At 69.6% G+C, this 56,535-nt stretch carries 52 protein-coding genes and 2 pseudogenes (2 of these 54 only partly in view); 18 read left to right on the top strand and 36 right to left on the bottom strand.

The features are described from left to right. The 3 genes in view from CP984_RS40485 to CP984_RS40475 are tightly spaced (at most 40 nt apart) and all read right to left on the bottom strand, a layout consistent with a single transcriptional unit that may run on beyond the window. Nucleotides 1-443, bottom strand: the beginning of a protein-coding gene (locus CP984_RS40485) for a beta-ketoacyl-[acyl-carrier-protein] synthase family protein (RefSeq protein ID WP_003979241.1). 781 nt of this gene lie to the left of the window's left edge; 443 of the gene's 1,224 nt are visible here — the first part of the coding sequence; its start codon is at nt 441-443; the stop codon falls past the left edge of the window. Further along, nucleotides 440-706 carry an acyl carrier protein gene (locus CP984_RS40480; protein WP_003979240.1) on the bottom strand — a complete coding sequence of 89 codons (267 nt, stop codon included), beginning with the start codon at nt 704-706 and terminating at the stop codon, nt 440-442. The genes CP984_RS40485 and CP984_RS40480 overlap by 4 nt, the downstream gene beginning before the upstream one ends. 40 nt (nt 707-746) lie before the next feature. Then, a complete protein-coding gene (locus CP984_RS40475) occupies nt 747-1,790 on the bottom strand; it encodes a 3-oxoacyl-ACP synthase III family protein (protein ID WP_003979239.1) in 1,044 nt (347 codons plus the stop codon). A 192-nt stretch (nt 1,791-1,982) separates the two neighbouring features. Between CP984_RS40475 and CP984_RS40470 the strand changes: the two genes are divergently transcribed. Next, nucleotides 1,983-4,235: an MMPL family transporter gene (locus CP984_RS40470; RefSeq protein WP_003979238.1), complete on the top strand. Its 2,253-nt coding sequence runs from the start codon at nt 1,983-1,985 to the stop codon at nt 4,233-4,235. Continuing rightward, nucleotides 4,235-5,137 (top strand): AurF N-oxygenase family protein, encoded by a 903-nt coding sequence (locus CP984_RS40465; RefSeq protein WP_003979237.1) that lies wholly within the window; start codon nt 4,235-4,237, stop codon nt 5,135-5,137. The genes CP984_RS40470 and CP984_RS40465 overlap by 1 nt, the downstream gene beginning before the upstream one ends. A gap of 3 nt (nt 5,138-5,140) precedes the next feature. Here the strand turns inward: CP984_RS40465 and CP984_RS40460 are convergent, their stop codons facing one another. The 4 genes from CP984_RS40460 to CP984_RS40445 form a co-directional block, all read right to left on the bottom strand. Further along, nucleotides 5,141-6,016, bottom strand: a complete 876-nt coding sequence (locus CP984_RS40460) for an SDR family NAD(P)-dependent oxidoreductase (RefSeq protein WP_157849529.1) — start codon at nt 6,014-6,016, stop codon at nt 5,141-5,143. 401 nt (nt 6,017-6,417) lie between these two features. Then, nucleotides 6,418-7,305, bottom strand: a complete 888-nt coding sequence (locus CP984_RS40455) for an SDR family oxidoreductase (RefSeq protein ID WP_003979235.1) — start codon at nt 7,303-7,305, stop codon at nt 6,418-6,420. A gap of 37 nt (nt 7,306-7,342) precedes the next feature. Next, a complete protein-coding gene (locus CP984_RS40450) occupies nt 7,343-9,886 on the bottom strand; it encodes an FAD-dependent monooxygenase (protein ID WP_003979234.1) in 2,544 nt (847 codons plus the stop codon). 76 nt (nt 9,887-9,962) lie between these two features. After that, the gene (locus CP984_RS40445; RefSeq protein WP_409350683.1) at nt 9,963-17,189 is read right to left on the bottom strand and encodes an amino acid adenylation domain-containing protein; all 7,227 of its coding nucleotides are present in this window, start codon (nt 17,187-17,189) and stop codon (nt 9,963-9,965) included. Nucleotides 17,190-17,686: 497 nt separating this feature from the next. Between CP984_RS40445 and CP984_RS40440 the strand changes: the two genes are divergently transcribed. Further along, complete coding sequence (locus tag CP984_RS40440; RefSeq protein ID WP_003979232.1) at nt 17,687-18,610, top strand: endo-beta-N-acetylglucosaminidase H; 924 nt, start codon at nt 17,687-17,689, stop codon at nt 18,608-18,610. Nucleotides 18,611-19,361: 751 nt separating this feature from the next. Here the strand turns inward: CP984_RS40440 and CP984_RS40430 are convergent. The 4 genes from CP984_RS40430 to CP984_RS40420 all read right to left on the bottom strand — a co-directional run bounded on the left by CP984_RS40430 (nt 19,362) and on the right by CP984_RS40420 (nt 22,235). Continuing rightward, complete coding sequence (locus CP984_RS40430) at nt 19,362-19,751, bottom strand: GerW family sporulation protein (RefSeq protein ID WP_003979231.1); 390 nt, start codon at nt 19,749-19,751, stop codon at nt 19,362-19,364. A 1,161-nt stretch (nt 19,752-20,912) separates the two neighbouring features. Then, nucleotides 20,913-21,125, bottom strand: coding sequence for a hypothetical protein (locus CP984_RS41710; RefSeq protein ID WP_050498887.1), 213 nt, complete (start codon nt 21,123-21,125; stop codon nt 20,913-20,915). Nucleotides 21,126-21,822: 697 nt separating this feature from the next. After that, nucleotides 21,823-21,975 (bottom strand): hypothetical protein, encoded by a 153-nt coding sequence (locus CP984_RS41705; RefSeq protein ID WP_156100307.1) that lies wholly within the window; start codon nt 21,973-21,975, stop codon nt 21,823-21,825. Continuing rightward, a complete protein-coding gene (locus CP984_RS40420) occupies nt 21,972-22,235 on the bottom strand; it encodes a hypothetical protein (protein ID WP_129820939.1) in 264 nt (87 codons plus the stop codon). The genes CP984_RS41705 and CP984_RS40420 overlap by 4 nt, the downstream gene beginning before the upstream one ends. A gap of 104 nt (nt 22,236-22,339) precedes the next feature. Between CP984_RS40420 and CP984_RS40415 the strand changes: the two genes are divergently transcribed. Next, nucleotides 22,340-22,834 carry a protein-tyrosine phosphatase family protein gene (locus tag CP984_RS40415; RefSeq protein WP_030182138.1) on the top strand — a complete coding sequence of 165 codons (495 nt, stop codon included), beginning with the start codon at nt 22,340-22,342 and terminating at the stop codon, nt 22,832-22,834. 203 nt (nt 22,835-23,037) lie between these two features. On the opposite strand, the gene CP984_RS40405 is transcribed toward CP984_RS40415, so the two are convergent. After that, the gene (locus CP984_RS40405) at nt 23,038-23,547 is read right to left on the bottom strand and encodes a hypothetical protein (protein WP_078587037.1); all 510 of its coding nucleotides are present in this window, start codon (nt 23,545-23,547) and stop codon (nt 23,038-23,040) included. A 1,017-nt stretch (nt 23,548-24,564) separates the two neighbouring features. Here CP984_RS40405 and CP984_RS40400 point away from each other — a divergent pair. After that, nucleotides 24,565-25,653: a hypothetical protein gene (locus CP984_RS40400; RefSeq protein ID WP_003979224.1), complete on the top strand. Its 1,089-nt coding sequence runs from the start codon at nt 24,565-24,567 to the stop codon at nt 25,651-25,653. 190 nt (nt 25,654-25,843) lie between these two features. Here the strand turns inward: CP984_RS40400 and CP984_RS40395 are convergent, their stop codons facing one another. Continuing rightward, nucleotides 25,844-26,188, bottom strand: a complete 345-nt coding sequence (locus CP984_RS40395) for a hypothetical protein (RefSeq protein WP_030182144.1) — start codon at nt 26,186-26,188, stop codon at nt 25,844-25,846. 415 nt (nt 26,189-26,603) lie between these two features. Between CP984_RS40395 and CP984_RS40390 the strand changes: the two genes are divergently transcribed. Next, entirely contained in the window at nt 26,604-27,938 is a 1,335-nt protein-coding gene (locus tag CP984_RS40390) for an NAD(P)/FAD-dependent oxidoreductase (protein WP_003979222.1), read from the top strand. 217 nt (nt 27,939-28,155) lie between these two features. Here the strand turns inward: CP984_RS40390 and CP984_RS40385 are convergent, their stop codons facing one another. From CP984_RS40385 to CP984_RS40375, 3 genes are all read right to left on the bottom strand, one after another. Next, nucleotides 28,156-28,821, bottom strand: a complete 666-nt coding sequence (locus CP984_RS40385) for a DUF1345 domain-containing protein (RefSeq protein WP_030182147.1) — start codon at nt 28,819-28,821, stop codon at nt 28,156-28,158. A 300-nt stretch (nt 28,822-29,121) separates the two neighbouring features. Further along, on the bottom strand, nt 29,122-29,538 hold the full coding sequence (locus CP984_RS40380) for a RidA family protein (protein ID WP_003979220.1): 417 nt from the start codon (nt 29,536-29,538) through the stop codon (nt 29,122-29,124). A 26-nt stretch (nt 29,539-29,564) separates the two neighbouring features. Continuing rightward, complete coding sequence (locus CP984_RS40375) at nt 29,565-30,395, bottom strand: phytanoyl-CoA dioxygenase family protein (RefSeq protein ID WP_003979219.1); 831 nt, start codon at nt 30,393-30,395, stop codon at nt 29,565-29,567. 98 nt (nt 30,396-30,493) lie between these two features. Here CP984_RS40375 and CP984_RS40370 point away from each other — a divergent pair, with 98 nt between their 5' ends. Beyond that, complete coding sequence (locus CP984_RS40370; RefSeq protein ID WP_003979218.1) at nt 30,494-31,165, top strand: TetR/AcrR family transcriptional regulator; 672 nt, start codon at nt 30,494-30,496, stop codon at nt 31,163-31,165. Nucleotides 31,166-31,260: 95 nt separating this feature from the next. Here the strand turns inward: CP984_RS40370 and CP984_RS40365 are convergent, their stop codons facing one another. The 6 genes from CP984_RS40365 to CP984_RS40335 form a co-directional block, all read right to left on the bottom strand. After that, the gene (locus CP984_RS40365; protein ID WP_030182165.1) at nt 31,261-32,553 is read right to left on the bottom strand and encodes a flavin monoamine oxidase family protein; all 1,293 of its coding nucleotides are present in this window, start codon (nt 32,551-32,553) and stop codon (nt 31,261-31,263) included. Nucleotides 32,554-32,663: 110 nt separating this feature from the next. Then, nucleotides 32,664-32,819 carry a hypothetical protein gene (locus tag CP984_RS40360; protein WP_226048759.1) on the bottom strand — a complete coding sequence of 52 codons (156 nt, stop codon included), beginning with the start codon at nt 32,817-32,819 and terminating at the stop codon, nt 32,664-32,666. Next, nucleotides 32,816-33,760, bottom strand: coding sequence for a C45 family autoproteolytic acyltransferase/hydolase (locus CP984_RS40355; protein WP_003979216.1), 945 nt, complete (start codon nt 33,758-33,760; stop codon nt 32,816-32,818). Before CP984_RS40355 ends, CP984_RS40360 begins: the two co-directional genes overlap by 4 nt. A 326-nt stretch (nt 33,761-34,086) precedes the next feature. Next, nucleotides 34,087-34,680: a hypothetical protein gene (locus CP984_RS40350; protein ID WP_003979215.1), complete on the bottom strand. Its 594-nt coding sequence runs from the start codon at nt 34,678-34,680 to the stop codon at nt 34,087-34,089. Nucleotides 34,681-35,253: 573 nt separating this feature from the next. Then, the gene (locus tag CP984_RS40340; protein ID WP_129820938.1) at nt 35,254-35,823 is read right to left on the bottom strand and encodes a hypothetical protein; all 570 of its coding nucleotides are present in this window, start codon (nt 35,821-35,823) and stop codon (nt 35,254-35,256) included. A 44-nt stretch (nt 35,824-35,867) separates the two neighbouring features. Next, a complete protein-coding gene (locus CP984_RS40335) occupies nt 35,868-36,599 on the bottom strand; it encodes a hypothetical protein (protein WP_226048758.1) in 732 nt (243 codons plus the stop codon). Between the two features lie 362 nt (nt 36,600-36,961). Between CP984_RS40335 and CP984_RS40330 the strand changes: the two genes are divergently transcribed. Further along, entirely contained in the window at nt 36,962-37,786 is an 825-nt protein-coding gene (locus tag CP984_RS40330; RefSeq protein ID WP_003979212.1) for a lipase family protein, read from the top strand. Nucleotides 37,787-37,836: 50 nt separating this feature from the next. On the opposite strand, the gene CP984_RS40325 is transcribed toward CP984_RS40330, so the two are convergent. The 3 genes from CP984_RS40325 to CP984_RS40315 form a co-directional block, all read right to left on the bottom strand. Continuing rightward, the gene (locus CP984_RS40325; protein WP_003979211.1) at nt 37,837-39,291 is read right to left on the bottom strand and encodes a CoA transferase; all 1,455 of its coding nucleotides are present in this window, start codon (nt 39,289-39,291) and stop codon (nt 37,837-37,839) included. 173 nt (nt 39,292-39,464) lie between these two features. Then, nucleotides 39,465-40,460, bottom strand: coding sequence for an acrylyl-CoA reductase family protein (locus CP984_RS40320; RefSeq protein WP_003979210.1), 996 nt, complete (start codon nt 40,458-40,460; stop codon nt 39,465-39,467). 280 nt (nt 40,461-40,740) lie between these two features. Beyond that, nucleotides 40,741-41,601, bottom strand: a complete 861-nt coding sequence (locus CP984_RS40315; RefSeq protein WP_003979209.1) for a LysR family transcriptional regulator — start codon at nt 41,599-41,601, stop codon at nt 40,741-40,743. A gap of 491 nt (nt 41,602-42,092) precedes the next feature. Between CP984_RS40315 and CP984_RS40310 the strand changes: the two genes are divergently transcribed. Both CP984_RS40310 and CP984_RS40305 read left to right on the top strand, forming a co-directional pair. Continuing rightward, nucleotides 42,093-43,124: an NAD(P)H-dependent flavin oxidoreductase gene (locus tag CP984_RS40310; protein WP_003979208.1), complete on the top strand. Its 1,032-nt coding sequence runs from the start codon at nt 42,093-42,095 to the stop codon at nt 43,122-43,124. Between the two features lie 72 nt (nt 43,125-43,196). Then, nucleotides 43,197-43,484, top strand: coding sequence for an acylphosphatase (locus CP984_RS40305; RefSeq protein WP_003979207.1), 288 nt, complete (start codon nt 43,197-43,199; stop codon nt 43,482-43,484). Nucleotides 43,485-43,745: 261 nt separating this feature from the next. Here CP984_RS40305 and CP984_RS40300 read toward each other — a convergent pair whose 3' ends face one another. Further along, entirely contained in the window at nt 43,746-44,021 is a 276-nt protein-coding gene (locus CP984_RS40300) for a hypothetical protein (protein ID WP_030182172.1), read from the bottom strand. A gap of 9 nt (nt 44,022-44,030) precedes the next feature. Then, on the bottom strand, nt 44,031-44,279 hold the full coding sequence (locus CP984_RS40295; RefSeq protein ID WP_030819637.1) for a hypothetical protein: 249 nt from the start codon (nt 44,277-44,279) through the stop codon (nt 44,031-44,033). Nucleotides 44,280-44,685: 406 nt separating this feature from the next. On the opposite strand from CP984_RS40295, the gene CP984_RS40290 reads away from it, so the two are divergent. Beyond that, a complete protein-coding gene (locus CP984_RS40290; protein ID WP_003979204.1) occupies nt 44,686-45,138 on the top strand; it encodes a hypothetical protein in 453 nt (150 codons plus the stop codon). Nucleotides 45,139-45,207: 69 nt separating this feature from the next. On the opposite strand, the gene CP984_RS40285 is transcribed toward CP984_RS40290, so the two are convergent. Further along, nucleotides 45,208-45,681, bottom strand: a complete 474-nt coding sequence (locus CP984_RS40285) for a DUF7489 domain-containing protein (RefSeq protein WP_129820937.1) — start codon at nt 45,679-45,681, stop codon at nt 45,208-45,210. Nucleotides 45,682-45,701: 20 nt separating this feature from the next. Between CP984_RS40285 and CP984_RS40280 the strand changes: the two genes are divergently transcribed. Further along, nucleotides 45,702-46,394: a hypothetical protein gene (locus CP984_RS40280; protein WP_030182174.1), complete on the top strand. Its 693-nt coding sequence runs from the start codon at nt 45,702-45,704 to the stop codon at nt 46,392-46,394. 308 nt (nt 46,395-46,702) lie between these two features. Here CP984_RS40280 and CP984_RS42485 read toward each other — a convergent pair whose 3' ends face one another. Continuing rightward, nucleotides 46,703-46,900, bottom strand: coding sequence for a recombinase family protein (locus tag CP984_RS42485; RefSeq protein WP_231512711.1), 198 nt, complete (start codon nt 46,898-46,900; stop codon nt 46,703-46,705). Between the two features lie 321 nt (nt 46,901-47,221). On the opposite strand from CP984_RS42485, the gene CP984_RS40270 reads away from it, so the two are divergent. Continuing rightward, nucleotides 47,222-47,947 carry a dienelactone hydrolase family protein gene (locus CP984_RS40270; RefSeq protein ID WP_003979201.1) on the top strand — a complete coding sequence of 242 codons (726 nt, stop codon included), beginning with the start codon at nt 47,222-47,224 and terminating at the stop codon, nt 47,945-47,947. Nucleotides 47,948-47,966: 19 nt separating this feature from the next. On the opposite strand, the pseudogene CP984_RS42725 reads toward CP984_RS40270, so the two are convergent. The 4 genes and pseudogenes from CP984_RS42725 to CP984_RS40260 all read right to left on the bottom strand — a co-directional run bounded on the left by CP984_RS42725 (nt 47,967) and on the right by CP984_RS40260 (nt 49,935). Next, nucleotides 47,967-48,487: pseudogene (locus CP984_RS42725) on the bottom strand (Tn3 family transposase). Between the two features lie 292 nt (nt 48,488-48,779). Continuing rightward, nucleotides 48,780-49,025 (bottom strand): hypothetical protein, encoded by a 246-nt coding sequence (locus tag CP984_RS42475; protein ID WP_030182177.1) that lies wholly within the window; start codon nt 49,023-49,025, stop codon nt 48,780-48,782. A gap of 169 nt (nt 49,026-49,194) precedes the next feature. Further along, nucleotides 49,195-49,461: pseudogene (locus CP984_RS42470) on the bottom strand (DUF4158 domain-containing protein); the annotation flags it as partial. A 210-nt stretch (nt 49,462-49,671) separates the two neighbouring features. Continuing rightward, nucleotides 49,672-49,935 (bottom strand): hypothetical protein, encoded by a 264-nt coding sequence (locus CP984_RS40260; protein ID WP_003979200.1) that lies wholly within the window; start codon nt 49,933-49,935, stop codon nt 49,672-49,674. Between the two features lie 350 nt (nt 49,936-50,285). Between CP984_RS40260 and CP984_RS40255 the strand changes: the two genes are divergently transcribed. Then, nucleotides 50,286-50,600: a hypothetical protein gene (locus CP984_RS40255; RefSeq protein ID WP_003979199.1), complete on the top strand. Its 315-nt coding sequence runs from the start codon at nt 50,286-50,288 to the stop codon at nt 50,598-50,600. A 268-nt stretch (nt 50,601-50,868) separates the two neighbouring features. Then, the gene (locus CP984_RS40250) at nt 50,869-51,387 is read left to right on the top strand and encodes a lytic polysaccharide monooxygenase auxiliary activity family 9 protein (RefSeq protein ID WP_003979198.1); all 519 of its coding nucleotides are present in this window, start codon (nt 50,869-50,871) and stop codon (nt 51,385-51,387) included. 163 nt (nt 51,388-51,550) lie between these two features. On the opposite strand, the gene CP984_RS40245 is transcribed toward CP984_RS40250, so the two are convergent. From CP984_RS40245 to CP984_RS40235, 3 genes are all read right to left on the bottom strand, one after another. Beyond that, a complete protein-coding gene (locus CP984_RS40245; RefSeq protein ID WP_030182182.1) occupies nt 51,551-52,540 on the bottom strand; it encodes a PI-PLC domain-containing protein in 990 nt (329 codons plus the stop codon). Nucleotides 52,541-52,820: 280 nt separating this feature from the next. Next, nucleotides 52,821-53,192: an EamA family transporter gene (locus CP984_RS40240; protein WP_003979196.1), complete on the bottom strand. Its 372-nt coding sequence runs from the start codon at nt 53,190-53,192 to the stop codon at nt 52,821-52,823. A 76-nt stretch (nt 53,193-53,268) separates the two neighbouring features. Continuing rightward, nucleotides 53,269-53,733, bottom strand: a complete 465-nt coding sequence (locus CP984_RS40235; protein WP_030182184.1) for a winged helix-turn-helix transcriptional regulator — start codon at nt 53,731-53,733, stop codon at nt 53,269-53,271. Nucleotides 53,734-53,924: 191 nt separating this feature from the next. On the opposite strand from CP984_RS40235, the gene CP984_RS40230 reads away from it, so the two are divergent. From CP984_RS40230 to CP984_RS40220, 3 genes are all read left to right on the top strand, one after another. Next, a complete protein-coding gene (locus tag CP984_RS40230; RefSeq protein ID WP_003979194.1) occupies nt 53,925-55,280 on the top strand; it encodes an MFS transporter in 1,356 nt (451 codons plus the stop codon). A 129-nt stretch (nt 55,281-55,409) separates the two neighbouring features. Beyond that, nucleotides 55,410-56,300 carry an AraC family transcriptional regulator gene (locus CP984_RS40225; RefSeq protein WP_003979193.1) on the top strand — a complete coding sequence of 297 codons (891 nt, stop codon included), beginning with the start codon at nt 55,410-55,412 and terminating at the stop codon, nt 56,298-56,300. A gap of 60 nt (nt 56,301-56,360) precedes the next feature. After that, a protein-coding gene (locus CP984_RS40220) for an epoxide hydrolase family protein (protein ID WP_078587020.1) crosses the window boundary here: on the top strand, nt 56,361-56,535 show its start. 1,070 nt of this gene lie beyond the right edge of the window; the window shows 175 of its 1,245 coding nt (coding positions 1-175); it begins with the start codon at nt 56,361-56,363; the stop codon falls past the right edge of the window.

Here is a 56,535-nt window from a genome sequence, read left to right as displayed (position 1 = left end):
AGGGCGATGCAGATCTCCGCCGCGGCGGCGTTGGCGGTGGTGCGGGGGATCAACAGCGGGGAGAGCTTCTCGTAGGCGCCGTCGATGAGTTTGCGTACGGCGGGGATGACGAGGTCCTTGCTGTCGTAGCCGACTCCGACGACCACGCCGATCCGGGCGCCGTCCCAGGTGGCCGGGTCCAGGCCGGCGTCGTCGACGGCCTGCCGGGCGGCGGTCAGGGCCAGGTGCGTGAAGCGGTCCATGCGCCATACCTGCGGCCCGAGCACGGCTTGGACGTCGAACGGCGGTACACGGCAGCTGATGGGCACCGGCACCTCGCCCAGGGACGGGTCGACCGCGGCGGTGGGGGCCCCGGAGCAGACCGTGCTCCAGGTGGCTTCGGTACCGACTCCGGCGGGGGTGACCAGGCCGATGCCGGTGACGGCGATGTCGTCGCGCCTCATGCGAGCGTCTCCGACACCGGGGCGGGCTGGGCCTGGTCGAGCACGGTCGCCGCCTGGGCCAGGGTGACCTGAAGGGACTTCAGCGCGTCGTCGCCCGTGGGGACGCGCAGGCCCAGTTCGTCCTGGAGGACGCAGAGCAGTTCGACGACGGCGAGGGAGTCCAGGCCGATGTCCTCCAGGGTGGCCTCGGGCCGGATGGTGTCCTCGGGGATGTTGAAGTGGCTGATCAGTACGGACTTGACTGCTTCGTAGACAGGCGTCATCGGGCATTCCTCGGTCGTCGAGACGGGGCGGAGGGCGGCTTCACAGCCGCAGCGTCATCAGGCCGGCACTGCTGCCGGCGGCCAGACCGATGAGGGCGACGAGGTCGCCGGGGCCGGCCCGGCCGGTTTCGAGGGCGCGGGTGAGTTGCAGGGGAAGGGAGGCGGAGGCGACGTTGCCGTGCTCGGGGAGGGTGATGATCAGTTTGTCGCGGGGGACCCCGATCTCCGGCCCGCACAGTTCGTCGAGGTCGGCCAAGGCGACCTGGTGGGCGCCGATGAAGGCGAAGTCGTCGAAGGTCAGGCCGAGTTCGTCCAGTGCGCGGTTCAGGTGGGCGCGGCCGAGGGCTCGCAGGCTGTCGCGCATCCGGACGCTGTCCATGCGGAAACAAGCGGCTGCTTCCGGGCCCGAGCGGTGGCGCAGGGAGGCGATGCCGCCGTGCAGCACGGTCGCCGAGGGCCAAGCCGCGGAGTCGGCGGCGAAGCGGCAGCCGAGGATGCCCCGGGGCGGCAGTGGGCGAGGAGTCTCCTGGGCTCTCCACAGGAGGGCGGCGCCGGCGTCGGAGAAACCGTAGGCAGGCAGTGCGCGCGCGAACGCCGCCGCGTCGGGGATGCGCAACTGGGCGGCGACGGAGGGCGCCTCGCCGCAGGTGATCAGAATGGTGCGGTACCGCCCGGACGCGATCAGAGCCTGCGTGATCTCCATGGCGTTGAGCACACTGTTGCAGGCGTTCTTCACGTCGAAGACCGGGCAGGTCAGGGCGAGTTTGGCGGCCACGACGTGGGACGTCGCCGGCTCGATCATGTCCTGGCTGGCCGCCGCGAAAATCATCAGGTCGATGTCGGCGGGCCGGACGCCCTGGTCGGCCAGGAGCTTGCGGGCGGCGCCCGCCGCCAGATCGGACGCCTGCTGGTCGTCGTCGATCAGATGGACGCCCGTCACCCCGGTCAGCTGGGTGATCAGCCCGGGAGGCGGGGTGAAGCCGCCGCTGGCGGCCGCGATCTGGGCCTCCCGTTCGCCCATGCTGACCCAGCGCTCGGGCAGGTACGTGGTGGCGCCCGCCAGGCAGGCCCGAAGGTCGCTCATGGCCTCACGCTAGGGCGGCGCCGCCGGGCGCCACGGCTTCCCACGCCGTTGATGTGTTTAAGTGCCCGCGTTTGGCGCTACCGGGCGTTCGCCTGAAGAGGTGGCGATGTGTTGCCGGGCCCGCTCCCTGTCTACACATGGTGGCGACAAGGGAGTGCGGAAGCCCGTACCGCGAAGGGGTGAGTCACGACGATGCGCAGCCCCCGGTGCCGCGTTCCGTGGGTCATTCTGGTGCTGGCCGCAGGACTGGCGGCGACCTGCGCCTGGTTCGGGGCAGCGGTGGACGGGCGGCTGTCGCCGGGAGGGATCGTGCCGGCGGCGACCGAGGCAGCCCGTGCCGACCGGCTGCTGCGCGAAGGTTTCGCCTCCGCCCCGCCCCACCTCGTACTCGTCACCCGCGTGTCCGGCGCCGCCCGGTCGGTCGAAGACCGCGCCGCGGCGGCCGAGGGTGACCGGCTGGTACGGCGGCTGAGCGCCGACCGGTCCGTCGCCCAGGTGGTCTCCTACTGGCAGGCCAAGGCGCCGTCGCTGCGCTCGGCGGACCGGCGCAGCGCCCTGGTACTGGTGCGGCTGCACGGACGCGAGCAGGAGGCGACGGCGGCGGCCGGACGGCTGATGCCGCGGATGGCCGGCCGCCATGGCCCGTTGCAGGTCGAGGTCACCGGCGAGGCGGCCTCCCGCGCCGAGGCACTGCGGCTGGCCGGGCGGGACCAGATCCGCGCGGAACTGCTGGCCTTGCCGCTGACCGCGCTGCTGCTGCTCGTGGTGTTCGGCTCGGCGTTGGCCGCCCTCCTGCCCGTTGCCGTCGGTGTGCTGGCCGTACTGGGAGCCCAGGCCGTCCTGCGGCTGCTCACCTTCTGCACCGAGGTGGCGGTGAGCGCGACCAACATCTCCTCGGCGCTCGGGTTCGCCCTCGCCGTCGACTACAGCCTCTTTCTGCTCGCCCGCTACCAGGAAGAGGCCGCGGCCGGCGCCGAACCCGGCACCGCCCTGCGCACGGCACTGCGGACCGCGGGCCGGGCCGTGCTGTTCTCCGCGGGCACGGTCATCCTGTCGCTGGCCTCGCTGCTCGTCTTCCCGCACACCATCCTGCGCTCCATCGCCTACGGCGGCATCGCGGTCACCGCCTTCGCGGCCCTGGCCGGCCTGGTCGTGCTCCCGGCTCTCCTGACGGTCCTGGGGCCCCGCGTCCACCGGCCGGGCGTCCTCACGCGAGGGCGCCGCCGTATCCGTACCGGCCCTCACTCCGGGAGCCGGGCCGCCGGGCTGGGAAGGTGGGGGCGCATGGCCCGGGCCGTCCAACGACGGCCCGGACTGGTGGCTGTCAGCGTCACCGCGGTGCTGCTGGTGTTCGCCACCCCTTTCACCCGCGTGCAGATCGGTCTCTTCGACGATCGCGTCCAGCCTGCCTCCTCCACCGTCGCCAAAGCCGGTACGGTGCTGCGCCACGACTACCGACTCGGCGCCGTGATCACTCCGGCGACCGTGGTCCTGCCGCACTTCGACCCCCGGCAGCACGCCGCCGAGGTCGACGCCTACGCCCGGCGCGTCTCCCTCCAAAAAAGCGTGGACCGGGTGGAAACGGCCACCGGCTCCTATGCCCGCGGCGTCCACACGCCTCCGGCGGGCACCGCGGCATCCGCCTTCGCCTCGCCCCGCGGCGTCTGGCTGGCGGTCGCCACCTCCGGCGAGCCCTACTCCCCCGCCAACCGCGACCTCGCCCGGACCTTGCGCGAGCTGCCCGCTCCCGCGCCCGTCCTCGTCGGCGGGCCCGGCGCCGTCCTCGACGATGTCCAGCGAGCGCTCCTCTCCCGCCTGCCCTGGTGCCTGTTGCTGGCAGGGGCGACGCTCCTGTGCCTGACCCTGCTACTGACCCGACGGCCGGTCATGGCTCTCACGGCGCTGCTGCTCAACGCCCTGAGCCTGGCAGCCAGTTTCGGCGCCCTGGTCTTCGTCTTTCAGGAAGGCCATCTGGCCGGCCTCCTGGGCGGCTTTCCCGTCACCGGCACCACGGACGTGCTCATGCCGGCGCTCATCTTCGGCATCGCCTTCGGCCTGTCCATGGACTACGAGATCTTTCTGCTCGCCCGCGTCTGCGAGGAGTACGAACGGGCCCCCGACGCCGCCACCGCCGTGGTCCGGGGCCTGGACCGCACCGCGCGCCTGTTCACCTGGGCCGCGCTCACCCTGGCCGTCGTCATGGCCGCGCTGGCCACGTCGGACCTGGTGATGCTGAAGATCATCGGTGTCGGCCTCGCCCTCGCGGTCCTGCTCGACGCCACCGTCGTCCGCGGGCTGCTCGCCCCCGCCGTCCTGGCCCTGGCCGGACGCGCCGCCTGGTGGAGCCCCTGGCCCCGCCCGTCGACCCCCGTCCCGCAGCCCCTGCCGCACCGTCGGCCCCTCGCCGGGCCGGCCGGTACGAAACACCCCAGGAGTGACCCCTGATGACCGACCAGGCTCTGCGGCCCCACAGCCCCCACACCACCGCTCAGCGTCTGCTGGACGCCTCCGCGGCCCGCTCCCACGATCCCGCGACGGACATCGACTGGGACACCCCCCTGCTGGACGGTGCCTGGTTCTGGCCGCCCGAGCGGCTCGCGCTCTACGGCACCCCCCTGTGGGAGCGCATGGACCACCGGCAGCGCCTCGAACTCTCCCGCCACGAAGCAGCCCACATGGCCCAGATGGGGCACTGGTTCGAGCTGGCCATCATCCGCATGTTCACCCGCCACCTGATGAACCGTGACATCCTGGACGCGCGCGCCTTCTACGCGCTGACGGAAATGGGCGACGAGACCCGGCACATCACCATGTTCGGGCGGCTGCTGGCCACACTCGGCTGCCCGGCCCATCGCGTCCCGGCGCACGTCCGGCTCCCCTTTCCGCCGGCCGCTGCCGCGTTCCAGGACATCACCACTTTCACCAGCGCCCTGATCATCGAAGAAGTGCTCGACCGGCTCCAGCGGGAGGCCGCCCAGGACGACCGCGTCCAGCCCCTGGTGCGGTCGGTGTGCCGTCTGCACGTGGCCGAAGAAGCACGCCACGTCAGCTTCGCCCGCGCCGAACTGCGCGAAGCCGTGACGCACGCCTCCCGGAGCCGGCTGGCCCGCCACCGCCTCCTGACCGCCCTGGTCGCCTCCCACACCGTCCCGCCGCTCCTGCGCCCCGACCGGTACGGCGACCTCGGGCTCACCCCCGGCGAGGCCCGCCGCCAGGCACGCCACAACCTCCACCACCGCGCCACGATGCTCTGGTGCGGGGAAAAGCTGATCGCCTTCCTCACCGAAGTGGACCTGATCAGGCGCCCCCAGCACCACCTGTGGCGCCGCTCCGGCCTACTGGCCTGACCGTCACCACGGCGTGCACCAGCGCCGCGCCGCGTACTCGACCGCCGGGTGGGCACCGGGAGCACCCATCGCCGCCCGCTTGAAGTGGTCTTTCACACGGACCGGGACCAGCACGTCAGCGAGCAGCCCCGCCTTCGCCTGCCTGCCGACCACATACCGGTGGCGCGGCCGACGCGCGATGAGTGCCCGGCAGACAGCCGATACGACCGGCTCCGCGCTCGGCAGCCGCGTACCGGACTCCCGCAGCGCCGCCTCCGCCACCCGGTACATGTCACCGAACAACGTCGGCCGGCCCGCCAGCGCCGCCAGACCATCGGCAGCCCGGCCCTGAATGGCACTCGCGTACGCGCCCGCCTCGACGATCGCGACCCGCACCCCGCCGGGCCCGGCCTCCATCCTCAGCGCATCGTTCAAGGCCCCCAACGCCGCCTTGCCCGCGCAGTACCAGCCCATACCGGGAGCCGCGATACGGCCCGCGAGCGACGAGACGTTCACGATGCGTCCCTCCCCGCGCTCACGCATCCCCGGCAGCACCAGCCGGGCCATGCGCGCGGCTCCCACCACATTGACTTCCAGCAGCTGCCGCACCGCCGCGTCCTCAAGGTCCTCCACCGCCCCCACCAGCGGGACACCGGCGTTGTTCACCAAGGCCCACGGTCCGCCTCCGGTGGCCTCCGCGACCTCCGCACACGCTCTGCGGCAGGAATCGGCATCCGCCACATCCAGCAGCACCGTCCGCAGCCCGACAGCACACTCGGCCGCCACAGCCCGAAGCTTCTCGGCCTTCGGCTCGTCACGCGCCGTGGCGAAAACGTCGAACCCGGCCCCGGCCAGCCGCAGCGCCACCCCCAGACCCACACCACTCGTCGCACCCGTCACCAGAACACTTCGACGCACCACGCACCTCCACAGAGCGACACCCGCCCACCATGCGCACCCACACCACCGGGCAGCGGAAGGCCGCTCCGGTGTGTCGCACAACCACCCTGCGAGTTCAGCCGTTCACCTCGGTTGCCAAGGCGGCGCGGCCTGGCGGTGGGGCTGCGGCCAGTAGGTTGCCCGCCTTGTCGGAACTTGGGTGCGTCGCCTGGCCATCTGCCCCGATCAAGACGGGAGCGGCTCGTACTCCGCGAGTCCGAGGCCCGGCACCGGCGTTCTCCGCTGCGGGCGCAGATACGTTACGCGTACGGGCCCCGGTGGCCCGGCGATTGCAGTCCAGCGCCCCTCCCGGCCGGGCCCGTACCTTGGGCCCGGCCGGGCTTTTTCTCCCGCGGCGCGGGCTACCGGCGGTTCTTGGTGACGGTGCCGAGGCCACGGTCCAGGGCGGTGTCCGGCAGCAGCCGGGACAGGACGCCGGCTGTCCGGGCGTCGGGGCCGACGCTGTAGCGGGTCCGGGGGCGCGGGGTGGTCAGTACGCGGAAGACCGTGCGGGCGACGTCCTGCGGCTGTGTGCCGCTTGACTGTGCGCGTTGTTCGTTCATTTGCAGGAATTGTTCGAAGGGGGCTCGGTAGAGGTCGGCCATGGCGTCGGGGGCCTGGTTCAAGATGTCTTCGCCGGTTTCCCGGACCTTGTCCCAGATGGGGGTCGCGATCGCGCCCGGCCTGACGACGGAGACCGAGATGCCGAAGGGGCGCAGCTCGCGGCGGAGCGCGTCGCTCATGGCCTCTTTGGCGAACTGTCCCGTCGCGTAGGCGCCGAGGTAGGGAATGGCCACACTGCCCACACCGGAGGAGATGTTGACCACGCGTCCGCGGGTGCGCCGCAGCTGGGGCAGGAACGCCTGGGTGACGGCGAGCGAGCCGACGACGTTGATGTCCAGCTGCCGCCGCAGCCCTTCGGGCGGCACGCATTCCAGAGGGGCCGCGACGCAGGAACCGGCGTTGTTCACCACGGCCCATACGCCCTGCTCGTCCACGGACCGGGCGACTTCGGCCGCCGCCGCCTGGATCGACTTCTCGTCGGTCACGTCCATGAGTACCGGCTGCAGCCGTGCGGAGGATGCCTCGGCGCGCAGTTTTTCACCGTCCTGCCTCTCGCGCACCGTGGCGAAGACGCGGAAGCCGCGTTCTTCCAGCCGCAGGGCGCACTCCTTGCCGAGTCCGGTGGAGGCGCCGGTGATGACGACGGCGCGTCCGGCCGGGGGCAGGGGCTTGGGCCGGCGGTTCAACAAGAGTTTCTCCTCGGGTGGTGGGGTGTGCGGCCGGTCAGTCGCGGGGCTCGGGCGTACCGAGGCCGGTGGGCAGCGCGGACAGCAAGGTGCGTACGGAGGTGTCGGCGATGTGGTGGGCGCGCGGTGCCGGAATGATGTTCTCGACGTGGCTGAAGTTCCAGGCGAGTTGGCCGTGGGTGGTGGTGGCGGTCGCCACGATGGAGCCCGTCACCGAGATGCTTGCGATGATCTGGGTGCCGGAGACGCGCCAAGGGCCCGCCTGGTCGGGGAAGTCGTAGCGGCCGAGGTTGGACAGGCACAGGTTGATGGGGCCCTGCTCGTCCAGGTAGCGCATGAACGCACCGGCGTCGGCCGGGGCCTTGGGTCCGGCCCGGTCCAGCAGGTTGATCATGGAAAGGTGTTCCTCGCGCTTGCGGCGGTCCGCGAGGTCCTGGCTGATGGCGCGCGCCATGGGCCACAAGGGCTCGCCGGGCCGGTAGAGGACGCGGGAGGGAAGGGTGGCCGCGTAGGTGCCGGCCTCGTCGTAGGAGACGGCGGGCTCCAGTTCGGCGCGGAAGTCGAGCGGGGAGCCGATCGAGAAGTGGGCCGGCTCCCGAGTACCTGCCTCCAGGGCGACGGCGGTGACCATGGCGGCGGCCAGGGCTCCGTGCACGGTGGCGCCGTGCTGCTTGCAGGCGCTCACGAGCAGGTCGAGTTGGCCGGCGGTGAGGGATCTGTGCACCATCCGGGTGCGCCGCCGGTGGAACGGGACCGGGTGGCTGGGAGTGACGCGCCGTGGCTGTAGCCGACGGGTTTCCTCCTCGTCGCGCTCGGTCAGGGCCGTAAGGGCGGCGGCGCCTGCCTGGCCTCGGTGACGGGGCGGGAGCAGGTCTTCCGCGGAGGGCAGGGCCCGGTACGAGGTGCGTGGCGGTTCCTCGCCGGCATGCAGCTGGGCGGCGAGTTCGATCCACTGCCTAAGCAGAGCCAGCCCGGTCATGCCGTCGGCTATGCAGTGCGCCGAGGTGAGCAGCAGGTCGTGGACGTCCTCGGTGCGTTCGACGTCCTCCCGGCTGATGACGACGGCTCGCAGCAGCGGCCCCGTGCGCCAGGCGGCGCCCTCGGCGAGTTCGTGCTCGTCGATCTCGCGTTGCCAGCGCGTATCGGACTCGGGGTCGTCGGCCGGCACCTGTATGTGGCGCAGTGGGATGGGCCGTCCGCCCACGGGGCGGAACGCGGGGGCCGTGCCGTCCTCGTCGCTGGTAACCGCGACGCGCAGCAGCGGGTGCCGGGACTGGAGAAGGTCCAGGGCGCGGCGCAGCAGGGACAGCTTCAGGGTGCCGTGGATGCGGCTGCGGACGACGCTGTTGAGCGGGGAGGTCTGGTCCGCGATCCAGTACCAGCGTTCCAGGGGGCTGAGGTCTCGCCTGAGGCGTGGTTCGGGATTCGGGATGGCGGGGAAAGTGAGGGACTCCTCGTTCTGCCGGGCGAGGTCCTGGCGGGGTGTCAGGCGGAAATAGTCGTCCCGGGCCTGCCGCAGTTCGGGCGTGTCGGCCTGTTCGAGGTCGCTCATCGACCGGGAGGCGGCGGCCATGGACCGGGTACGGTCGCGGCGGCGGTCCTCGTACGTCCGCAGGGCGAGCGGCAGATCGTCGCGCGCGCCGGGCTCGGCCAGGGTGTGGGCCAGGACCACGGCGTCTTCGATGGCCATGCCGGCCCCTTGGCCGAGGGTGGTCAGCATGGGGTGCGCGGCGTCGCCGAGCAGGGTGACGGGGCCCTGCCCCCAGCGTTCGAGGAAGGTGCGGTCGCGGGAGGGTACGGCGAGGATGTCTCCCGGCGGGGTGACCTCGATGACGGCCCGTACCTCGTCGGCCCAGCCCTCGTAGGCCCGGGTGATCTCGTCCTTGGTGCCGTCCCAGGCGTGCGAGCGGGCGGTGGGCATGGTCTTGGTGCCCCACCAGTAGGCGTGGCCGTGGCCGATGTCGATGAGGCCGAAGCGCTGCCCGCTGCCCCAGTAGTGGCGCACGCTGCCCCGGGGAAAGGCGGGGTGGCGGAAGGGGACGATGCCGAGCCAGCAGACGTAGCCGCTGTCGTGGGACGCCTCCGGACCGACGAGCTGGGCGCGGATGGCCGAGTGGAATCCGTCGGCGCCGATGAGGAGGTCGCCGTGCGCCGTGCGCCCGTCCGCGAAGCGGACGGTGACGCCCGTCCCGTCGGTCTCGAACGCGGTCGCGGCGGCGCCCAGGTGCAGGGGGCAGTCGCCGGCCGCGTCCAGCAGCGCCTCCTGGAGGGCCGGACGGCCCAGGCAGACACTGGGCGCGCCGACCTTGTCGCAGATTTCCTTGAACGGCAGGTCCCTGATGGTGCGGCCGCGGTGGTCCAGGACCGTGAAGGACGCTATGGCCTGGCCGCGCTTTTCCAGGTCGAGGTCGATGTCCAGCGTGGCGAGCGCGTTGACGGCATTCGACATGACCGACAGGCCGGAACCGGCGGCACGCAGCTGGGTGGCGCGCTCGTACACCGCCACCTCGATCCCGACGCGCCGCAGGGCGACGGCGCAGGCCAGTCCGCCGATTCCGGCTCCGATGACGAGGGCTTTCACCGGTCGGCTCCTTGAGTTCGCTGGGTTTGCCCGGCTTTCGGGGCTCTGTGGTTGGTCTGAGACTGTCGGCATGCGGTCAGCGCTCCCCGTCAGATCCGGCCGGTCCGGGCCCGATCAGGTCCGCGACCGTCTTGGCCACGTGTTGCACGTACGGTTCTTCCATGATCGTGAGGTGGTCGCCGGGAACGCTGACCACCTCAAGGGGGCCGTCGGTCATATCGCTCCAGCCGTTGGTGGGGTCCTCGTGGCGGCTTCCGGCCGCGCTGTGCATCGCGGCCAGGACCTTTGGCAGCGGCTCGGCGGCACGGACCAGGGTCAGTCCCAGGTCCCCGGCTTCGGGCCGGTAGTTGAGCGTCGCCTGCCAGTTCGCCTGATAGAGACGGAAGAGCCGGCGTATGACGGCGCCCGAACTGCCGGCCGGCACAACGCCCTCCTCGGCCGCGACACGGGCGATGAAGTCGAACTTCTCCTCCGGCGAGACCAGTTCCTCCGGAAAGCGCTGCATCGAGGAATCGCCACCGCGCTCCAGCCACAGCAGCTCCCAGAAGAACCACCCCAGCAGAGCGTCGTCGTCGTGCCGGTGACGCTCTCCCTGGGTCAGCGCGGTGGTGTCCAGGAGCACCAGGCGGGCCACGTCCTCCCCGGCCGCCCGCAACTGGCGTGCGATCTCGAAGGCGACGAAACCGCCGAAGGACCACCCGCCGATGGCGTACGGGCCGTGCGGCTGCACCGTACGCAGCGCGGCGATGTAACTGGCCGCGATCTCCTCGACGGTACGCAGCGGCGTGGTACCGGGATCGGCACCGGCCGCCTGGAGCGCGTACAGCGGCTGGTCGTCGGGAAGGTGCCGGGCGAAGGGCACATAGCACAGCACGTTGCCGCCCATGGGGTGCACCATGAACAGCGGCGGGCGGGTGCCCTGCGGGCGGATCGGCACCAACGGGTCGAAGGCCGCGACCGCGCCACCCGCACGCAACCGCGCCGCAAGCCCAGCCGCGGTGGGGGTCGCGATGAACTGCGACAACGGGATATGCACGGCGTAACGCTGCTCGATCTGCACCACCAACCGCATCACGGTCAGCGAGGTGCCGCCCAGGTCGAAGAGGCTGTCGTGCACGCCGACGGCGGGCAGTTGCAGCAGGTCCGCCAGCATCTCGGCCACCGCGCGTTCGTAAGGATCCTGCGGGGCTGCGCCGTCGGTTTCGGCGGTGGGGGTGAGCGGCAGGGAGCGCAGGGCGGCGTCGTCCCGCTTGCCGCTGGGGGTCAGGGGCAGGTGGGTCACCCATCGCAGGTGGGAGGGCACCAGGTGCTCGGGCAGCGTGGTACGCAGCCGTTCGCGGATGCCGGTCAGGTCCGCGCTGGTGCCCTCGCCGACGAGGAAGGCCGTAAGGAGGCACTCGCCGTTCGCGTGGTGGCGGGCCACGACCGCGGCGTCGCGCAGGTTCGGGTACTGCCCGGCGAGAGCGGTCAGGGCCAGTTCCACCTCGGCCGGTTCGACGCGGTGGCCGCGTACCTTGACCTGGGTGTCGGCCCGCCCGGCGTACACCAGCGTCCCGTCGGGCAGCACCATCCCGAGGTCGCCGGTGTCGTAGAGCAGGTGGCCCTCGTCTGCGAAGGGGTGCCGGACGAAGCGTTCCTTGGTGAGGTCGGGGCGGCCTTCGTAGCCGTCGGCCAGGCAGGTGCCGCCGAGGTGGATGGTGCCGCGCACGCCGACGGGCACCGGGCGCATCCGCTCGTCCAGCACGTGCGCCTCGGCGCCGTCGATGGGGTGTCCGATCGGGGGCAGTGCGGGGAAGGCGGCCGGGTCGCCGGTCATGGTGAAGGCGGTGGCGACGTGGGTCTCGGTCGGCCCGTACTGGTTGTCCAGGACGGCGCCCGGCAGTGCGGAGCACAGCCTGCGGATCTCCGGGGTGACGCGCAGTTGTTCGCCGGCGGAGACCAGCACCCGCAGTGCACGGGGGGTGAGGTCGAGTGCCTGGGCGGTCTCGGCCAGGTGCTGCAGGGCCACGTAGGGCAGGAAGACCCGCTCGATGCCCTCGCGGTCGATCAGTCGCAGCAGCTGGGGCATGTCGCGCCGCTCGGCGTCGCCCACCAGGTGCAGCGTGCCGCCGGAGCACAGCGTGGAGAAGATCTCTTGGAAGGAGACGTCGAAGCTCAGCGGCGCGTACTGGAGGGTGGCGCCGCCCACCGCACCGCTGGCGGCCCGGGTCTGCCAGGCGACCAGGCCGGCCAGGGAGCGGTGCGGCATGGCCACGCCCTTGGGGCGTCCGGTGGAGCCGGAGGTGAACAGGACGTAGGCGGTGCTGTCGGCGGGGATCTCGGCTGCGGGCTCCGTGGCGGCTCCTGCGGTCGGTTCGGTGATCGACTCGGCGGGCAGCAGCAGCGACGGATCGTCGACGAGGTGGGCGTGGGCGGCATGGGCGATGACGCGGAAGGGCCGGGCCTCTTCCAGCATCATGGCCAGCCGCGGGGCGGGGTAGCCGACGTCCAGCGGCACCACGGCGCACCCGGCCCGCAGAACGCCCAGGACCACGGCGATGGTCTGCGGTGAGCGGTCCATGGCGATCCCGATCCGGGCCTGGGGCGAAGCGCCGAGCGCGCCCAGCCGCCGGGCCACCCGGCCGGCCGTCTCGGCCAGCCGCGCGTAACTCCACCGCTCCTCCCCCATCGCCAGGGCGGTCGCGTCCGGGGTGCGGGCCGCCTGGCGCAGGAAGCTGTCGACGACGGTGGGCCGGGGTGTGGCCCTGGCGCGGACCGGCCGGGGGGCGAGGAAGGCGACATCGGGCTCCGTGTGCGGTTCCTCCACCATCCGGCGCAGAATCTTCTGGTAGCCGTCGGCGAACAGACGGGCCTGCTCCGCGGTGGCCCCGTCGCTGCCGCAGTCGATCCGCAGCCACACGCTGCCGCTGTCCGGTTCGGTGAACGCGTTGACCAGGAACCGGAATTCGCTCTCCTCCCAGGTACGGAAGGTGCGCAGCCGTATCTCCGGCAGCGCGAGGACCTCGGACAGCTGGTGGAAGTGCACGTAGTTGAAGGCGGTGTCCAGAACCGGGCCGCCGTGGTCCTCCTGGACGGCGCTCAGCGGGTAGCGCCGGTGGGGGTGGCCGTCCTGTTCCTGCCGGAAAGCCTCGCGCGCCACGTCCAGCCATCGGGGCTGCGCGACGTCCAGGCGCAGGGGCACGGTGTTCAGGAAGAGTCCGGCGGTGCGTTCGGCGTGGGCGAGCTCGGGCCGTCCGTGGGTGATCAGCCCGGTGGTGACATCGTGGGTACCGGCGAACATGGCCAGCGTCAGGCAGTGCGCCGCGAAGAGCACGGACTTGACGGGCAGACCCTGCTCGGCGGCGAACGTGCGCACCTGGGCGAGAAGCTCGTCGGGCAGGTCGGCGCGGTGCGTGACCGGTCCCCGGCCGGTGCCGGGCAGGTGGGTCCCGAACGGTTCGATCTGCAGCAGCTCGCAGCCGGCCAGCTTCTCCTTCCAGTACTGCCGCGCCTGCGCGGATTCCAGGGCGGCCAGTTCCTCGCGTACGTAGGACGCCGCCGAGGGCGGGACGGTGCCGTCGACGGGGCCGATACCCAGCCCCAGCCCGTGCGCGTAGTCCTGGAGGAGTTCCTGGAGGAGGTTGGCCACGCTGCCGCCGTCGAGCAGCGCGTGGTGGAAACTGAGGACCAGCTCGACGGCCCCCGGCCGCACGTGCGCCCGGAAGAGGTACAGCGGCGCCCGGTCGACGGCGTAGGCATGGTGACGGCGCTGTTCGATGTGCGCGCGGATCTCGGCGTCGGCCGCGGCACCGTCGAGCGGACGCAGATCGACGATGTCCAGGCCGCCGGGCGCCTGCGGACGGACGACCTGCAACGGCTCGGAGAAACCCGCCAGGTCGAAGGCGGAACGCAGCACCGGATGACGCGCCACCAGCTTGTCGAACGACCGGCGGAACGCTGCCTCGTCCCAGGGGAGTTCGAGGGTGTACTGGAAGACGTCCTTGTACGTGGCGGACCTCTCGCGCCTGCGGCTGTGGTAGAGCAGGCCGAGCTGGAGCCGGGTGAGCGGCCAGGCGTCCTCGGCGCCTTCCAGACGGGCCCGGTCCACGCCGGACACGAGGGCGAACGGGGCGGGAGCGGAATCGCCGCCGGGCGCTGCCAGGCTCTCGACGCGCGGGGCCAGAGCCGCCACCGTCGGGTTGCGGATCAGGTCGGTCAGGGAGAAGCGCAGGCCCCGTGCCTCGGCCTGGGCGCGCACCTTGAGCATGAGGATCGAGTCGCCGCCGAGCGTGAAGTAGTCGTCGTGGACGCCGACGGCGTCGTGGCCGAGCACCCCGGCCCAGATCTCGGCCAGGGCGGCCTCGGTACGGTCGCGCGGCGGCAGGCCGGTGACCGGCTCCGCGGCTTCCTGGGGCGGGGGCAGCGCGCGGCGGTCGGCCTTGCCGTTCGGGGTCAGCGGAACGGCGTCGATCCGCACGAAGAAGGCTGGGACCATGAACGCCGGCAGCTGTTGTCCGAGCAGTTCGCGCAGGTGAGCGGGGTCCAGGGCGGCATCGGCGACGTAATAGCCCACGAGGTGGGTGCCGCGGGCGGCGGTGGTGCGGTCCACGACGATGGCGTCGCGGATACCGGGCAGGCCGCGCAGGGCGCCGGCCACCTCGCCCGGCTCCACCCGGTTGCCCCGGACCTTGACCTGGCCGTCGATCCGCCCGAGGTACTCCAGGGTGCCGTCGGCCAGCCACCGTGCGAGGTCGCCGGTACGGTACAGGCGCCCGCCCGGGACGAACGGGTCGCCGACGAATTTCTCGGCGGTCAGCTCCGGACGATTCAGGTAGCCCCGGGCGACCTGAACGCCGCCGATACACAGCTCACCGGCGACACCCACCGGCTGGGGCAGATCACCGGGGCCCAGGACGTACAGCCGGGTGTTGTCGATCGGCCGGCCGATGGGGACCCGTGTGACGCTTTGAGCCGGATCGTCCGGACACTCGTAATACGAGACATCGACCGTCGCCTCGGTCGGCCCGTACAGGTTGACCAGCCGTACCCGGCCCTGCGCACCGGGTATGCCGAAGACGCGGTTGAACTGCTCGACCCGCTCCGGCGGCAGGGCCTCGCCGCTGCAGAAGACGTACCGCAAGGAGCCCAGGCCCGCGCGGGCGTCTGGCTGTTCCTGGAGCAGGTCGAGGAACGGACCGAGCATCGAGGGCACGAAGTGCACGACGCTGACCCGCTGGTCACGGACCGCCCGCAGGATCTCGCGCGGATCCTGCTGGCCGCCGGGCGGCAGCAGGGCCACCGTCGCGCCCTCGACGGCCCACCAGAACAATTCCCACACCGAGACGTCGAAGGACACCGGCGTCTTCTGCAACAGGACGTCACCGTCGCCCAGCGGATAGCGGCGCTGCATCCAGGCGAGGCGGTTGACGACACTGTGGTGCTCGACCATCACACCCTTGGGCCGGCCGGTCGAGCCGGAGGTGTAGATGACATAGGCCAGATCGCGGGCGCCGGCCAGCGGCGGAAGGGGGGCACCGCCGGCCTGCAGCAGCTCATCGACATGCCGCACCTTCGCCCCGTCGGCCCCACCGGCGGCGGGGTTACGGCCGGGGCCGGGGCCGTCCACGATCACCACCTTGGCGCGGCTGTCGTCCAGCAGGAACCGCACGCGTTCGGACGGATAGCCGGGATCCACCGGTACGTAGGCGCCCCCTGACTTCAGCGTGCCCAGGAGCGCCACGAGCAGCTGGGGCCCCCGCTCCATCATCACCGCGACCCGGTCGCCGGGGCCGACGCCCTCCTCGCGCAGGGCCCGGGCGACCCGGTTGGCCCGCTCGTCCAGTTCGGCGTAGGTCAGCACTTCGCCAGTGGCACCAAGGACGGCAGTCTGCCCCGGGATGCGGGCGGCCTGCTCCTCGAACAGGCCGTGCAGCGTGGCCTGGTCCGCGTACGGCACTGTCGGACCGTGGCTGCGCACCGCGGTGAGGTCCTCGTGTTCGGCGGGTTCCAGCATCGGGACGGCCGACACGGGCTCGTCCAGCAGGTCCACGCCGCGCTCCAGGAGCGTCGCGAGGTGGCCGGCGACCGAGGCGATGGGCAGGTCCTCGTCGAAGACATCGAGGGCGTAGTCCAGCTCGATGCGCATGTCGGCCGTGCCGTCGAAGGCGAAGACCATGACGCCCAGGGCGTCCTGATCGTGCGAGGGAGCCATCAGGGTGAGCTGCCGTTCGACGCCCGGTACCAGCGCCGGACACGACCAGTGCAGGTAGGAGAGCGTCACGTCGAAGAGCCGGCGGGGGCCCTCGGCCGACGGGGGCAGTTCCCTCAGGACGTCGCCCAGCGAGAGCCGTTCATGGCGCTGCAGCGCACGGGCCGCCTTCCGGGTCTCGGCGACCAGTTCCCGTACCGTGCGCCCGCCGTGTGCCGGGACCCGCAGCGGCAGCGTGTTGGCGAACTGACCGATGATCTTCTTGTGGTGGTCTTCGGGCCGGTTGAGTAACGGGACGCCCAGCACCACTTCCTGGCCACGGTGCAGTCGCGTCAGCCAGGTACCGAACATGGCCGCGACGTACGCGAACGGCGAGCAGCCGGCGGCACGGACCCGGTCGACGATACGGCCCTCGACGACGAACCCATGACGGCCGCGCCCGCTCCCGCCGGCCGTGCCCGTGAAGAGCGCGGGCGCCACGTCGGCGAGGGTTTCCCGGTGGAAGGCACGGTCGCGATCACCTTCGGCACCGGCACGGTAGGCGGCTTCCTCCTCGACGAACGCAAGGTAGGAGGCAGGCTCGTGACACCCCGTGCGCTCCCCGTCGCCACCCGTGGCCCGCGCGTAGTCCTCGAGGATCTCGTGGCTCAGCCGGTTGAGGGCCCAGCCGTCGGCGACGATGTGGTGCGTCTTGACATGCAGATGCGTGACGTCCGGGCTCTCCACCAGCAGCGTGGCTTCGACCAGGGGGCCGCTGTCCGTGAGCGACAGCGGCATCGCCAACGAGCGCCGGATCCACTCGGCGCACGCGACGTCCGGTTCGGGCTCCTGCGCGAGGTCCACCCTGCGGACCCCGAAGCCGCCCTCCCCCGCCACCCACTGAAAGGGCGTCCCCGCCCTTTCACCGAACCGCAGCCGGAACGCCTCGTGGCGAGACAGCGCACGCACGATGCACTCGGCGAGTGCATCGAGATCGATCCCGCCCCGTAATCGTTCGTGAATGACGCAGTTGAACTGCGGCGATTGCGGAGCCTGAGAACTGGCGGCCCAGATATCGCGTTGGTACGCCGTCAGCGGGCTCTGCCCATGCAGCGGGTTCTGCGCACGGTCTTTCACCTGCGCTTGCGTCTCCGGGAGGGTCGATCCGGCAACCGCGGTCCTTTTCATGCAGCGGATCATGCCGCCTCGCGACTGGGCAAATCCCTTGATTCTGTGGCGAAAACCGCACCTGTCGTGGCGGGAATGGCATCGTTCGTTCCGGCACTGGCCGGCCGGTCCGCGGGAGAACTCCGGGGGCCGAAGAAAGCCCGGACCGCGCCGTGGGTGGTGTCGGGCACCGAGGTCGAGCGGGTCCGTACGGGCCAGGCAGGAGACCCCAGAGCCAGGAGCGAGGAGTTACTGGGGGACGCAAACCGACTCACCGGCGAGGTCGTCACACCGCTACGGCCGCCCCCCGGCATAGCCCTGACAACCCTGGGCCAGTTTTGGAAGCTCACCTATAAAGCCAATGGGCCTCTTCCGGAACACCTGAATCGAGTGTAAAACTCGCAGATCTCACCCGGCGCCATCGAACAGGTCGGGCGCCGGCCCCTACGACGGGAGACCGATCCCCCATGTTGCATCTGATACGCCGCAGAGTGCGGACGGCCGCACTCACGCTCTCGGCCATCGCGGCCCTCGCCATCGGCGCCACCGCCCCGACCGGCGCGGCAGCCGCCACCACCCCCGCTCCCCGGAAGCAGGGACCGACCTCGGTGGCCTACGTCGAGGTGAACAACCACAGCATGCTCAACGTGGGCAAATACACCCTCGCCAACGGCGGTGGCAACGTCTTCGACGTCGCCGTGATCTTCGCAGCGAACATCAACTACAACACGGACACGAAGGCGGCGTACCTGCACTTCAACGAGAACGTGCAGCGCGTCCTTGACAACGTTGCCACCGAGGTTCGGCCGTTGCAGCGGAAAGGCATAAAGGTCACTCTCTCGGTACTCGGCAACCACCAGGGCGCGGGCTTCGCCAACTTCCCGTCGCAGCAAGCGGCTTCGGCGTTCGCGAAACAGCTGTCGGACACCGTGACCAAGTACGGCCTGGACGGCATCGACTTCGACGACGAGTACGCCAAGTACGGCACCAACGGCACCGGCCAGCCCAACAACAGCTCGTTCGTGCACTTGGTGACGGCGCTGCGCGCCAACATGCCGAACAAGATCATCAGCCTCTACAACATCGGCCCGTCCGCGTCGCGCCTCTCCTACGGCGGCGTCAACATCTCCTCCAAGTTCGACTACGCCTGGAACCCGTACTACGGCACCTGGCAGGTCCCCGGCATCGCACTCCCCAAGTCGAAGCTCTCGCCGGCGGCTGTCGAGATCGGCCGGACCCCGCAGAGCACGACCACCGACCTCGCCCGCCGCACCGTCCGCGAAGGGTACGGCGTATATCTCACGTACAACCTCGACAACACCGACCGCAGCGCCGATGTCTCCGCGTTCACCAGGGAGTTGTACGGGAGCGACGCTGTGTATAAGCCCTAAGGCGACCGCACGACCCGGTGTACGGAGCCGCCGTGGGCACACCACGAGACCCTCACCGTCGCCACCGGTATCCCCCGCCCGCGTGCGGAAGGTGGCCGAGCTGGTGCGCGAGCACCAGCTCGACCATCACGTTCCTGGGAACGCCCATGCCGCCCGCAGTCCCGCTCGGCGGGTACGCCAGCACCCACCGTATGGGCGCGCCCGGCCGTCTCCCCCGCCGAAGGCGTGCCGCGGTACGTACGGCGACTGGGCAAGCATCCGCAGGCCGTACCCGAGACGTCGCAGAGCCCGGGCGACGACCCGGTAGGGGCCTGGATGACCGGCGGGCGCCCGAGGCGGGGCATGCGCCACACGGTCCGCCGGCACATCGGCCTGCGGGTGGAGCGGGCGATTTCGTTGGTCATGAGAGCGCGCAGAATCGTTCGGGACTACGAGCGACTCATCTCCCACAGCGAGGCCCACCTCACCTGGGCCTTCATCACTGTCATGGTCAGCCGCCTCACTCTGCCTCCCCGCTTGGCTGCATCCCGTCGAGCCTGTGATCGGAACCGTTTTCGTTGCCGGGGCATGGCCTCGCCGAGGGAGCCGGCGCTGACCTCGGCACACCAAGGCATGCCCCCGTACTTCACTACCGCCAGACCAGCCCGATGTCGTTCCACTCCGGGCTGCGCTCGACACGGAGGCTTCTGAGCATGGCGACCTTCCCAAGGGAGGCCCACATTCAACTTCGCCGGGCCAGGGCGGCCCTGCTTCAGTGCCTCCCGCGGCGCGCCAAGTAGCGCAGGATCGCCGCTCCGGCCAGGGCACCGCCCGCTAGCGGTACGAGTACGTTCACCCAAGGATCGCGGATGGGCTTGTACCCGGCCTTGCCCTCTTTGATCTCGATGAAGCCGAGCGGCTTTGCTTCGACCCCGCCGCCGACCACACCGTCCTCACCGGCCTGCTGACCGGTGTTACCGCCGAAGCCGAACCCGATCCGTGCCACGGGGATCACAGTGATGTCCTGGCTCGCGATGGGTTCACCGAACACGACGGTGCCCGGTGCCCGGCGGCCGAGCTTGTCAGCCAGTTGCTCCAGCAGAACGGCAGAAACGTGGTCTGCCGCCCTCGCTTCCAGCGAGGCGTTCTCGGGGGCGGTCATCGGGAGCCGCCCTCAACCGGGCTGAGGGGGTTCATGGCGGCCGGAAAGGGGATTCGGTTCTCGGCAGCAATGGCTATGCAGTCCACCACAGTGACGGTACACGCGGCTGTGATCAAAACCGAGTGAACGTCGCCCAGATCATGCCCCAGCAACGCGACCGACTCCGAGCCTTAGCGAGGAACCGCACCCAAGCCGCGTAGACAACCCGGCCGACCGGCCGCCGTCGGCGGCATTCCGTGCAGAAGCGGCCCCGTCAGCGCGAGGGGCCGGCCTGCCAGGTCGAAGCTCGTCTCGCGATCGCTGCCGGTACCAGGAGAGACCGACACGTTGACGCCTGAGCGGGTAATGGTCATCGAACAGCCGACAGTTCTCCCCGACCAGCCCACGCTTCCTCATCCGACCCCTGCCATGCCTGCATCCGACGCCCCTTTACCCTCCGGCCATTTCAGAGGGCCACGGCTCAAGGAGATACGACACAGCTCCTAAACGGTCCAGGCCGGCACCGTCTTACCGGTGCCGTCAGGAGCGGAAGGTGACGGGTACGCTCTGCATGTGTGCTGGTGCCCTGGCCGGGTGGCTCGTCAGCCTCTAACCGCACCGCGTGGTGTTGAAAGGATCATGCGTTGACAGACCACCCCAAGCGCCTATGGCCCGTATTCACAACAGGCTTAGCTCTACTGCTCCTTACCTCCCTTGTGCGCGGTGTGTGCTGGGTGCTCGCCTCTGACCACATGCAAAGCGGGCACCACGACGGCGATAACAACACGCCTGGCGAAGCCATAGGCGCCAGCCTGCGGCACAAGGCATGGAGTGTTTATCAGGGCACGGCAACGGCTGCCTTGGCCATCGTCGGTGTCACCGTTTTGTGGGCAGCCATCGTAGTGTGGGTGAATCGCCGGGCCCGTCAGTAGATTTCCACCATTCTGCGACGCCCATCAATGGCCCCGGGTCGCATGTGCACCTGTAGCTCGCCCTTCTGGGCAGGCAGCGCGCAGCGGGTGTGCGACCGTGGCTCGCCAGGCCGGGCAGAGCGGACCTCCAGCCGCGCCTGGTCCTCGGCTGGCGCGGCCAGATACAAAGCCGCCCGCTTCAGGTCGCTGCCGAGACGGCAGGTCGGCAGCAGCGCAAGATCGCTCCCCTCCTGCACGGCGGGCCGAGCGTTCAGTGCGTGCGCGGCGGGCGCATGCGGGCCTGGAGCAGGGTGCTGCGGGTGAGCTTCGTGCCCTGTTCGCGTTCCTCGTTGAGCAGCGAGACCAGTCCCTTGGAGGCATTGAAGTGTTCGCGCAGGTTGACGGTGGCGCCGAGGTCGTCCAAGAGGGTGTCGATGACCGTCGCGGCTTCGCTGGGCTGGTCGCCCAGCCGTTGCCCCACCACAGGTGTTCGGTCGGCGTGCAGGGCGCGGGCGGACGTGCCCGTCGCTGGTGGTGATCCACACGGTGTGATGCAGCACGGCTGAGGCGAGTCCGCGCCGTTGGCCGGAAAGAGCAGCGGCGCGTAGAACCGCCAAGTGGGCTTGCCGCGGTCCGGAGAAGTGCGCAGGACGGGCATGTCGGGAGCGGGTCGAGGAAGAACGCGTCCACGCGGTCGTCGTCGGCGAGCACGGCGTGAGCTGCGGTCGGATCGCACATCGCCAGACGGCGGGTCCACGCTCGATGACGGTGCCGGGCCGGTCGGGCACTTCGGTCAGCGCTCCGTACGGCAGCAGGTCCGGCTCACGGCCGACGGCGACCTCCAGCGCCGCGACGGCGTCGGGGTGGCTGCTCAGGGCGAGCTTGCGTCAGCCGGCCTGGAGAGCCTGGCAGTCGTCGACGAGGAGCAAGGGGTAGTGAATGGTGTCGAGCCAGCGCCGATGATGACGGCGTTCGGCTTCTCGCGCTATTCTCGTTCGCCGAATATCTCATTGTCGTGCACGACGCTCGTGGTGCGCCCGTTGCGGATGTCGTTGGCCATGTCCGGCAGGGCGGTCCGCGAGTCGGCATCGAAGACATCGTTGCGCGCGGCGCGCGCAGGGTCTTCTCGTCGACGCTGGGCGGGACTTCGGCGACGGTCCGCGGCGCGCCGGGCTCCCACTTCACTTGTTGATCAGTTGGGGCAGTCGCAGCAGATAGGGCCACCAGGGCCGGGCCTGGCCGGCGAGAGCAGCGACGTCGCCCCATTCGGCCTCGTACTCGATCCCTGGGTGGGCGGTGTCGGCGGCAACCAGAGCGGGTCCGGTGAAGCTCATGTCCCCGTACGGGGCGCAGACGGTGATACCCCGTCCGGATTCCCGGTCTCGACCAGGGCGGAGGCAACGTCCGAGGCGCCCCCTCGATCGTCATTGTGCACCATGCGGATGATGCCCAGGGTGGTGTGCCGGTCCAGCGCCGGCCCCTTGACCGTGTCCTGGCGTTCGGCCCACTGGCTGGGGGCCACGGAAATGGAGCAGTACGAGGGCCCGTTGGACTTCGTCGAAATCTGCTGGTTCAGCGCCGCCTGATCCAGCACGCCCCGGTGCCCTCCCGAACTCCCGGAAGGGGCGCCACCTTGCCTCGCGATGCCTCTCGGCATCGACGGTTTTCCCATATCACCAAGCCGAAAGTGTTGCTGACATGCGCCCTGCCCTCTTCACCATCGGGCTTCCCGGCCCGGGACGACTGAGCACCATGGCCAGACCCCGCGGTCATGACTGGCTCGAAGACGAGATGACCGCGCTCAAGAACTGCGGCGTCGACGTCCTGGTCTGCGCGCTCACCGAGCCCGAACGCGACGAACTCGGCCTCGCCGACGAGCCCCGGACAGCCACAGCAGCCGGGCTGCAGTTCGTCGCGATACCCATCCCCGATCGCACCGTCCCCGACCGCACCACGATCCTTCCCGCTCTGCGCAGCCTCGCCGAAGCGCTGCACGACGGCGCCCACATCGTCACCCACTGCCGAGCCGGCATCGGACGCTCGTCCCTCCTCGCAGCCTCGCTCCTCATCCTCAACGGCGTCACTCCCGATACCGCCTGGAGCCAGATCGAAAAGGCTCGCGGACTCGCCGTCCCGGACACCGCCGAACAGCGAGAATGGACGATGAAACTGCTGGCCAAGGACGGTACATGAGGCTGCTGGTGTCAAGGAGTGCTTTGCCTCGACCTGATCCCCCCCACCAGCAAGCGCAAGAGGCAGAAGGAATCGGTGGCCAGCATCTATCGGGCGCTCGCCGAGTACGCAAGCGCGAGGCGTACCCCGAAGCTGTCGAGCAGGCCCACGCAGACTTCGCGTCGCCCGCCACCAGCCTGAACCCACGGGTCCACCGGTCTGCTTCAGGTCCGTCCATCCGCAAGTTCGGCGGAAACACGAGGATGCCGTGCAAGCCGCAGAGCTTCGGCCGTGACATCGGCGTCGACCTGTGCCGGTGTTCTATCGCTGTATTCGAGAACGTCGTACTCGTCGTCCAGCTCGGCGAGTCGCTCGGCCAGAGGCAGCTCGTGCCCGAAGCACTGGTGAATCCGGAAGGCCAGCTCACGTGGCGTCAGCTCGTCGGCCAGCATCCGGGCGGCAAGCGCTCGTGCGGCGGCTTCCTGCCCGGCAACACTGCCCACTGTGTAGAAGGTGAGGCCCAGTTCGTCGAGTGCCGGGGGAAGGAGATCGGGGACGTCGTAACCCGCCTCCGCGCGTGTGCACGCCGCCAGGATCTGTAGGGCAGGACTGTCCAGGCCGGCAACGAGTGCATCACAGGCAGCCGTGACGACGTCGGCTGCGGAGATCTCACCCATGCTCCAGAGAACCGCACGGTCCTGAAACCGGCGGGCTGCTGATTCGGTCGACGGCATCTGTCCATGATCTCGCCAGGGCCTGATCATGTCGATTCGGTTTCACTACCGGCGACCGCGACGAGGCCTTGACGCTCACCGGCTTCCACTACACCTCGCGCTCCCAGCTCCCCACTCGGGCCGGCCGGAATGTTCGTGTTCCGGACCGCCTCCGGCACGGCCGTCGCCGTGTCGGGGGCTGCCCTCACACGATGTCGCCATAGCCCCGCGAAGGTGGGGTCGTAGCGGGTCCTGCCCAGTCGGCGCTGGGATGTGGGCCGCCTCGCCGACCCAGGCGCCGTTCTCGGTCGTCAGCGACACCGGCAGGACAGCGGGCGAGAGCCGGATACGGTCCTCACCCTCCGCCTCGCCCAGCGCGGACACGTCGGTCATCGGCACCCGCATCGCGGTCGGCGGCGGCCTGTCGCATCGCCGCACCGGCCGCGCGCCCCCGTGGCAGGCCCGGCCTCAACGTCCGTACGGACGTCGTCCGGACAAGCTGTGATACTGGGCGAGACCCCATGCATGCATGAGAGATCAGCGCGGCCGTACTGACTCAGCGGGCCGAGGACCGGGAACTTGGCCGGGTTGGCGCTCAGTGCTCCACTTCCTGCCGCGGTGACGGGGTTGGCGCGTGCCCCGGGGCGACTGACGCGGGATGCGCCGAAGGCCCGGTAGAGGGGAACCCTGCCGACAGCCGCCGGAGTGGCGTTGGCGAGCGCTACCGCCGTCGCTGTGGCCGTAATCGGCCCCCGCTGGGCCGCGAACAGGTCGTCCTACTTCGAGCGTGTACGCGGCGGACCTTACGTACGCCGATGGAGGCCCCCGCCCGTGCCGGCGAACAGCGCGGCGACCTACCCGCTTCACCCACTGCCCGGCAGGTCAGCGGCCTGCTCATGCGATCATACGGGCGGATTTCGATCGACCAGTGCGCAGTCAACCGATCAGGCGGGCGAGCGATCGAGTCATCGGGTGTCGGGCAGTCGAGCGAGAACGGAAGTGCGTGTGAGCGGAGCTGGGGGGCAGGACGGGTCGTCCGTGTCCGAGGAGGAGTGGGAGCGGTTCCTGCGTGAATCGGTGGCGGGTGCGGCCGGGGCGCCGGTGGAGCCGTCGGCGCGTGCCCGTGAGGTGGAGCGGCGGCTGCGGGAGCGTGCCGGGCAGCCCGAGGGCTGGCGTACGTACTCACCGGCCCGGCCCCACCGCAAGAAAGGCTGGTACGTGGTCGGGCTGGTGACGGCCCTGGCCCTGCTGGCCGTGGGGCTCTTCCCGCAGCAGGTCGTCGGCTGGTTCGGCGGCGACGGCGGGCAGGACGGGGCGCCGTTGGCCGCCGAGTCGGAGAACCCGCGGGAGGCACCCGGCGCCGAGCCGGATCTGCGTCCCACCCTCGCCGAGCCGTTCCGGGGTTCGCCTGCCGCCCGCTGGGCCGACGGGGCGGCGGGGATCACGGTGCCACCGGCCAAGGCGACCGGCTGGATGGACGCCGCCCAGGTCGAGCGGGCGCTGCGGCAGAGCCGGGACTTTCTGGTGGACGCTGGGCTCGACTCCCGTGTGCTGCGCGGCGAACGGCCCACGAAGGCGATCGCGCTGCTGAACCCGCACCAGGCGGACGTCCAGGAGTATCTGCGTACTGCCCTGTCATCGACGGCGCCCACTTCCGAGACCGACCCGCTGCTGTTGTTCAGCCGCTTCCGGCCGGAGCAGGCCCGGCTGGTCGGTGACGTGGTCAAGACGCGCGGCCGGCTCACGTACCAGGAAGGGAAGCGGGGAGCGGTCGAGGTGACGGCGGACGTCACCTTTGTGTACCCGGTCACCCCGGCGGGCGACGGCGGGCGGGACGCCGAGGTCGTCCGTACGATCGCGCGGCGCAAGGTGGTGATGAGCTGGGACAACCCGGCCAAGGTCATCACCGAGCCGGGCACGATGTCCCTCGTCTCGTACGCCCTCGACATGACCAACGGCGGCTGCTCCGCCCCGACCGGCTACTTCGTGCCGTCCTTCGGTACGGCCGCCAAGCAGCCCACCGACAAGGCCCACCAGGTCGACCCGTACGACCGCAGCAAGCCGATCGGCGCGGGCAACGGTACGACGGCCCCGAGCAACGACTGCGCGACCGCCACCCGCTCCTAGAGCCTGGCGTTTGTGGGGGATGGTGGTGCCGCGATTCTGGATGGGACGGTTGTTTTGATACGTCCCACTGAGGGACTGGCCGCCCGGCTTCTTGCCGAACGGCCAGCGCGTCCGGTCGCAGGTACGCGACACCCGCGACGGCAATGACCGCCGCGTACAACCTGGTGCGGGTTGCCTCTGTCCCCTCGCGTCAGCTGAAAATGACCGAGCGCAGCTTCAGGCGCTCGGAGGCCCCGCCGGTGCGTGGCCGGAGGCGGAAGGAGTCGCCTTCGCAGTCGGTGCCGGTGAAGACCGTCGCCCAGGCGTCGGTGCGGTTCTGTGGCGTGTGGCCGGGCTGGGGGTTGTCCTCGCCGACACCGTGGAGGTTGATGCACCGGTCGCTGGGCGGGTTGTCGAGGAAGCCGCTGGCTTCGAACCCGTCGACGGTCTCGTAGGAGTAGCGGAACTGCCCGGATGCCGCCGAAGCGGAACCGGGGACGGCGGCCAGGAGCAGGGCGGCGCCGAATACGGCGGTGAAGGCGGAGCGAAGACGCATCAACGGGTCCTCCTGCGGGTGGGAAAGATACCGCGTCCACCTCTGCCCGTCCCCGCCGGTGCGCATCCGTGCATCACTCCTACGGAGGACGGGAGAAACGATCCTGCTCGGCCCGGACGGCGTCGGCGGTTACGGGGGTGGCGGGGCGCACCGCCCGTAACCGGTAGGCGGCTGCTCCGTAGTACTCACACCTGCCACACGAGGGCGGCCGCCATGGTCGCCTATTCGATCTGCCGCTACAGCCCCTGACCGGACCAGCCTTGCCCAGGCGGGGCACGCCCACAGGCAGCACGGTTCCGTGACCGTGACGCGGTCGACCGCGGTCACCATTTTCCGTAACGCATGTTGTGAAAATTCGTCCGGCTCGATACGGTGCCGCCATCTTCTGTACGCAGAACGGGAAGCCGGGATCAACATGTACGACGTTGCAGCGAGCGGGGCCGGCTTCGCCGGCGTGACGTACTCGGCGTTCAGCGGCTGGGCCGACCGGCCCGGCGACTTCGCGCCGATGCTGGAAGGGGAGCTCACGTGCGACATCGCCGTGGTCGGGGGCGGTTACGCCGGCATAGCGGCGGCGCTGCGGCTGGCCGAGCGAGGTGCCGATGTCGTACTGCTGGAGTCCGGGTTCTGCGGATGGGGCGGCAGCTCGCGCAACGCCGGATACCTGTCGAACGCGCTGGCAGGCGACCCGCAGCTGCTGAACATGCTGTACGCCCGCCGCCTGCCGCATCTCATCCGTTACGCGGACAGCGCGGCCCGATTCACCGAAGAGCTGATCGGACGGCTCGCCATCGACTGCGATTACGAGCCGACGGGCAACGTCATCGCCGCCGTCTCCCCGGGCCAGCTCCGGCGCACCCGGCGGAACGCCGAGATCCTCCGGGGCGCGGGGGCGGACGTCGAGTTCGTCGAGGGGCGTGACTTCGGCCTGCCGCAGACGTTCCTCGGCGGCGTCTTCGAACGGGCCGGCGGGCTGTTGAACCCCGGGAAGTTCGCGCTCGGTCTGCGCGAGGTGCTCCTCGCATCGGGCGTACGGACGTACGAGCGGACCACCGTACGCGCCGTCGAGCCCCATGCCACGGGAGCCGTCGTCAGCGTGCCCGGCGGCCGCGTCCGCGCCGAGCGGGTCATTCTGGCCACCAACGCCTACTCCCGCGACCTCGCGATCGCCCCGAAGCGGATGGTTACACCTATCTGGACCAGCCTGGTCGAGACCGAACCGGTCGACCCCGAACGCCTGGCCGCGACCGGCTGGACGAGGCGCGTCGGCATCATCACCCCGCACACGATCCTGGAGAACTACCGGCCCACGCCACGCGGCACGGTCATGTTCGGAACCCGCCGGCTGCGGACCGCGCCGGGAGCGCTGGGCGTCCGCGAGCCGGACGACGCGGTCGTGGCGGACCTCGTCCGCGGCTTCCACGAGCGGTTCCCGTCGCTCAGCGACATCGCGCCGCAACGCGCCTGGGGCGGGTGGATCGCGATGACGTCGTCGCTGCTGCCGGTCGCCGGAGAGGCGGCGAAGAACGTCTTCTACGCCATCGGTTGCAACGGCCACGGCCTCGCCCAGTCCCCCTACCTCGGAACGCTGCTCGCCGACCGGCTCGCCGGCGACCGGATGCACGATGACCTCGCCGCCGTATGGCGCGCGCGGCCACGCTTCGCTCCGCCCGTCCTCAGCGCGCCGACGCTGCACGCCGCCTGGACGGTCGACCGCATCGCGGATCGCTTGCATCGGCGTAGGGCCTGAGGACCGTTCGCGGGACGGGCCTTATGCCGCATCCGGCGCCTCAGATCGATGGGGTTAGCCCGGTGAAGCCTCGGACGGGTGCGCGTTCAAGGCGGCGGCGAGCCCCGGCTCACCGCCGCCACCATCCAAGACCATCCGCCCATTGACCACCCGCACTGCGACAACAGCAGGGGCACGTCTGCTGAGCCAAGAAATCAAGCACAGGCATGCTGGCGGGTCAGCGGTGCCCCAGCGCGGACACCAGACTCGCGACCGTAACGGTGTTGAAGACAAAGGCGATGACCGTGTTCGCCGCCACGGTCCGTCGCATATCCCGAGAGGTCACATTGACGTCGGTGGTGCCGAACGTCGTCATCGCCGCCAATGCGAAATAGACGTAGTCGGCCCAGGCCGGCGAATCCTCGCCGGGAAAGTCGAGAGCCTGCTCGTTCTCTACGAGGTTGTCGGCCTGGAAGGTGACCGCGAAAGCCACCACCACGCAGACCCAGGCCACGATCACGAGAGCGAGAGCCACCAGCGTGCGCGGGAGCGCGGAGAAGGTGGTGCTGAGGTGGCCGGGAAGCCACAGCACCGCCACCACCAGCGCGGCAGCCGCGATGAAGAGGGACGCCCCGGGCCCGGGTGCGGTGCCGATGACATAGCGCTGCATGAACGTGCCACGAGCTTCACGATGTGCCCACGAGCGGACCTGTTCCGGAGTGGAACCCAAGAAGGCTGTCAGGGTGAGCGCGAGGTAGGGAAGCAGGTAGGCGAAGAATACGAGTACGCCGACATCCGCTGTCGAAATCCGCACCACGCTGTCCATGGGAAGGATTACTGCCGCGCAGGCCGCGATGGCCAGGCTTACCGCCGAGCGGCGCCCTTCGGAAAGCCAGCGATGCACGGACGAGCCTTTCTGGCCGGTCGCCGTATGACGGGGGCGCTGAATGGAAAGGTCGCAGCTGATCTTATGGGGTGACTCCGGTTCCTGGGCGGCAGCATGGAGAGCGTGTCTCGTTTATGATCCGAACAGGGGCCCAGGCACCCGGCAGATATCCCACACCGCGCCGCCCGCACCACGCGGTGGCGCGGCGCGGGCGGCATCGAACACTTGCCGAGGCCTTGCCCGAAGGAACAGCGGCGAAGCCAACGACTTCCGCAACGACCGCCCACCCACTCCTCAGCCGGCCGGTGAACGCCCGTACTAACTCCCATCGACGTGATCGCCGCAACCCACCACAGCAACAGCACGTATCTCCACCAGCAATTCGGGAAGAGCCAGCTGCTCCACTCCGACCGCGGTCCACGAGGGGTAAGGGGCGGCAATGTACTCGTCCTTGACCCGGCTGAAGGCGTCCATGTCGCCGCGCAGGTCGGTATGGAACGTGGTGAGCTCGACAATGTCCTGCAGGCCCGCTCCCCCGGCTTCCAGGGCAGCCCGTACGCCTTCGAAGGCCAGCCGGGCCTGGGCGTCCATTCCGTCGGCCGGCGTCATCGTGGAGACGTCGATCCCGACCTGGCCCGATACCCAGATCGTGTCGCCGACGCGGGTCGCCTGCGAGAAGTGCAGCCTGTCGTACAGCATTCCGGTGGGAGGCGGGTTGACCGACCGGCGTGTCATTCCGTGAGACCTCATCGCGGGCCCGGTCAGACGAGCTGACGGAATACGGGCGAGCGGAACGGGTCGCCTGCGTTCAGCTTCGCCATCTCCTCCACAAAGAGAACGCCGTTCCGCGCGAAGTGCTTGTTCTCCTCCGGGAGAGGACGGAACGTCGCGTCGTCACCGAAGAAACGCAACACCAGCGTGTGGCGCTCCGGGCACGCGGCATCGACATGCGCGCCGCCATGCAACGCGCGGGGATGCAGCACAACGACATCACCCGGTTCGGTCGCCCAGGAAAGCACGTCATAGGCGTCGGGGTCGCGCGCGAGTTCGGCGTCGATGTCCGGCAGGCGCGGCAGTTCGCCACCGCCGTGGAGGGGTTCGGTCGGGTCGTCGGGGTTGGCGAAAGTGGCCCCGTCGTACTGGGTGCCGTGGCGGGAACCGCGGATGATTTCCAGCGAGTTCGCTTTCGGGAGTGCCTGGAAGCTGATCCACGCATTCGCCCAGTGATCACCGGCCCAGGGCAGGTACGCGGTGTCCTGGTGCCACGCCGTACGGGCACCTCGTCCGCCGGCCTTGAGGAATATCTCCTCGGCGAAGTACCACACGTGCCGCGAGCCCCACAGATCGGCGAACAGCCGGCCGAACGGCAGCGCCGGGACCATCGCGTCCAGCCGGGGCTTGGCGAGCGGGTTGGCGTTGTCGACGTGCGACTGCTGCTCGGTCCCGTGGAACATGCGCGACGCGTTGGGCCCGGGGTGTTCAACGGCCCAGTCGTACGCCTCCCGGCACTGCGCCAACTGCGCTGCGTCGAGGCAGCCCTTCATGAGGACGGCGCCGTCGTTGCGAAATGCTTCCCTCACTGACTCCTGCATGGGTGTTCCTCCCGTAGGTCAGGTGGTGGCAGCACCGTAGCGAGCCCTCAGCGTTTTACACAACAGTTGTTACGTTAATTGTGTGGCAGAATCACAGGGTGTCCGACAACCCGACCCGACCAGCGAACAACGATGCCGGAACCGGGCCTGCCGCGCGGCGCGGCCGCCCGGCAGGCGACCGCGCGGCGAAACGGGCCGAGCTGCTCAAGGCGGCGGCCTCGGTGATCGCGCAGGAGGGCTACGCCAACACCTCGCTGCGCAAGGTGGCCCACCGCGCGGGGTGCACGACCGGAGCGGTGACGTACTACTTCGCGAACAAGGAGGAACTGGTCACCGCGTTGGCCGAGAGCCGGTTCGACGGCTTCGACGCCATGCTCGCGGCCGGCCGGGACCAGCCCGACATCCGGGCGATCCTTGAACGGTGGCTGCTCCGTACCACGGACGATCCCGAGTTCTGGCCCGTGATGTCCCAGCTGCTCGTCCACGCACGGTACGAACCGGCTTTCGCCGCCGTCATCGAGCGGCGCTACGCCCGGCACCGCAGCGCGCTGGCCTCGCTCCTCTCGGCCGGACAGGCCCAGGGGACCATCCGCGACGACATCCCCGCCGACCTGCTCGCCGACCAAATCGGCGCCATCGGCGACGGCTGGATGATGATGTTCCCCATCGAGCCCAAGAGGTTCACACCGGGCCGGGTCCAGGCCCTCCTCGATGCCGCCATCACCTTGATCGCCCCGCCTCCGGGCGCCCGCCGCGCGGCCGACTCGTAAGCGACGAGCTTGATGCCGGCCATCCGCCGTACGGAGGGGCGGATGGCCGGCGCCGGTCGGCCGCGGCCCACCCCTGGCCGCTCGAACGGGTACGGTCAAGCGCCGTCACCGGCCAGAGCCCGAGCAATTCCCCGGGCCGCCTGGGCTCCGGTCTCGATGGCACCGTCGATGCCGCCGACGCCGATCGCCGCGATGTCACCGCCGGCGAAGCGGATGCGTCCGTGGGACTCACGCATCAGGGGCACGGCTTGGGTCAGGTTCCCTGGCCGGTGATGCGCCCAGGCGCCCTGTGAGAACGGATCCGACACCCAGTCATGGCAGGCGGTGTCGACCACTTCGATGCCGGGGACGAAGGCCCGCAGGGCGCGTTGCACCGCCGCGCGGTCATCGCCGTCGATCGCCGAGGCGTCGGAGCAGAAGCACATGACGAGGGTGTCCCCGTCGTGGTGGTATTCCGTCCTGGCGGCGTTGACGGGGTGCTTGCCGACCGGAGCCCCGGCGGCGAAGGGCGCTATCTCGCCCCGGACCCGCACCCAGAGCTTGAGCGCCTTCACCGGGTGCTTCTGCTCGATCATGGTACGCACCGGCTGAGCCACCGCAGGGGTGATGGCCACGTCGCCCAAAGTGTTGAGCGGGAGTGCGACGACGGCATACCGCGCCCGGACGCGGTCACCCTCCCGGGTGGTCACGGTGACCCCGGCCCCGTCATCCTCGATCGCCGTCACCGGCGTGGACAGGCGAAGCTCGGCCTTCGACTCACCGGCGATGGCGTCGAGCAGCCGCTTGGTTCCGCCCGCGATGGGCCAGGCTCCGGCGGTTTCGAGGAACGCGCCCCAGTCGCCGAAGGTGGTCGCGGCCCACAGGAGGAACTGGGCGATGCCCTGCTCGCTGTAGGAGTGGACCAACGACGCCAGCATGCCGTCGAGCACGTCCCGGTCGTACGCGGACAGGTTCAGCGCGTCGAGCCGGTCCCCCAGCGTCTCCTTCTCGATCGCGCCGGTGTCGGCGGCGGCAAGGTCGAACGGCTGCGGGAACCGGGCCCGCGCGTCGTGCAGGTAACGGGCGATCAGCGGGCCGCAGAGGCTCGCGTACTCGGCCGCCGTACCCGAATGCACGGTGCCGTCGGCGAGCCAGTGCACCCTCTCGGCCTCCATCGGCGCGGACAGGCCCATCCCGTAACGCGTCAGTTCGCGCCAGATGTGCGGCTGGGTCCAGTGCGCGTACGCACCACCGAACTCCACCGAGCGACCGAACGCCTCACCCGTGTAGGTCCGGCCTCCGATCCTGTCGCGCGCTTCACACAGCACCACCGAGTAGCCCTCGGCGCTGAGATCGCGCGCTGCGACCACACCGGCGAAGCCGGCTCCGACCACTGCGACGTCGTACATGTTGATCACGGCTCTCCGTCCTGAGTACAGCGGATGGCGGCACCGTATCGAGCCGTGCGAATTCACACAACACTCGTTATGAGAAATGCTGCCATGCCGCTGGCGCCGGGCTACTTGCGGGGCGCGGTCGTGGGGGGCCGTTCGGCGTAGCGGTTGAGGTGCGAGATGCCCCATCGGTAGGCGATCGTGCCGACGGGGTCGCTGGAGGCGAGGATGTCCTTACGTATCCGGTCGACCGGCCGAGCAGGAGTCCGGAAGCCTCTCAACTGGCCCGGTTCAAGGTCACGGTGCGGGATCCGGGTACGAAGTCACCGAAGGACTGTTGCCAGGACTCACCGGGCCAGTAGTACGTCACTCGGCCCTCGACGGGGCGGTAGCGGGCCGTGTAGAGCGTTCCCACCCCCTGCTCGTCGACGGATCGATACAACGGCGGCTTCAGCATCGCCGCCACGTCCGCACCCGCGGCGCGAATGGCGCGCAACCGCTCCTGCGTCCGCGAGGCCCGCTCCTGCTCGTCGGTCACCGGCAGATGCTGGTGATTGGCGGCGCAGGCATCCGGCGCCACCGTCGGCGACATATCCGGCCCCACGAACACCGTCACCGCCTTCGCGGCATCGACAAGGGTGAGGTTCTGCGGGACGGCGACCGGCAGGGACCGCAGCCTGCCGACCGCCTCATCGACGGTGTCGCACGTCTCCAGCAGGTAGCGCACCACGATGAGAATGGCGAAGCCACGTCCGTAGACGGAACGTCCGCCGAAGGTGAGCGAGACCGCGAGACCAGCGTCGTTCATCCCGTCCAGCAACCCCCACAGCACGTCCTGCATCCCGATCACGGGGCGCAGGAAGCAGGAGGAGACGATGGTGCCCTCACACTGATCGGGCGGGAAGTCGTAGTTGCGCAGCAGAGTGCCGTTCCGGCCGATCTGGGTGCAGGCCGGGGAGAACGGCCGCAGTGCCGCATGGGTGAGAAAGGCTCGGGCCTCGGGCCGGTCGAGTTGGACGGCCAGGCGGTCCAGAACCGGCATCAGTTCCGGCATGTGCGTACGGAACAGCGCGCGAACACGGTCCGCGCCCTCCGGAGTCCGGCCCTCCTCGGTCAGCAGTCCCTCCATGTCCTGCCACAGGGTCCGGGCATGGGCGGCCCACCGCCCGTCGCCGCCGTCACCGACCTCGATCGCCTGGAAGGTCTTGTGCTGGTTCCGCATGGCTGCCACTCCCCCTGTGAGAATCGGATGAGACGAGGGCAACCTAGCTAATTGTGAAGGTAATTCACCAGGTGGTCGCGATCGGCGACGGCCAGGCGCTGAATCCGATGAAGCCGGGGGCAATTCGACCTCGCCCGCGGGGTCGCCGTTCACGTCCACGTCCCTCGGCGATCTCCACCTGCCATTCGCCGTGTGCCTGAGCCGTGGTCACTGGCGGTGAAACACGAAGATCTCCGGTGTGGTGAGCGTAAATGTCTTCACCACGGCGGAGGTCTTCGAGAACTGCCACTGTCGGGCCGTTTCCGCGGCAGCCCTCCCCGCGGGTCTCAGCCCTCGCGGGGGTAGAAGCTGCCGCCGGCATCGCTGTTGACCGTGCAGTCCGTGCCGTTGTAGCGGCTGACGAAGCTGCCGGTGATACCGGTGAACGCGTCGTACGCATGGTCCATGGGCAGGTCTTTGTGCACCCTGAACCGCAGTTTCACGTGGACGGACTCGCGGGGCTTCAGCGTCTTCGGGGCGGGTATGGTGCCGCGGGGTTTTCCGTTGGCGTCCTTCAGCGTCTTCCAGTCGTGTTGCGTGGTGTCCCAGTACTGCAGATCGCTGTACGGGCTCAGGTCGAGCTCGCCCTCGTTGTAGACATAACTGAGCACCTTGCCACTGAGTTCGAACGACTTCATTTCCTTCGCCGAGGCGTTGGTGAGTGTGGCGGTGTAGGTCGTCCAGTCCGCGCCAAGAGTGATCGAGGCGGGTACGCCGAACGAGCGGCCCTCGAAGGCGTTTCCACCGTTGGGATCCCCTACGTCGGAACACTTCGACAGGTCCGCGGCAGGGGCTGCCTGGGAGGCGGGCGCAGCGGCCATCGCCATGGGGAGCAGGGCGGCGGCCGCTGCGGCGGCCGTCAGAGCGCGGCGCATCTTCATCCAGCATTCCTTTCGAATTGCAGGTGCCCCGCAGGCACTGCCAGCCGTTACGAGAGACCGGTCAGGGGTGGTGGATCCGGACGACCTAGAAGTCGGGACGGGCCTCCGGGTACCTCTCGCCGCCGTCACCTCCTTGTTCACCCTTCAATCTCTGAGCCGGCCCCGCCCAGAGCTGTTCTCGGCTTACGCCGTCGACGTTAAATGCGAGGACGGCCTCACAGCGCTGTTCGGGCGCGATCTACGTAGCGCATTACGCAATTCCCGCCTAGAGGAGCCAGGCGCTCGCGGTGTGCGCAGGTCCTTCGCCCCGACCGTTCGGGCTCGGCAGCGCGGGCGACGCCGGGAAAGCCGCCGTACTTGCAGGTGGTTGCTCTTGTTCCTCAGCACAATGCTGGTGGTCATTCCGCCGCTGGCGTTCGGGTCGGGGACCGAGTCTTCGTCGGTAGCGTCCGAACCGGAGCAGGGGCGGGCCGTACGAACGGTGGCGCTGCAGCCCATTTCGCCCCCCGAGACAGTTGGTGCCGTTGATTCCTCGGGACGTCACCTACTCTCTCCGGGGCCACTGGCGCACAGCTACCGCTGCGCTGCTCGGGCCAGGAGCGTTACGGCCGCCTGTTGCTTGCGATGCAGCGCCTCCACCTCTGTGCGGAGTGCACGGATACGTACGGTCATGCGCCATCTGACCTGCCACGGGTGCCACAGCGCCTGGAGCAGAAGCTGGGCCGTCGCCTCCCGGTACTCGGCACATGCGGTCATCAGCTCTTCGAGCGACTCGCCCAGTATCCCGCCGACGCGCTGGTCCGCGAGCCGGATCACCTCGCACTGCAGGGCACGCTCCTCGCCGCCTCCCGCGAAGTCCAGAACCCTGCGCGGTATGCCGGCTGAGAGCGACGCCACCACGAGACCCGCGACGGCTTCGCGCAGCGTACGCTCCGCATCGCTGCCGTCCTCCAGCACTGCCGAAAACCCGAGCTCGCCTGTGGCCGACAGCTGACCGCCCCCCATGTACGCGGCGGGGCGTCCGGTGCGGCGCGGCACGATGTCACACACCCCGGCACGGACCAGCCACACGCGTTGAAGCTGGTCCATCACAGCGGAACGAAGTTGACGACGCTCGTGATTCCTGGAGATGTAGGCGGTCACCGCGGCACCTACCACACCGCCGGCCGTGGTGTACGCCAATTCCATCAGGCCTGGCAACGGTCCGCCTCCCCCTGGCGCTGGTCCTGGTCGGGGGCCGTGATACCCAGGTCGACACGCATGACGTGACGCATGGCCCATAGGGGGTCCCACAGCTTGTCCAAGCCCTCCCGGGCGGCTTCCAGGCTTTCTCCGTCGCGGGCGGTGTTCCCATGGGGGCGCATCAACAGGCCGTACAGGTCGCCGAGGTAACGATTCGCCGTACTGGCGGCTCGGGCCACGCCGTCAGGCAGGATCATCTGGGCCTCGGCGTGCCGCAAACGGTGGTCGCGGCGTGCCCGGTCCAGGTCCGACCGCAGTTCCTCGGTCAGCTCGCCTTTCTCCAAGGCGTGCAGGACTTTCGCCATCACGTTGGCCAAGTCGCGGGTACCGGCGCTGAGAGCGGCATAACAGGTGCGCCGCTGTTCCATCTGCGCCTCATGGGCGGCGTATTCGCGTTCTTCTCGCTGGAGTTGCCTCGTATGCTCCAGCTCGCGGGTCCTGGCCCGGTCGGCACCGCGCTGTGTGATCACGGCGGCTGCGAGCGTCCCACCGATGCCCAGTATCGCGATCACGACCTGACTGATTGAGCTGTTCAATCTTTCCCCCCGGCTCCGATCGGCTCGCCGGGACTGTACCGCTTGCAGGGGCTCATCGACGGGCAGTACGGCGGTGGCGGCCACGTAGGTTGAGCAGGGCCGATAGCCGGTGACGTCGATGCTCTTGTAGAAGATGACCATCAGCTGGAGTAACGCCGCCCCGAGCCAACGGACCCGATGCACCAGCACCCGCCCCCCTTCTGCTGAGACCGCACCGGCATCCACACGATCGGCGGAGCCCGTACGGGCCCAGCCTCACCCGGGACGACGGTCGCTGACCTACCCGCCTCCAGCCCGGCCCCGTACATGGGTAAGACGACCGCCTGGTGCGGCTCACAGCTACGCAGCCCCGGGCGTACCACCCGGCGTACCACCCAAAAGAGGGAACAATGCGTCAGATCGCGGGGCACTGCGCACAGATCACGTGAACGGCACGACAGAACGCGCGCCACAAGGCACCGGTGTGCGGCACGGCCGTCGAACCGAGCGAAAGGACCGTCCCCGTGAGCGCACCGCCCGCGATCGACCACCGTTCCACCAGCGGCTACAGCCTCCCGTTGGCCTACTGGCTGGCCCGGGCGTCGGACCTGGCCTACAAGGACGAAGCCACCATCGAATCGCAGGTACGCGACTGGGGCTTCGACCAGGTGCGCCACCACCAGACGCGGTTCACCCCACCGTTCCCGCTGGAGGACACCCAGGCGTACACCGCCGCCGGCGACCACATGATCATCACTGCCTTCCGCGGCACGGAACCGGCGCAGATCCGCGACTGGCTCTCGGACACCACCACTCCCCCGTGGCCCGGCCCAGCCAAGACCGGCTACGTCCACTACGGCTTCGCCGAAGCTCTCCAGGCGATCTTCCCGAGCCTCAAGGACGCCCTGGCCGAACTGCGCACCAACAACCAGACGGTGTGGTTCACCGGCCACAGCCTCGGCGGCGCCCTGGCGATGCTCGCCGGGGCGCGGATGTACCTGGAGGAGCCGAAACTGCAGGCGGACAGCATCTACACCTACGGACAGCCCCGCACCTGCGACCGCACCCTGGCCGACGCCTACAACAAGGGTTTGAAGGGCCGCGTGTTCCGCTTCGTCAACAACAACGACATCGTGCCGCAGATGCCGCCCGAGCCCGCCTTCACCCACGTCGAAAGCCTGAGGTACATCGACTCCGCCGGCAAGATCCACGAATCGATGAGCCTGATGGGCGGCCTCACGGACCGCGCCAAGGGACTGACCGCAGACCCCTTCGCCCCCGCCTCGGACGGCGTCCGCGACCACTCCGTCAAGCGCTACATCGCCGCCATCGAAGGCAACCTCACCTGACCGGCTGACCGCACGGCCACTGCATCCCTCCCATACGTGCCCTCCCGGAATCAGCGCGGAATCCACTCCGGCCGCGAACTGCCCAGGCGCGGGGTCGTCCTCGACCAGTGGGGCGGCGTCCCGGACATGCGGATGACCGGGCCGAGGCTCTTGAGGTCGCCGTACGCGGTGGCGTCGTCGGCCACCGCGTAACGTGCGAACTCCTCGGGGTCGAGTCGGCCAGCAGCGTCCTCGAAGCCGCTGATCAGGCCCTGTCGCTGGACGAGCATCGCGGACTGGCAGAGGGACACCTGGACGCGGTACGTGCCGCCTTTGCGGGCGCGGCGGGCGAGGGCGAGCATGGCGCCGAAGCTGCCCAGGTAGCCGGTGAGGAAGTCGCAGAGGAAGACCGGTGTCAGTTGTGGGCGGCCTGCTTTCGTCGCCTGGCCCTGGATGTCGCAGACGCCGGTGACCGCCTGAGCCACCTGGTCCCAGCCGGCCCGGGCCCCGAGCGGGCCGCCCGAGCCGAAGCAGTTGACGGTCACGTACACCAGCCCCGGGCGTACGGCCGCGAGGTCGCTCGGGCCGAAGCCGTGCGCCTCCATGCGGTGCGGACGGTAGCCCTCGATGAACACGTCAGCGTCGGCGACGAGTTCGCGCAGGCGCGCTGCCTGGTCCGGCTGGGTGAAGTCCAGGTAGGCGCTGCGCTTGCCATGGCTGGTGTCGCGGACGAACGGCGGTACCTGGGGAAGGTGCGGCGCGGTGACCATGAGCACATCAGCCCCGTGCTCGGCCATGCCCAGGGCGGTGGTGGGGCCGGCGAGGATACGGGTCAGGTCGAGCACGCGGATGCCCGCGAGCGGCTCGGAGCCGTCGGGCAGCGGCTCGGGGGCGCTGTCACCGATCTTGGTGATCTCGACGACCGGGCGCGCGGCGAGGTAGGCGCCCTGCGGGTGCGCCAGCCACTCCGGCGTGGTGCGGACGACGCCACCGCACGCGTCGGCGGCGGCGATCGCCTCATCGAGATCGTCCGCCTTCCACTTACGGACCGCAGCCTCGACCGAGGCGGGGGTGGCCTCGCAGTCCAACACGTCCAGCACGCGCCGTTCGAGGTGCGGAAGGTTGAAGTGGGGCACGAACCAGAGGTCGTCGGCGGTCCGCCAGGGCTGGGTGAGCGATGCCATGTGCTCGACATCCGGCGAGACCGGGATGGGCCGGTATGCCCCCGCCGCGTCGCGCGCGAGTGTCATGTCCTCGCCGCCGAGGGCCGTGGCGGCCGCGGCCCGTACATCGACCCCGATCTGCTGCCGCAGGCCCGTACGCAGTTCCCAGAGATCATTCGCCGCAACCGCGCGGGCCGCCAACGCGTCGGCGAGCGTCCGGCCGATGCGGAACGGCGATACGAACAGCGGGTCGGAACCGCTGATCGTCACCTCGCCGGGCGCCGGCCGCTCGCCGCCGCGGAGCGCCATGAGTTCGTCGAAGGCGCGCGGGTTGGTGCGCGGGGTGGTGCGTGTGTCGTTCATGGGTGTTCCTCGGATCGGATCGGATCAGTCCTGTCCGCCATGCATCGCGTGGTTATATGCGCGGCCGGCGGTGACGGCGTACGGCCTTTTTGCGCGGCCGGCGAATGACTGCGTACGGCCTCTTCGCGGCCGACAGGTGACGACGTACGGAGGGAGAGTTCGCGCGAGTGCGGTCAGCGCGCGCGGACGTCGACGACGGTACGGCCTGTCCCGTGGCCCGCGAGCACGTCCGCGGCGGCGTCCTGCGCGGCCGCGAGGGGGACGGAGCGGGTCACGGTGTCGAGCAGGCCCGGGTCGAGGTGGCGGGCGAGGAGCTGCCAGGCGGCTTCGCGGCGCTCGCGCGGCGTGCGGACGGAGTCGATGCCGAGGAGGGAGATGCCGCGGAGGATGAACGGCATGACGTTTCCGGGGAACGCGGCGCCGGCGGCGAGGCCGCAGGTGGTGGCGGTACCGGAGTGCCGCAGCCCGGCGAGGGCGCCGGCCAGGAGGGGGCCACCGACCGCGTCGACCACTCCTGCCCAGCGCTGCTTGGCGAGCGGCTTGCCCTGCGGGTCGAGCTCCGCTCGGTCGACGACGTGGGCGGCGCCGAGCCTGGTGAGCCGGTCATGGAGGGTGTCCGGACGGCCGGTCACGGCGATCACCTCGTACCCGGAGTCGGCCAGCAGCGCGATGGCGACCGAGCCGACGCCGCCGCCGGCACCGGTGACCAGGACAGGTCCGTGCGCGGGGGCCAGTCCATGCCGTTCGAGGGCGAGGAGGCTGAGCGCCGCGGTGAACCCGGCGGTACCGATGGCCGCGGCCTGGGCCGGGGTGAAGGGGGCGGGCACGGGGACGAGGTCCGCTCCGTCGACGGCCGCGAGACCGGCGAGGCCGCCATGCCGGTCCTCCCCCAGCCCGGCACCGTTCAGGGTGACGAGATCGCCCGGGCGCCAGCGGGGGTGACGGGAGGCGAGAACCTCCCCGGTGGCGTCGATACCGGTCACGAGGGGGCGGCGGCGGATCACACCGGGACGGCCGTGCAAGGCAAGGGCGTCCTTGTAGTTGATGCTGGAATAGTGCACCCGCAGGGTGGTGTCACGGTCGTCCAGAACCTCGCTGTCGAGTTCTTCGAGGGTCGTGCGATGCCCGTCGGGAGTTTCACGGGCGATCCATCCGGTGAATGTGGTCATGGCGTCGACTCCTCTGTTGCGAATGCCTGTTGCGAATGCGGCCGAAGGAAGCGAGGCGGGCCCGTCGTACATCGGTCCAACTCGTCGGGCGGCTTCTCCCTTTCGACGCTAGGCAGTTGGTCGGCCATGTGGAAATGCTTCTTGGGCTGCGTCCATGCTTTGCGGGCATAGTGGGAGGGCCGCGGGGGTTTCGGCCGTACGTCCTCGGAAGCCCCGCACATTGCATGCACGGGACTCACTCACCGAATCGCGCACGGCGCCCTCACCGGGCCGGGCACCGTCACTCAGGTGTGCTCTGCAGGGCAGCGTCCAGGAAGCGGCGGACCAGCGTCCGCTGGGTGTCGGGCAGATGCACCAGGCTGACCGGGCTGAGGGGCGCGTTGGTGAGGGGGACGAAGCGGAGGGCGGGGTGCTGGGCACGGCGTTGCGCGACCCCGGGAACGATGCCGATGCCCCGGTTGGCGGCCACCGTCTCCAGCCACTCGTCGTAGTTGGCCGTTTCGACGATCTCGTCCGGGCGTTCGCCGACGGGCCACGACGAGGGGCCGGTGGTTCCGCTGACCGTGTTGACGACCAGAGGCCAGTACCGGACATCGGCCCAGTCCAGATGCGTGAAGCGGGTCAGCTCGCTGCGCTCCGAGCAGACCGCGATGCGGGGCTCGTCGTACAGGCGCACGCTCCGCATCTCCGTCGGTACATCGGCGTCCCCCCGCACCAGGGCGATGTCGACGGTACTCCGGCGCAGCGCCTGGACAGGGTCGTCGGTGCGGGTCAGGACGACCGAGGCCCCGGTCTCCTCCTCGAAACGGCTGACGGTCCGCTGCGCCCAAGGATCGGGCAGCAGCCAGCCGAAGCCGAGCCGGAGGGTGACACGGGGCCTGACGGCGGCCAGCGCTGCGTCCAGGGCGGCGAGGACCCGCTCGGCGTGCTCCAGGAAGTGCGCACCGGTGTCGGTCAGCGCCAGGTGCCGGGAGGAGCGTTCGAGGAGCAGGACGTTCAGCCTGTTCTCCAGTTGCGCGATCGTACGGCTGAGTGCCGGCTGGGTGATCAGGAGTTCCTCGGCGGCCCGGGAGAAGGAGCGGTGGCGCGCCACGGAAGAGAAAGCCCGCAGGTGCCGCAGTTCGATGTCCGTGCTCGTCATGGCCTTCACCGGCGTCCATGCGCGTCGTGCATGACAGCAGACTAACGGGCATTTCACGGAGGGCTATGGGCTGGCTAGCGTCGATGGCGGCTTCCGGACCCCGTACGGGCCGACGGTAGCTTCCGGCTCCCATCAGGAAAGGCGACGAAAACCGTGCGTGTATCGGCTCCGCTCCGCCCAGGCGCTGCATCTCCGTGGGTGATCGTCGTACGGAGGGCGGCAGTGCTCGCGACAGGTACAGGGTCGGCATCCGCCGCCCCTGCTCTCCCGTTCATGCCGCGCTCGTACTGATCGCCGAATACGGCACAGGCCAGGTACGGGTTCTACTGCCCGCGGCCTGCCGCACCACTGCTGCCGCGTACTGCCGCTGACCAGCGTCTCGGCGCCCCTTCACCGAAGCCGCGTCCGTCACCGCCCTTCCGTGTCCCCCGTTCCTCCTTCGACCTCGCCCGCGGCCCCAGCGGCCTGGCCCCGTACCTCATGGAGCTCTCATGACCACCCTGCTGACCCATCTCGATATCGACCGTCCGATCCTGGCCGCGCCCATGGCCGGCGGAGCAAGCACACCCGCTCTGGTCACCGCGACGGCACGCGCCGGCGGACTGGGATTTCTGGCCGGCGGCTACAAGAGCGCGCAGGCACTCGCCGGGCAGATTCACACCGTCGAATCCGAGGGCGTACCGTTCGGCGTCAATCTCTTTGCGCGCAACCCCATCCCCGTGCCCCCTAAGGCATATCAGGATTACGCACGCCTTTTGCAGAACGAGGCCGACCGCTACGGGCTGACGCTGTCCGACACCGCACCGCTGGATGACGACGACCACTGGGCAGACAAGATCGCATTGCTGGTCGCCCACCCTGTCCCCTGGGTGTCCTTCACCTTCGGCATCCCCGACGCCGGGACCGTCACGAGCCTGCGCCGAGCCGGAACCACCGTCCTGCAATGCGTCACCACCCCCGCCGAGGCACGCCTGGCGGTCGATGCCGGCGTCGACGCGCTGATCGTGCAGGGGCCGGCCGCCGGCGGGCACTCGGCCACGCTGACCCCCGAACGTCCGGTCACCTCCATCGCCCTGCCCGACCTCGTCACCGCGGTACGCCACACCGTCGCCCTGCCGGTCATCGCCACCGGCGGCATCGCCACCCCCGCCGACGTGGCAGCCGTCCTCCAGGCCGGCGCGCAAGCCGCCATGGTCGGCACCGTACTGCTGCGCACCGACGAGAGCGGAGCCTCCGCACCCCACAAGGCCGCCCTGGCGGACCCGGACTTCGACACCACCGTCATCACCCGCGCCTTCACAGGACGGCCGGCCCGCGCCCTGCGCAACCACTTCACCGACCGGTACTCCGCCCACGCCCCGGCCGGCTACCCGGCCCTGCACCACCTCACGAGCCCACTCCGCAAGGCGGCCACCGCGGCCGGCGACACGGACCTGATCCACCTGTGGGCCGGCACCGGTTTCCGCCAGGCCAGAACCGAACCCGTGGCCCATACCGCCGAACGACTGACCGGCCGCCTCTGACAGCCGTGTCGCACGGCAACCCGCTGAGAGACTTCGGCGACCGGCCCCCGCTCCCCCTCCCGAAAGCCCACCATGATGATCCAACGACACCTTCACGTCCGTGGCCTCGTGCAGGGCGTGTACTACCGCGACACCTGCCGTCAACTGGCCGAGGAATCGGGCGTGACCGGTTGGGTCCGCAACCTTCACAACGGTGACGTGGAGGCCCTGTTCGAGGGCTCACCGGAAAATGTCACATGCCTGGTGCGGTGGGCGGCCAAAGGTCCGGGCGCCGCCGAAGTGACCGAGTGCACCGTGACTGCCGAAAGCCCCGAAGGACACCGAGACTTCCGCATCCTGCCCGATGCTCGGCCGGCCTAGCGCGAGCTTCCGATACGGCTCTCCTAAAACGGGCCGGGTAGCGGCGCCCCACGCCGGACCGCACCCCGGAGTTGGGGTACGCACAGTTGCTGAACGCCGCGCGGGCTCGCCTGCCTCCCGCAGCGCACTGCGTACGAGTTGCGCCAACGCAGGTCGTCGGCGGCCGACGGCCACCGACGACCACGGCTACGAGACGAGCCGGATGCGCAGCACCTCGTGCAGAAGCCGCAACAGCCGGCTGTCTCATACCGGTTTACCTGACTACGTATGGCCGGCGAGTTGCAGCATCTCGACCCTTCCGTTGCCTCCTCCGTCGTCCAGGACCAGGAAGGTGGCACGTGAGCTCTGACTCAGGCGGATCTGGAACTGATCGCCCTGCAGCCTCTTGTAGTTCGTGTCTCCGGCCCTCGCGGCTGCCTGAGCGGGGTGGAGCCCCTCACTCTGGATCGCGTTCTGGAAGATGTCGAACTTTTCCTGCTCGGAATTGGTTAGCTGACCGACGACTTCCATTCGACTCTTGTCGAACGTCCAGGGCATGGTACGCGCCTATTCCGTCGTCACGGTGATGTCTTCAAGCGTCAGGTTTTTGACAGCCAGTTCGACTCCACCGAAGGAACGCTCGAACTCATTGCGCCCCACCCTGAGCGCGTTGACTTCGGTTGAGGACCCGCCGGCCGTCATCTCGAAGTTTCCGTCGGCCTTGCAGTCGACGATCACCTTGGTCTGCCTACCGAAGGCCCAGGTACGGATGTGTGCCTGCACTTCCTGCGGGGCCAGGCGAAAAGGACCAGCCATGGGTGATACCTCCATTGATACTCGCATTTACCTATTCTCATCACCTGTTACCCCTCATGGGTGAGGAATCCACACCAAGGGCCGTGATCACTGCGGCGTATCGTTTCCTTTGCACGAACTCCATCGCATTTTCGTACAATCCGAGGCTACGGATACGGACTCACAGCAGACCTCGGCAAGCCCATGTGCGAGGGCTGACTGGCCAAAGTGGTGACGCCTCTCGGGCCGCACGTGCGCCGGGAGCTCCCCCTGCCGCTCGGCGGCGAGCAGCGGACCACCCACCGCGGTCCGCCTGACCTGCCAGTCCGGCCAGGCGATGGCCAGGCGATGGCCAGCCGACATGGCCCCCGGCCAGCGCCCGTCGGCATGCTGCTCGCACCAGCCGGCATCGAGCATGATCAGGGGTATGGACAACACGCACCTGCCGACCACCGAGGCGGCAGTCGCCGCGATACGCGGTATCGCAGAGGAATTCGAGCTGGCGATGTCCGTCACCGACGACATCGGCGCGGACCGGACATCGCGTCGCACGGCGGCCGCGCTCTTCACGGTGTTCGACCCCGACGGTTCGCTGCCGCACGAGGCGTTCGTGGAGCTGGCGGGATCACCGCCGGTGAGCGTACGGCTCTTTCCCGAAGACGACGCGCAGATCACCGTAGACGGTGTGGAATTCCACGACATTCCCCGTGACGCCGTTCCCGCATTTCTCAGATCCGTGTATGGCGGGCTTGCCTTCGTCAAGGCCCGGATGTTCCCTCCGAGCCAATGGCTCGTCGTACCGCTGCCCGGGGATGAGACGTACAAGGAACTGATCACTGGCCCTGGTCTGACGCCTTGGCTGGCCTGCAGTATCCGTTAGCGCCAGACTGCGGCCTCAGTCCCGGGCCCGACCTTTTGGCCTTCACGGTATATGACGTGTAGCGGAGGGCTACCCCTTGACCGGGTCGGCGCCCGGCCGCTTGACGATTCGATCACCGACCGCGACCGACTTCCAGAGCCGACGACTGATCCGGACCTTCATGGGATCGTCGTCGGCGATACGGATCTCGACGAAGTGGTACATGTTCGAGCCATCGAGCATGCCTCGGGACTTATTGACGATGACGCCTTCCCAGGCATCGTCTCGTCCGGCTTTGTGAGTTTTGAACATGCTACTGAGTCTACGAGGATCGGCAGTAGGACTTGCAGGGCCGCACGTCGCATTTTCGGGGATGACATATGTCATGCCAGGGTGCCGCACATCGACGCCGTCGATCCGGTCGGGCCAGGCGCGGTGGTCAGGCCGGTCTCCGTACCAGCGCCGCACGGGCGGGGAGGCAGCGTCGCGGCCATGGAGGGTGCGGGCAAAGAAGCGTCCACCCACCAGACCGTGTTCACCAAAATGGTGGGCGACGACACTCACATCGTAGGAGCATCTCCAGCATGAATGAGCAAGAGGCACCTCGTCATCTTCTGGTGTGGGCAAGAGGAGACGACTTCCCCCTGTACACCTCGACCGCGGGATTCCATGCCAGTGCCCCGGACGACTTCACGGTCGGCCTGCTGGCGGGAGATCCCGACCTGGACCTCCCCCAAAGCTTGGTGAACGGCCTCCTTTCATGGAACGCCGCTCTCCCGCCGGAAGGGCCGGCAGCCAAGGCCCGCATACGCAAACACGTCGGCACCGGCCGCGAACTTGCGCAATCCGTGGCACAGCATCTGGGGCCGACGTGGGTTGTGCGCTATTGGGACGCTCGGCATGGCACGGCGAAGTTCGTGTGCTGGGGGTGCGCACGCTTGCGCTGGACTGTGGATTCACACGGCAATCCACCGCATCCCCTCCACGTGACCATGATGGCCGAGTACCACTGGGGCCCCTTCCGTGCGGACGGGTTCGGTGACTTCATGCCGGATGACCCGGCAGCGAGCCTCAACCTGCCCGATGATCTGGTGGACGACCTGTACCCCTGGGCCGGCGACTTCGACGCCGCGATGAATCGGTACGTGGCGGATCGCGACGAAGAAAAGCATGGCGCTGAACGTGTCGAATTGGAACGCAGGGGTGAGGAATTGGCTCATCGGGTTGCCGGTGCGTTGGGCCCGGGGCGAACGGTGACATACGCGGGTCTTGCTTGAGCAAGTCGGCGACTTTTGCCCGGTGTGTCGAGGGTGACCGGCAATTCCGGGGCGGGGGCGTGCTCCTCGATGGTGGTGTGGTCGGGCAGGAGGACGGCGGTGCGGAGGCGCCGCGGCTGACGCCGTGGTCGCGGGCGGGGCGGCGGAGCGGCCTTTCACGTACACGGTGCGCACGTCGTCGGTCTTGTCAGCCGCCACGGCGGGGCGGCGACCGCCCTTGTTGCCCTTGGCCTCGGCGGCTCGGAGTCCGTCGTACGTCAGGTCACGCTGGAGTTCGCCGGCGGCGGCGAGGGTCTGCACCATGAACCTCACGGTGGACAGCAGTTCTCCGGTGCGCAGGGGGGGCGGACGGTGAGGTCCATCGCGGAGAACGCGCCGTCGTGGATGCGCAGCGCGAGGCGGTAGCGGTGGAGGACGTCGAACACGTCGAGGATGTGGCCGGTGCTGCGCACGAGGCGGAACATCCCAGGGATGCGCACTGTGTCGCCCGGCCGCGCGTACGCCAGCAGCTCGCCGAACTTCGGCCGCTGGGGGGGGAGGCGGCTGGAGGTGCCGCTGTCCTCCTCGAAGACGGCCGGGTCCTCGATTCGGCCTCGCCAGGACGAGGTCCTGGCAGGCGGTCGACTGCTGTTCCGTCGAAACCCGCTTGTGCACCAGATTCGCCACCGAGGGGCCCTTCCGTACGGAGGATCGGGCCCTATCTGTCGTCAAACGATCGCTTGACGACAGGCGGACGACGCGTCCGGTGATGTCGTCGGGACAGGCCGCTGTCTGCCATCCGTGAACACCACCCCGAGCAGGCGCAACGGTCATTACCGTCCAGTCGCATGACGACGGTAACAACCCGTACGGTCGAATACCCGGCCGACAACCTGACGATGATCGGATACCTCGCGCTCCCGGCCGGTGCAGAGCGCCGGCCCGCAGTCCTGCTCGGACCCGAGGGGACGGGGCTCAGCGACGTCGAGCGCCGCCGGGCCGATGCCCTGGCGGAGCTGGGATACGTGGCGCTGGCCTTCGACCTCCACGGCGGACGCTATTTGGAAGACCCAGAGGAAATGTTGGCCCGATGCATGCCGCTGCTCGCCGACCCCGACCGGATGCGGGGTATCGGCCACGCGGCGCTCGACGTGTTGCGCGCCGAACCGCGGGCCGACCCCGACCGGATCGCCGCCGTCGGCTACGGCACCGGGGGCGCAGTCGCGCTGGAACTCGGTCGCGATGGCGTCGACCTGCGCGCGATCGGGACAGTCAACGCACTGACCACGGGCCGACCGGGTGAGGCGGCACGCATTCGCTGCCCGGTTTGGGCCGGGGTCGGGTCGGAAGACCCGATCATGCCGCCCGCGCAACGGGAGGCGTTCACCGCAGAGATGCAGGCCGCGGGCGTCGACTGGCGCCTTGTGGTCTACGGAGGAGCCCTTCACGCCTTCCACCACCCATCGGTCGACCACACCGTGCGCCCCGGCGTCGGCTACCACCCACAGCATGCGCAGCGGGCCTGGCGCGACATCGTCGCCCTGCTCGCCGAGTGCCTGCCCGTCACGGATTGATCCGATCAGCTCCTGATGCTCACTCCTGCCCGTCGTCGTCTTCGTCCAGTTTTGGGGCGTCGGGGGCGCGCAGCGGGCGCAGGGTGATGGCGGCGTCGATGTACTTCGTGGTCCACAGCACGATGGTGTTGAGGGCCAGGCCGAGCGCGCCTAGCTGGTCCTCCGTCTCGTTCCGGTAGGCCTGGTGGAAGGTGCCGCGCTTGCCGTGGCGTACGTCCCGGGCCAGGTGTTCGGTCTTGGCGATCCGCCCGTACCCCGCGAACGCGGCGCCCAGCGGGGTCAGGCGACTGTCGCGTCCGAACATGCGCAGCAGGTCGTGGGCGCGGACCTGGTTGGTGACCAGGGAACCGGCGACCTTCAGCATGTCCGGCCAGTGCGTGATCGCCTTGTTCAAATTCACGCGGTTGCGTGCCCGGTCCGCCGGGGGGCCGTGACTGCCCTTCTCAACGCCGGGCATCGTGACCCGCCAGAACCGCTGTCGTCCAAGTCGCGGAACCTGAGGCTGAAGTTGTATCCGAGGATCTTGAACAGGCCGAACACCCTGTCGGAGTACGAGGCGTTGTCGGTGGCCACCACCTCCGACTTCGCCCCGCCGCCCAGGTTCGCAGCGCGTCCAGGATGTGCAGGAAGACGCGCGGGATGCCGGGCACGTCCATCTGCCCGATGCCCGCGACCTGGTCGTTTACGGCGTTGAGCCAGGTGATGCCGCGCTTGAACCGAAGTACTTCGGCACGGCGCCGCGCTGACGGTGCGGACGGGAACGACGAACCCCAGCCTGTCCACCGAGACGAGCAGCCCGGCGCCCCAGACGGTACGCGCCGATCTCGTCCACTCACTCCAGCGGGCGGGCGAACGACGACCCCGTCGGCGGCCGGCGCAGCCGCTCCAGCTCCGAGAACCGGGAGCTCTCCGGCGTCTTCAGCGTCGCCACCAGGTCACTGGGCAGCACCAGGCCCGCACGGCGTGCGGCCCCCGCGACGGTGGCGTACAGCCGCTTGTCCGCGACCTTCAGCACTTCCAACACCTGCCGGGCCAGCACGCTCATCCCCGGCAGCAGCACCCGGTGCGGCGCAGCCATCCCACCGCGTGATCGAACAACGCCTTCGGGCCCTCGGCGTGCGTCCACGCCCGCCCGTGCAGGAACGTACGGAACAGCCTGCCCCACTCGGCGCCCTCGGAAGGGCGGAATCGTAGGCGTCTCGGATCTCCCACGCGTGGTCGTACAGCGTCCGACGCCGTTCGGTGTACCGCCTGACCGCCGACGGGTCCTTGAGGCCAAGCTGCGCAGCCAGCTGCTTGACCACCGGCCACGGCGCCGCGAGCGGGTCCTCCAAGAAGAGGCCGACGTACCGCACCGTGCACATCTGCAGCGCGAAGCCGAGCTGGTGTCGCTTCGTCCGCCACAGAGCGGCCAAGTCCCGGCCCACGTCGTCCAGGAAAAAGAACCGCTCCAGCTCGGGCCTCGTCGGCTCCTCGGCGAACGTCCCGTGCGCCTCAGCTTGTTCATCGCTCAGAATCCCACCGGCACGAGTCGGACCGTAGCCAGCCCCGGCGCAGGCCCGGAGGCATTTCGCCGACGAGAAGCGCCGCCTCGACCACGATCTTTCATCGGAACCACGGGGTCCTGCTTTCCCTTCCAGCGCTTCTCATAGGAAGCAAGCCGCGGTACATGGCGTACGGCGAAATCGAGGATTTCGCATATCCGGTCGCTGAGGTACCTGCCGTCAGCGACGGTGCCCGCCGGCGAACCGGCGAGCACCTGACCCTGGCTGGGCAAGGTCGCTCCGCACGCTCTCCGCCACCGCGTCGGAAGCGTCCGCGGGCTGCTGCGGGTTCCCCTCGGTCACGAGACCGTACTCGTTGCAGCACAGGATGTGGAGGTTCGGGTCCTCGGGCCCGCCCGACAGAGCCGCCTCCTGCACCTCCGCCAGCTGCCCGAGGGTCACTCCTCCGTTGATGACACCCGCTTCGATGAGCCCCGAGACCATCTCGGCGACCTCGCGGTGCGTCAGGCTCTCCTTCCTGTTCCTCCTTTGTCGTCGGTGTTCCTCCTGCGTTGTTTGTTTGTTGCGGCCGACACCATCGGATAGCCCGAGCGGTGAGATCCAGGTGCTGTGACAAAGTTTGCAAACGGAATCGCGTTTTCATCTCAAGGTGGCGATCTCCGATCAGGAGAGGCTCTCCGAGCGCGGCAGTACCGCGGAGGTTTGACGCCCACCCGTTCTGCTGCCGTGGTTGACCACCAATTTCCACCCCTTGATTGACGTGCTCACCCTCCCGGCGCGAGTTGAATACCGCCATGCCGGACAGAAGTCCGCTGATCACAGCAGGGGGAAACATGCGACTGAAGATTGCCATGCCTGTCATCGCGGCGACGGCCGCACTCATCGCCGGCGGCGCCACCGCGGCTCCGGCCTCCGCCGCGCCTGCGGCCCCGACGGCGTCCTATCAGGCGAAGGCCACGTGTCAGACCTGGACGGACGGGGTCACCGCCGGAGTCTCGTGCAACACCTCGCGGAAGTATTACGCGTGGGCCAAGTGCAAGAACGGCTCCACCGTGTACGGCGCGCGGAAGAACAACCGCAAGTGGTCCTACGCGTACTGCAGCAGTGTCGCCTCCTCCGTCCGCACCTACGGTTACGCGTGGGTGTAAGCGGCTGCGCGGTGCCGGGGAGACGCCGGAGGGCTCGGGTAGGGCTTGGCGGCGGGGGCCGCAGCACTCCCGTTTGACCGCGTACGGTCATTCGCTATGGTCTGGACTAATGGCGGTTGGGAGTCCGAGTCGCCGATCCCTTCCCGAGCGCACATCGGCCTCCGCGTCCGCCCCGCACCGCGACTCGACAACGGCCGCCGCCGACCGCACCCGGCGCTTGTGGCAACCGGCTCCATCCCTACGCGGCGGCCCACCGGGAGGAGTTGGCATGCACCCGAAGAGGAAGCTGACCACCGTCATCGCCGTGGGCGTCGCGCCGCTCATCGCCGTGAGCCTGCCGGCCGACACGGCCGACGCCCACGGCTGGGTCACCTCGCCCGCCAGCCGACAGGACCAGTGCTTCGCGGGAACCGTCGCATGCGGCCCCATCAAGTGGGAACCGGATGCCGTCGAGGGGCCCAAGGGTCTGAAGAACTGCAGCGGCGGCAACGCGCAGTTCGCCGACCTCGATGACGACAGGAAGGGCTGGCAGGTGCATGACGTCAACGCATCGGAGACGTTCACCTGGCAGCTGACCGCGCAGCACAGCACGAGTACCTGGCAGTACTTCGTCGGCAACCAGAAGGTGGCCGAGTTCGACCAGGGCGGCGCGCAGCCACCCCAGTTCGTCAAGCACCGCGTGAACTTCGGCTCCGTCCGGGGCAGGCAGAAGGTTCTGGCGGTCTGGAACATCGCCGACACCGACAACGCGTTCTACGCCTGCATCGATGTGAACGTACGCGGCTGACTGGCTGACCTGTCCGGCCGGGAGGCCAGGCCGGTCCGACGGCCAGGCCGGCCCGGAGGGTCGCGCCGAGCCAGGCCGTCGCAAGGAAAAGCCGTCGGCCGGTCCCCCGGCCGACGGCTTGAGAGGGCGCGGAGGTGGTACGCCCCCGGCCCGCCCCTATTCACTACTTGAACAGACGGTCACCGCTGTTGGCCATGCGATGGGTGGTGCCGTGACGGTTCACCCAGTCGCGGATGGCGTTGATGGCGTTGGCGCACTGCCAGCTGTTGTCGTACTCGCGCTCTCCGGTGGAGTTGGCGTAACCCGCGATGATGCCGTCCACACGCGCGTCGCCCAGCAGCTTGTCGACGTACCACGGATCGTTGTAGGTGGTCGTCCAGGACAGCGTGGCCGCGAGCTGGCCGGCGGCACGGTCCGCGGCGCCCTTCTTCAGTTCCGCGCACGTGTTCCAGCTGGCTTCCGTGCAGTTGCCGAACCCGTTGGAGATCTTGTTGTCCCCGTAGTCCATCACCCGGCGGCCGTTCGGGAACCCGGAACCGAACCGGTCGTAGGCGCTGCGCACCGCGTCGCGGGAACCGGTCGTGGTGATGCCCTCCAGCTTGCCGAGCTTGCCCGCCAGGCTCTGCCAGCCCCGGCCGCCGACGTCGGGCGTGTTGCCGCCGTGGTACTCGAAGAAGCCGTAGAGGACCTGGATCCCGGCGGCCGTCAGCCGCTGCGCCTTGTCGCGCAGTCCGGCGACGCTGCACGTACGGTTCGGCGCTTCTCCGCAGTAGTTCGGGTCCTTGATGTCGAGCCAGACCAGCGACAGCCGGCGCCCCGCGTTGGCGTTGGCGAGGATGCGGTCGATCATGCTGTCGAAGCTGGGGCCCCGCCGGTTCTCACCGGCCGAGGAGCAGTCGTGATAGGCGCGCCATTCGTTCGGGTTCCACCAGGCACAGACGTCGATCTCGATGCCGTTGGCGCCGTGGTTGAGCGCGGCGTCCACGCCATCCAGGGTGTCGACCCGGTGCGCGATGGCGTAGATCGCGTGGCGCTGGTCGGCTGCTGCCGCCGGGGTGGTACCGAGCGCGGTGACACCGATGATCCCGCACAGGGCCGTCAACAGTGCCAGTACCCTCCGCGGGCCGGCGACATGGTGAAGGTGAGTGGTCAAGGAAGGTACTCCTTTATGTCGGTGTCCTGAAGCGGACAGCCGATCTCACCAACTGCATGCTGCCATGTGATAGAAGCAAACGGGCCAACTGTCGGTACGAAGGGCTACTCGCGGTGCTCTTGTGGCGATACGAGAGATGGCTGACCGTATCTGTTGAACGCTACGGGCGGCTGCGTTGCGGCGGGTGGCGGGTGGCCGCCGATGCGGGCCAGGCGCTTGCCGTACGCCGTATGAGCTGCCCAGCTGATCGATCAGCAGGCCCCACCGGTTACGGAGTGGATCAGCTCGTCAGCTGACCATGATCGGCCTCACCGATATGTCCCGTACCGTCCGCTGCGCCGGCTGCACCAGCCGTACTGGCCGTACTGATGGCCTCCAAGGCCAGTGCCAGTTGAGGGTCCCTGGGTTCCGCCGCGGACCGCGTGCGGGCGACGGATAGGCAGGCCGCGGCCAGTCCGCCCATGAGCAGCAAGCTGCCGAGGAGGGCGTTGGGAGTGAGGTGCTCGTGCAGGACGAAGACGCCGAGGATGGATGCCGCGAGAGGTTCGGCAAGGCTGAGAGTGCCCACGGTCGCCGCGCTGGTGGAGGGGACCCCGGCGGAGAACAGCCAGTACGCCAAGGCGATGGACGACGCCCGGAAACGGCCCGTCACCCACCCAGCGGACCGCTTCGCAGCGCAGCTCGGGCGCTCAGGCTCGCCTCCCGGCTCCGGGCCCCGTCGAGGTCTGCTACTCAGCGCTCTCCGGCTCCCGCACCTTCTCCACGACCGTGTCCTCCGGCTCTACGAGCCGTCCGTCCGCCGCCCGGATCTGTAGACGGCGCAGCGGGCTGTTGGTCCGGCTGTCCAGGAGGCGGGAGTGGTCCTCGTCGGGAGTGAAGCACTGGTCCTCGCCCCACTGGCGCAGGGCGACGATCACCGGGAACAAGGCGCGGCCCTTGTCGGTGAGGACGTACTCGCGATGGGACCCGCCGTCCGGTGCGGGTACGCCGCGCAGCACCCCGGCCTTCTCCAGCGCGCGCAGCCGTGCCGCCAGGATGTTCTTGGCGATGCCGAGGCTGCGCTGGAACTCGCCGAAGCGGCGGCTGCCGTCGAAGGCGTCCCGCACGATCAATAGCGACCACCAATCGCCAATGGCGTTCACCGACCGGGCGACAGGGCACGGATCGGTGTCGAAACGCGTGCGGGCGACCATGCGCGGCTCCTCCCTCTTCCCATTCTCTCTTCCAATGTCCCGGCCCTTCCCCGGCCCTCTTCGGGGATCAACTTCGCGGACCTCCAAGACTGGTTGCAACATGCTACCCCGCACGGCTACTGTCACGCCGGTAGCAAGTTGCAACCGTGCGCGTGGACGGAACGAACGGTACGAGCGAGAGGTGTGTCGATATGGCGATCCAGTGCTCCGGCGCGGGCAGCGGCCCCAGCGGAACCGATGGCAATGGGCTTAGCACGGCTGGCAGTTCCGAGGCCCAGGCCACGGCATTACCGTCGGACGCGCCTCCGCCCACCCGGCTCGTACCCCTGCTCGCCCTCGCCTGCGGCAGCTCCGTCGCCACCGTCTACTTCGCCCAGCCCCTGCTGGTGACCCTCGGCGAGCGGTTCGCGCTCGGCTCCGGGCTGCTCGGCGCGATCGTCACCGTGACGCAGCTCGGATACGCCATCGGCCTGTTGACGCTCGTACCGCTCGGCGACCTGCTCGACCACCGGCGACTGATCACCGGTCAGCTCGGGCTGCTGGCACTCGCGCTACTGGCCGCCGGGCTGGCGCCGGGCGTGGCGGCGCTGCTCGGCGCGCTCGCCGTGGTCGGTCTGCTCGCCGTGGTCGCCCAGACGATGGTCGCGGCGGCTGCGGCCCTGACCCCGCCCGCCCGCCGCGGCCGAGCCGTCGGTACGGTCACCGGCGGCATCGTCACCGGGATCTTGCTGGCCCGCGCCGCCGCCGGCGCCCTCGCCGACCTCGCCGGCTGGCGGGCGGTCTACCTGGCGGCCGCGGGCATCATCGCCGTACTGACCTTGCTGGTACGTCGTGCCCTGCCCCGAGTTCGGGTACGTCACGGTCTGCCCCCGGGCGCGCCGTCCGCCAAGGCGCCCAAGGCGTCGTACGGGCGGCTGGTGGCCTCGACGGTCACCCTGTTCGCCCGCCATCCGCTGCTACGGATCCGGGGCGCGCTTGCCCTGCTGGTGTTCGCGGCCTTCAGCACGCTGTGGAGCGGCATGGCGCAGCCCCTGAGCAATCCGCCGTGGTCGCTGTCGCACACCGCGATCGGCGCGTTCGGGCTCGCCGGGGCGGCCGGGGCCGTCGCTGCCGGAGTGGCCGGGCGCTGGAACGACCGGGGGCTCGCCCAGCGGACGACCGGCGTCGGACTCGCCGTGCTGGCGCTGTCCTGGCTCCCGATCGCTCTGACCGGGCAATCACTGTGGGCGCTGGCGATCGGCGCCGTCCTGCTGGACTTCGCCGTGCAGGCCGTCCACGTCACCAACCAGACCTTGATCCACGCTGTCCGGCCCGACGCGGGCAGCAGGATCATCGGCGGCTACATGGTCTTCTACTCGGCGGGCAGCAGCCTCGGCGCCCTCGGCTCCTCCCTCGCCTACGCGACAGCGGGCTGGCCGGCCGTGACGGTCCTCGGGGCCTCGTTCAGCCTCGCCGCCCTGCTTCTGTGGGCGACGACCCGGCGTATGGGGGCGCCTGGTGGCGGCTTGGGGAGTGAGGGGGCGGGGGCTGTACGCGCAGAGCGATGAGCTGCGCTCGGGTTGGTTCCCGTACGGCTCCAGCAACCTCGCCTCGTACCGCGGACGGCGAGCGCACCGATCCCCCGCCCCGCCCCCTCCGCCCGTTCAGGAGCTCCGCCCCTCCATTACTCTCGGCCCATGGTGTTCGATTCCGCTCATTTCGATCTCCAGCCCTACGCCGGATTCGACATGGACGCGTACGTCCGGCGGACGCATTGCAGCTGGGAGGACGCCGGCTGGCAGTCGTTGCTCGTCCAGCGGTTCCACCACGTCCCGGTGGTCGAGGACATGGAGTTGCCGGCCGCGGCGGACCTCCACCTGGTGCTGCCCGTGGGGGGCCGGGCCGAGATGGAGACGCGGGCCGGGGGTCGGTGGCACCGCCACGTATGGGCGCCGGGCCGGCTCGAACTGGGGGTTCCCGACCGGGCGGCCCTCCGCCGCTATCGCGGGGACGGGCCGTTGCGCAGCGTGCAGGTGCACATCCCGCGCGGCACCGTCGAACGGGCAGTGGAGCAATTGGGCAGCCGTACGGTGGACTACGAAGCCATGGCGGCCTCCGTGGCCGCCGGGGACCCGCTCCTGGTGGAGGCGGTTCGCGCCGTCGGATCGGCGGAGGAGACCGGGGACCTGTACGCCGAAGCCTCGGCCGCCTTCCTCGCCGTACACCTGCTCACCCGTCATTCCCGGGCGCCGGGCCGGCAGGTGCCCGCGCGGGAGGATGCACGCGTCCGCACGGCGATCGCGCTGATGCGTGACCGGCTGGCCGAACCGCTCACGCTGGCCGACATCGCGGACGAGGTGCATCTGAGCGTCTTCCATTTCGTACGCGTATTCCGCCGGGCCACGGGAGAAACGCCCCACCGATACCTCATTCACCTGCGCATCGAAGAGGCGAAACGCCTGCTGCGGGACACCGACCTCACGGTCGCCCGGATCGCGCCGCTCTGCGGATTCGCCGACCCCGGCACCTTCTCGACGGCGTTCGCGCGCCATACCGGAACTCGCCCCTCCGCGTACCGCAATTCCTGACCTCTTCGCGGCAATTCCAGCCATGGGCCCGGGCAGTAACCCGTACCTAGGGTTTCGCTCATGTCTGAAAACACGGCGACACCACCCGCAAACGTGCAGGGCAAGCAGATCGGACAGGCCGAGCCGGACGAACGAATCGAGCCCTACCCCATCCGCATCCCCGACCGCGAACTGGCGCTCCTTCGATCCCGTCTCGACGAGGTCCGGCTCCCCGAGCCCGAAACGGTTCCCGACG

It is taken from the genome of Streptomyces rimosus (assembly GCF_008704655.1).
In the GTDB taxonomy this organism is placed as follows: domain Bacteria; phylum Actinomycetota; class Actinomycetes; order Streptomycetales; family Streptomycetaceae; genus Streptomyces; species Streptomyces rimosus.
The sequence above is the reverse complement of the archived record's forward strand: the minus strand, read 5'-3'. Positions and strand labels throughout refer to the sequence as shown.

What these genes read in the sequence shown, in the direction of transcription:
- CP984_RS40375 (WP_003979219.1), bottom strand. Translation starts at nt 30,395, where the DNA reads ATGCAGGAGTCAGTGAGGGAAGCATTTCGCAACGACGGCGCCGTCCTC.
- CP984_RS40250 (WP_003979198.1), top strand. Translation starts at nt 50,869, where the DNA reads ATGCACCCGAAGAGGAAGCTGACCACCGTCATCGCCGTGGGCGTCGCG.
- CP984_RS40475 (WP_003979239.1), bottom strand. Translation starts at nt 1,790, where the DNA reads ATGAGCGACCTTCGGGCCTGCCTGGCGGGCGCCACCACGTACCTGCCC.
- CP984_RS40305 (WP_003979207.1), top strand. Translation starts at nt 43,197, where the DNA reads ATGATGATCCAACGACACCTTCACGTCCGTGGCCTCGTGCAGGGCGTG.
- CP984_RS40295 (WP_030819637.1), bottom strand. Translation starts at nt 44,279, where the DNA reads ATGGCTGGTCCTTTTCGCCTGGCCCCGCAGGAAGTGCAGGCACACATC.
- CP984_RS40280 (WP_030182174.1), top strand. Translation starts at nt 45,702, where the DNA reads ATGAATGAGCAAGAGGCACCTCGTCATCTTCTGGTGTGGGCAAGAGGA.
- CP984_RS40270 (WP_003979201.1), top strand. Translation starts at nt 47,222, where the DNA reads ATGACGACGGTAACAACCCGTACGGTCGAATACCCGGCCGACAACCTG.
- CP984_RS40470 (WP_003979238.1), top strand. Translation starts at nt 1,983, where the DNA reads ATGCGCAGCCCCCGGTGCCGCGTTCCGTGGGTCATTCTGGTGCTGGCC.
- CP984_RS41705 (WP_156100307.1), bottom strand. Translation starts at nt 21,975, where the DNA reads ATGAGCTTCACCGGACCCGCTCTGGTTGCCGCCGACACCGCCCACCCA.
- CP984_RS40320 (WP_003979210.1), bottom strand. Translation starts at nt 40,460, where the DNA reads ATGACCACATTCACCGGATGGATCGCCCGTGAAACTCCCGACGGGCAT.
- CP984_RS42475 (WP_030182177.1), bottom strand. Translation starts at nt 49,025, where the DNA reads ATGGCTGCGCCGCACCGGGTGCTGCTGCCGGGGATGAGCGTGCTGGCC.
- CP984_RS40405 (WP_078587037.1), bottom strand. Translation starts at nt 23,547, where the DNA reads ATGCCGTCGACCGAATCAGCAGCCCGCCGGTTTCAGGACCGTGCGGTT.
- CP984_RS40480 (WP_003979240.1), bottom strand. Translation starts at nt 706, where the DNA reads ATGACGCCTGTCTACGAAGCAGTCAAGTCCGTACTGATCAGCCACTTC.
- CP984_RS40365 (WP_030182165.1), bottom strand. Translation starts at nt 32,553, where the DNA reads ATGTACGACGTCGCAGTGGTCGGAGCCGGCTTCGCCGGTGTGGTCGCA.
- CP984_RS40315 (WP_003979209.1), bottom strand. Translation starts at nt 41,601, where the DNA reads ATGACGAGCACGGACATCGAACTGCGGCACCTGCGGGCTTTCTCTTCC.
- CP984_RS40350 (WP_003979215.1), bottom strand. Translation starts at nt 34,680, where the DNA reads ATGAAGATGCGCCGCGCTCTGACGGCCGCCGCAGCGGCCGCCGCCCTG.
- CP984_RS40335 (WP_226048758.1), bottom strand. Translation starts at nt 36,599, where the DNA reads ATGGTCATCTTCTACAAGAGCATCGACGTCACCGGCTATCGGCCCTGC.
- CP984_RS40290 (WP_003979204.1), top strand. Translation starts at nt 44,686, where the DNA reads ATGGACAACACGCACCTGCCGACCACCGAGGCGGCAGTCGCCGCGATA.
- CP984_RS40225 (WP_003979193.1), top strand. Translation starts at nt 55,410, where the DNA reads ATGGTGTTCGATTCCGCTCATTTCGATCTCCAGCCCTACGCCGGATTC.
- CP984_RS40355 (WP_003979216.1), bottom strand. Translation starts at nt 33,760, where the DNA reads ATGCGGAACCAGCACAAGACCTTCCAGGCGATCGAGGTCGGTGACGGC.
- CP984_RS40465 (WP_003979237.1), top strand. Translation starts at nt 4,235, where the DNA reads ATGACCGACCAGGCTCTGCGGCCCCACAGCCCCCACACCACCGCTCAG.
- CP984_RS40395 (WP_030182144.1), bottom strand. Translation starts at nt 26,188, where the DNA reads ATGCGTCTTCGCTCCGCCTTCACCGCCGTATTCGGCGCCGCCCTGCTC.
- CP984_RS40430 (WP_003979231.1), bottom strand. Translation starts at nt 19,751, where the DNA reads ATGACCGCCCCCGAGAACGCCTCGCTGGAAGCGAGGGCGGCAGACCAC.
- CP984_RS40235 (WP_030182184.1), bottom strand. Translation starts at nt 53,733, where the DNA reads ATGGTCGCCCGCACGCGTTTCGACACCGATCCGTGCCCTGTCGCCCGG.
- CP984_RS40380 (WP_003979220.1), bottom strand. Translation starts at nt 29,538, where the DNA reads ATGACACGCCGGTCGGTCAACCCGCCTCCCACCGGAATGCTGTACGAC.
- CP984_RS40255 (WP_003979199.1), top strand. Translation starts at nt 50,286, where the DNA reads ATGCGACTGAAGATTGCCATGCCTGTCATCGCGGCGACGGCCGCACTC.
- CP984_RS40310 (WP_003979208.1), top strand. Translation starts at nt 42,093, where the DNA reads ATGACCACCCTGCTGACCCATCTCGATATCGACCGTCCGATCCTGGCC.
- CP984_RS40230 (WP_003979194.1), top strand. Translation starts at nt 53,925, where the DNA reads ATGGCGATCCAGTGCTCCGGCGCGGGCAGCGGCCCCAGCGGAACCGAT.
- CP984_RS40390 (WP_003979222.1), top strand. Translation starts at nt 26,604, where the DNA reads ATGTACGACGTTGCAGCGAGCGGGGCCGGCTTCGCCGGCGTGACGTAC.
- CP984_RS40325 (WP_003979211.1), bottom strand. Translation starts at nt 39,291, where the DNA reads ATGAACGACACACGCACCACCCCGCGCACCAACCCGCGCGCCTTCGAC.
- CP984_RS40415 (WP_030182138.1), top strand. Translation starts at nt 22,340, where the DNA reads ATGCGCCCTGCCCTCTTCACCATCGGGCTTCCCGGCCCGGGACGACTG.
- CP984_RS40300 (WP_030182172.1), bottom strand. Translation starts at nt 44,021, where the DNA reads ATGCCCTGGACGTTCGACAAGAGTCGAATGGAAGTCGTCGGTCAGCTA.
- CP984_RS40260 (WP_003979200.1), bottom strand. Translation starts at nt 49,935, where the DNA reads ATGGTCTCGGGGCTCATCGAAGCGGGTGTCATCAACGGAGGAGTGACC.
- CP984_RS40440 (WP_003979232.1), top strand. Translation starts at nt 17,687, where the DNA reads ATGTTGCATCTGATACGCCGCAGAGTGCGGACGGCCGCACTCACGCTC.